At 38.3% G+C, this 57,671-nt stretch carries 59 protein-coding genes (2 of these 59 only partly in view); 17 read left to right on the forward strand and 42 right to left on the reverse strand.

The window, feature by feature from the left end:
• Together parC and H7992_RS12765 are read left to right on the forward strand one after the other, a co-directional pair.
• On the forward strand, nucleotides 1-910 hold the end of the coding sequence (gene parC / locus H7992_RS12760; protein WP_187044837.1) for a DNA topoisomerase IV subunit A. 1,520 nt of this gene lie to the left of the window's left edge; only the last 910 of its 2,430 coding nucleotides appear in the window; its start codon lies beyond the left edge, outside the window; its stop codon occupies nucleotides 908-910.
• A gap of 276 nt (nucleotides 911-1,186) precedes the next feature.
• Nucleotides 1,187-2,407, forward strand: a complete 1,221-nt coding sequence (locus tag H7992_RS12765) for an MFS transporter (RefSeq protein WP_187044838.1) — start codon at nucleotides 1,187-1,189, stop codon at nucleotides 2,405-2,407.
• Between the two features lie 66 nt (nucleotides 2,408-2,473).
• Here H7992_RS12765 and H7992_RS12770 read toward each other — a convergent pair whose 3' ends face one another.
• Both H7992_RS12770 and H7992_RS12775 read right to left on the reverse strand, forming a co-directional pair.
• On the reverse strand, nucleotides 2,474-3,052 hold the full coding sequence (locus tag H7992_RS12770; protein WP_187044839.1) for a Fic/DOC family protein: 579 nt from the start codon (nucleotides 3,050-3,052) through the stop codon (nucleotides 2,474-2,476).
• Nucleotides 3,036-3,212 carry a Zn-dependent hydrolase gene (locus H7992_RS12775; RefSeq protein ID WP_187044840.1) on the reverse strand — a complete coding sequence of 59 codons (177 nt, stop codon included), beginning with the start codon at nucleotides 3,210-3,212 and terminating at the stop codon, nucleotides 3,036-3,038. The genes H7992_RS12770 and H7992_RS12775 overlap by 17 nt, the downstream gene beginning before the upstream one ends.
• 190 nt (nucleotides 3,213-3,402) lie before the next feature.
• On the opposite strand from H7992_RS12775, the gene H7992_RS12780 reads away from it, so the two are divergent.
• The 7 genes from H7992_RS12780 to H7992_RS12810 all read left to right on the forward strand — a co-directional run bounded on the left by H7992_RS12780 (nucleotide 3,403) and on the right by H7992_RS12810 (nucleotide 8,564).
• Nucleotides 3,403-4,611 (forward strand): MFS transporter, encoded by a 1,209-nt coding sequence (locus tag H7992_RS12780; RefSeq protein ID WP_187044841.1) that lies wholly within the window; start codon nucleotides 3,403-3,405, stop codon nucleotides 4,609-4,611.
• 103 nt (nucleotides 4,612-4,714) lie between these two features.
• Complete coding sequence (locus tag H7992_RS12785; protein ID WP_187044842.1) at nucleotides 4,715-5,149, forward strand: GNAT family N-acetyltransferase; 435 nt, start codon at nucleotides 4,715-4,717, stop codon at nucleotides 5,147-5,149.
• A gap of 320 nt (nucleotides 5,150-5,469) precedes the next feature.
• Nucleotides 5,470-6,045: a LysE family translocator gene (locus H7992_RS12790; RefSeq protein ID WP_187044843.1), complete on the forward strand. Its 576-nt coding sequence runs from the start codon at nucleotides 5,470-5,472 to the stop codon at nucleotides 6,043-6,045.
• A 25-nt stretch (nucleotides 6,046-6,070) separates the two neighbouring features.
• A complete protein-coding gene (locus H7992_RS12795; protein WP_187044844.1) occupies nucleotides 6,071-6,847 on the forward strand; it encodes a helix-turn-helix transcriptional regulator in 777 nt (258 codons plus the stop codon).
• A gap of 242 nt (nucleotides 6,848-7,089) precedes the next feature.
• Nucleotides 7,090-7,383 carry an MBL fold metallo-hydrolase gene (locus H7992_RS12800; RefSeq protein WP_187044845.1) on the forward strand — a complete coding sequence of 98 codons (294 nt, stop codon included), beginning with the start codon at nucleotides 7,090-7,092 and terminating at the stop codon, nucleotides 7,381-7,383.
• 5 nt (nucleotides 7,384-7,388) lie between these two features.
• The gene (locus tag H7992_RS12805) at nucleotides 7,389-8,021 is read left to right on the forward strand and encodes an MBL fold metallo-hydrolase (protein WP_255428425.1); all 633 of its coding nucleotides are present in this window, start codon (nucleotides 7,389-7,391) and stop codon (nucleotides 8,019-8,021) included.
• Between the two features lie 159 nt (nucleotides 8,022-8,180).
• Nucleotides 8,181-8,564, forward strand: a complete 384-nt coding sequence (locus tag H7992_RS12810; RefSeq protein WP_187044846.1) for an FAS1-like dehydratase domain-containing protein — start codon at nucleotides 8,181-8,183, stop codon at nucleotides 8,562-8,564.
• 377 nt (nucleotides 8,565-8,941) lie between these two features.
• On the opposite strand, the gene H7992_RS12815 is transcribed toward H7992_RS12810, so the two are convergent.
• The 12 genes from H7992_RS12815 to H7992_RS25090 all read right to left on the reverse strand — a co-directional run bounded on the left by H7992_RS12815 (nucleotide 8,942) and on the right by H7992_RS25090 (nucleotide 17,502).
• The gene (locus tag H7992_RS12815) at nucleotides 8,942-9,316 is read right to left on the reverse strand and encodes an rRNA methyltransferase (protein WP_187044847.1); all 375 of its coding nucleotides are present in this window, start codon (nucleotides 9,314-9,316) and stop codon (nucleotides 8,942-8,944) included.
• Nucleotides 9,317-9,368: 52 nt separating this feature from the next.
• A complete protein-coding gene (locus tag H7992_RS12820) occupies nucleotides 9,369-10,154 on the reverse strand; it encodes an LAGLIDADG family homing endonuclease (protein ID WP_187044848.1) in 786 nt (261 codons plus the stop codon).
• A 1,122-nt stretch (nucleotides 10,155-11,276) separates the two neighbouring features.
• Nucleotides 11,277-11,453, reverse strand: a complete 177-nt coding sequence (locus tag H7992_RS12825) for a hypothetical protein (RefSeq protein WP_156476021.1) — start codon at nucleotides 11,451-11,453, stop codon at nucleotides 11,277-11,279.
• A 16-nt stretch (nucleotides 11,454-11,469) separates the two neighbouring features.
• Nucleotides 11,470-12,036 carry a GNAT family N-acetyltransferase gene (locus H7992_RS12830; protein WP_067209327.1) on the reverse strand — a complete coding sequence of 189 codons (567 nt, stop codon included), beginning with the start codon at nucleotides 12,034-12,036 and terminating at the stop codon, nucleotides 11,470-11,472.
• A gap of 491 nt (nucleotides 12,037-12,527) precedes the next feature.
• The gene (locus H7992_RS12835) at nucleotides 12,528-13,073 is read right to left on the reverse strand and encodes a DOMON domain-containing protein (protein ID WP_187044849.1); all 546 of its coding nucleotides are present in this window, start codon (nucleotides 13,071-13,073) and stop codon (nucleotides 12,528-12,530) included.
• A gap of 129 nt (nucleotides 13,074-13,202) precedes the next feature.
• Nucleotides 13,203-14,243 (reverse strand): type 2 isopentenyl-diphosphate Delta-isomerase, encoded by a 1,041-nt coding sequence (gene fni / locus H7992_RS12840; RefSeq protein WP_187044850.1) that lies wholly within the window; start codon nucleotides 14,241-14,243, stop codon nucleotides 13,203-13,205.
• 55 nt (nucleotides 14,244-14,298) lie between these two features.
• Complete coding sequence (locus tag H7992_RS12845; RefSeq protein ID WP_187044851.1) at nucleotides 14,299-15,123, reverse strand: plasmid pRiA4b ORF-3 family protein; 825 nt, start codon at nucleotides 15,121-15,123, stop codon at nucleotides 14,299-14,301.
• A gap of 94 nt (nucleotides 15,124-15,217) precedes the next feature.
• The gene (locus H7992_RS12850; RefSeq protein WP_187044852.1) at nucleotides 15,218-15,586 is read right to left on the reverse strand and encodes a hypothetical protein; all 369 of its coding nucleotides are present in this window, start codon (nucleotides 15,584-15,586) and stop codon (nucleotides 15,218-15,220) included.
• 212 nt (nucleotides 15,587-15,798) lie between these two features.
• Entirely contained in the window at nucleotides 15,799-16,311 is a 513-nt protein-coding gene (locus H7992_RS12855) for a D-glycero-alpha-D-manno-heptose-1,7-bisphosphate 7-phosphatase (RefSeq protein ID WP_067209342.1), read from the reverse strand.
• Between the two features lie 404 nt (nucleotides 16,312-16,715).
• A complete protein-coding gene (locus H7992_RS25080) occupies nucleotides 16,716-16,805 on the reverse strand; it encodes a putative holin-like toxin (protein ID WP_354313069.1) in 90 nt (29 codons plus the stop codon).
• Between the two features lie 258 nt (nucleotides 16,806-17,063).
• Nucleotides 17,064-17,258, reverse strand: coding sequence for a GNAT family N-acetyltransferase (locus tag H7992_RS25085; protein ID WP_370569869.1), 195 nt, complete (start codon nucleotides 17,256-17,258; stop codon nucleotides 17,064-17,066).
• A 79-nt stretch (nucleotides 17,259-17,337) separates the two neighbouring features.
• Nucleotides 17,338-17,502 (reverse strand): hypothetical protein, encoded by a 165-nt coding sequence (locus H7992_RS25090; RefSeq protein WP_370569870.1) that lies wholly within the window; start codon nucleotides 17,500-17,502, stop codon nucleotides 17,338-17,340.
• Nucleotides 17,503-18,567: 1,065 nt separating this feature from the next.
• Here H7992_RS25090 and H7992_RS12865 point away from each other — a divergent pair.
• The 3 genes from H7992_RS12865 (at nucleotide 18,568) to H7992_RS12875 (ending at nucleotide 20,853) form a co-directional block, all read left to right on the forward strand.
• Nucleotides 18,568-19,776, forward strand: a complete 1,209-nt coding sequence (locus H7992_RS12865) for a glycoside hydrolase family 18 protein (RefSeq protein ID WP_187044853.1) — start codon at nucleotides 18,568-18,570, stop codon at nucleotides 19,774-19,776.
• Nucleotides 19,777-19,866: 90 nt separating this feature from the next.
• A complete protein-coding gene (locus H7992_RS24730) occupies nucleotides 19,867-20,262 on the forward strand; it encodes a YuzC family spore coat inner layer protein (protein ID WP_255428426.1) in 396 nt (131 codons plus the stop codon).
• Between the two features lie 261 nt (nucleotides 20,263-20,523).
• The gene (locus H7992_RS12875; RefSeq protein ID WP_255428427.1) at nucleotides 20,524-20,853 is read left to right on the forward strand and encodes a hypothetical protein; all 330 of its coding nucleotides are present in this window, start codon (nucleotides 20,524-20,526) and stop codon (nucleotides 20,851-20,853) included.
• Between the two features lie 19 nt (nucleotides 20,854-20,872).
• Here the strand turns inward: H7992_RS12875 and H7992_RS12880 are convergent, their stop codons facing one another.
• The 5 genes from H7992_RS12880 to H7992_RS12900 all read right to left on the reverse strand — a co-directional run bounded on the left by H7992_RS12880 (nucleotide 20,873) and on the right by H7992_RS12900 (nucleotide 25,707).
• Entirely contained in the window at nucleotides 20,873-21,364 is a 492-nt protein-coding gene (locus H7992_RS12880) for a (2Fe-2S)-binding protein (protein ID WP_082786816.1), read from the reverse strand.
• Nucleotides 21,364-22,200, reverse strand: coding sequence for an FAD binding domain-containing protein (locus H7992_RS12885; protein WP_082786571.1), 837 nt, complete (start codon nucleotides 22,198-22,200; stop codon nucleotides 21,364-21,366). Before H7992_RS12885 ends, H7992_RS12880 begins: the two co-directional genes overlap by 1 nt.
• A complete protein-coding gene (locus H7992_RS12890; RefSeq protein WP_187044854.1) occupies nucleotides 22,197-24,542 on the reverse strand; it encodes a xanthine dehydrogenase family protein molybdopterin-binding subunit in 2,346 nt (781 codons plus the stop codon). The genes H7992_RS12885 and H7992_RS12890 overlap by 4 nt, the downstream gene beginning before the upstream one ends.
• Before the next feature lie 24 nt (nucleotides 24,543-24,566).
• Complete coding sequence (locus H7992_RS12895; RefSeq protein ID WP_067209356.1) at nucleotides 24,567-24,758, reverse strand: capping complex subunit for YIEGIA; 192 nt, start codon at nucleotides 24,756-24,758, stop codon at nucleotides 24,567-24,569.
• Nucleotides 24,759-24,831: 73 nt separating this feature from the next.
• Nucleotides 24,832-25,707 (reverse strand): YIEGIA family protein, encoded by an 876-nt coding sequence (locus tag H7992_RS12900; protein WP_067209359.1) that lies wholly within the window; start codon nucleotides 25,705-25,707, stop codon nucleotides 24,832-24,834.
• Nucleotides 25,708-25,848: 141 nt separating this feature from the next.
• On the opposite strand from H7992_RS12900, the gene H7992_RS12905 reads away from it, so the two are divergent.
• Nucleotides 25,849-26,853, forward strand: a complete 1,005-nt coding sequence (locus tag H7992_RS12905) for an XdhC family protein (RefSeq protein WP_187044855.1) — start codon at nucleotides 25,849-25,851, stop codon at nucleotides 26,851-26,853.
• Complete coding sequence (locus tag H7992_RS12910; protein WP_067209363.1) at nucleotides 26,850-27,464, forward strand: nucleotidyltransferase family protein; 615 nt, start codon at nucleotides 26,850-26,852, stop codon at nucleotides 27,462-27,464. The genes H7992_RS12905 and H7992_RS12910 overlap by 4 nt, the downstream gene beginning before the upstream one ends.
• 14 nt (nucleotides 27,465-27,478) lie before the next feature.
• Here H7992_RS12910 and H7992_RS12915 read toward each other — a convergent pair whose 3' ends face one another.
• The 4 genes from H7992_RS12915 to H7992_RS12930 all read right to left on the reverse strand — a co-directional run bounded on the left by H7992_RS12915 (nucleotide 27,479) and on the right by H7992_RS12930 (nucleotide 30,593).
• A complete protein-coding gene (locus H7992_RS12915; protein ID WP_187044856.1) occupies nucleotides 27,479-28,279 on the reverse strand; it encodes a DUF4097 family beta strand repeat-containing protein in 801 nt (266 codons plus the stop codon).
• 28 nt (nucleotides 28,280-28,307) lie between these two features.
• Complete coding sequence (locus tag H7992_RS12920; protein WP_067209368.1) at nucleotides 28,308-29,039, reverse strand: EcsC family protein; 732 nt, start codon at nucleotides 29,037-29,039, stop codon at nucleotides 28,308-28,310.
• Between the two features lie 116 nt (nucleotides 29,040-29,155).
• Nucleotides 29,156-29,857, reverse strand: a complete 702-nt coding sequence (locus tag H7992_RS12925; protein ID WP_187044857.1) for a YwaF family protein — start codon at nucleotides 29,855-29,857, stop codon at nucleotides 29,156-29,158.
• A 292-nt stretch (nucleotides 29,858-30,149) separates the two neighbouring features.
• On the reverse strand, nucleotides 30,150-30,593 hold the full coding sequence (locus tag H7992_RS12930) for a lipoprotein (protein ID WP_187044858.1): 444 nt from the start codon (nucleotides 30,591-30,593) through the stop codon (nucleotides 30,150-30,152).
• 357 nt (nucleotides 30,594-30,950) lie between these two features.
• On the opposite strand from H7992_RS12930, the gene H7992_RS12935 reads away from it, so the two are divergent.
• Complete coding sequence (locus H7992_RS12935; protein WP_187044859.1) at nucleotides 30,951-31,559, forward strand: zinc dependent phospholipase C family protein; 609 nt, start codon at nucleotides 30,951-30,953, stop codon at nucleotides 31,557-31,559.
• Between the two features lie 456 nt (nucleotides 31,560-32,015).
• Here the strand turns inward: H7992_RS12935 and H7992_RS12940 are convergent, their stop codons facing one another.
• The 9 genes from H7992_RS12940 to H7992_RS12980 all read right to left on the reverse strand — a co-directional run bounded on the left by H7992_RS12940 (nucleotide 32,016) and on the right by H7992_RS12980 (nucleotide 43,912).
• Nucleotides 32,016-33,311, reverse strand: coding sequence for a DUF4179 domain-containing protein (locus H7992_RS12940; RefSeq protein WP_187044860.1), 1,296 nt, complete (start codon nucleotides 33,309-33,311; stop codon nucleotides 32,016-32,018).
• The gene (locus tag H7992_RS12945; protein ID WP_187044861.1) at nucleotides 33,312-33,809 is read right to left on the reverse strand and encodes a sigma-70 family RNA polymerase sigma factor; all 498 of its coding nucleotides are present in this window, start codon (nucleotides 33,807-33,809) and stop codon (nucleotides 33,312-33,314) included.
• 631 nt (nucleotides 33,810-34,440) lie between these two features.
• Nucleotides 34,441-35,919: an amidase family protein gene (locus H7992_RS12950; protein WP_187044862.1), complete on the reverse strand. Its 1,479-nt coding sequence runs from the start codon at nucleotides 35,917-35,919 to the stop codon at nucleotides 34,441-34,443.
• Between the two features lie 116 nt (nucleotides 35,920-36,035).
• Nucleotides 36,036-36,995: a GNAT family N-acetyltransferase gene (locus H7992_RS12955; RefSeq protein ID WP_187044863.1), complete on the reverse strand. Its 960-nt coding sequence runs from the start codon at nucleotides 36,993-36,995 to the stop codon at nucleotides 36,036-36,038.
• A gap of 150 nt (nucleotides 36,996-37,145) precedes the next feature.
• On the reverse strand, nucleotides 37,146-38,276 hold the full coding sequence (gene yfkAB / locus H7992_RS12960) for a radical SAM/CxCxxxxC motif protein YfkAB (protein WP_187044864.1): 1,131 nt from the start codon (nucleotides 38,274-38,276) through the stop codon (nucleotides 37,146-37,148).
• 292 nt (nucleotides 38,277-38,568) lie between these two features.
• Nucleotides 38,569-40,431: an ABC transporter ATP-binding protein gene (locus tag H7992_RS12965; RefSeq protein ID WP_187044865.1), complete on the reverse strand. Its 1,863-nt coding sequence runs from the start codon at nucleotides 40,429-40,431 to the stop codon at nucleotides 38,569-38,571.
• Complete coding sequence (locus H7992_RS12970) at nucleotides 40,428-42,152, reverse strand: ABC transporter ATP-binding protein (protein WP_067209387.1); 1,725 nt, start codon at nucleotides 42,150-42,152, stop codon at nucleotides 40,428-40,430. The genes H7992_RS12965 and H7992_RS12970 overlap by 4 nt, the downstream gene beginning before the upstream one ends.
• A 45-nt stretch (nucleotides 42,153-42,197) precedes the next feature.
• Nucleotides 42,198-43,232 carry a HAMP domain-containing sensor histidine kinase gene (locus H7992_RS12975; protein WP_255428694.1) on the reverse strand — a complete coding sequence of 345 codons (1,035 nt, stop codon included), beginning with the start codon at nucleotides 43,230-43,232 and terminating at the stop codon, nucleotides 42,198-42,200.
• A gap of 5 nt (nucleotides 43,233-43,237) precedes the next feature.
• Entirely contained in the window at nucleotides 43,238-43,912 is a 675-nt protein-coding gene (locus tag H7992_RS12980; protein ID WP_187044866.1) for a response regulator transcription factor, read from the reverse strand.
• Between the two features lie 591 nt (nucleotides 43,913-44,503).
• Between H7992_RS12980 and H7992_RS12985 the strand changes: the two genes are divergently transcribed.
• Nucleotides 44,504-44,803, forward strand: coding sequence for a DUF3243 domain-containing protein (locus H7992_RS12985; RefSeq protein WP_067213947.1), 300 nt, complete (start codon nucleotides 44,504-44,506; stop codon nucleotides 44,801-44,803).
• A 519-nt stretch (nucleotides 44,804-45,322) separates the two neighbouring features.
• On the opposite strand, the gene H7992_RS12990 is transcribed toward H7992_RS12985, so the two are convergent.
• Both H7992_RS12990 and H7992_RS12995 read right to left on the reverse strand, forming a co-directional pair.
• Nucleotides 45,323-45,586: an SDR family oxidoreductase gene (locus H7992_RS12990; RefSeq protein WP_187044867.1), complete on the reverse strand. Its 264-nt coding sequence runs from the start codon at nucleotides 45,584-45,586 to the stop codon at nucleotides 45,323-45,325.
• A 199-nt stretch (nucleotides 45,587-45,785) separates the two neighbouring features.
• The gene (locus H7992_RS12995) at nucleotides 45,786-47,096 is read right to left on the reverse strand and encodes a GntP family permease (protein WP_187044868.1); all 1,311 of its coding nucleotides are present in this window, start codon (nucleotides 47,094-47,096) and stop codon (nucleotides 45,786-45,788) included.
• Between the two features lie 409 nt (nucleotides 47,097-47,505).
• Between H7992_RS12995 and H7992_RS13000 the strand changes: the two genes are divergently transcribed.
• The gene (locus H7992_RS13000) at nucleotides 47,506-48,123 is read left to right on the forward strand and encodes a TetR/AcrR family transcriptional regulator (protein WP_255428695.1); all 618 of its coding nucleotides are present in this window, start codon (nucleotides 47,506-47,508) and stop codon (nucleotides 48,121-48,123) included.
• Nucleotides 48,124-48,444: 321 nt separating this feature from the next.
• Here H7992_RS13000 and H7992_RS13005 read toward each other — a convergent pair whose 3' ends face one another.
• From H7992_RS13005 to H7992_RS13040, 8 genes are all read right to left on the reverse strand, one after another.
• Nucleotides 48,445-49,464, reverse strand: coding sequence for a ketopantoate reductase family protein (locus H7992_RS13005; protein ID WP_187044870.1), 1,020 nt, complete (start codon nucleotides 49,462-49,464; stop codon nucleotides 48,445-48,447).
• A 92-nt stretch (nucleotides 49,465-49,556) separates the two neighbouring features.
• Entirely contained in the window at nucleotides 49,557-50,468 is a 912-nt protein-coding gene (locus H7992_RS13010) for a fumarylacetoacetate hydrolase family protein (protein WP_187044871.1), read from the reverse strand.
• A 298-nt stretch (nucleotides 50,469-50,766) separates the two neighbouring features.
• The gene (locus H7992_RS13015; protein WP_067209409.1) at nucleotides 50,767-51,474 is read right to left on the reverse strand and encodes an ABC transporter ATP-binding protein; all 708 of its coding nucleotides are present in this window, start codon (nucleotides 51,472-51,474) and stop codon (nucleotides 50,767-50,769) included.
• A gap of 4 nt (nucleotides 51,475-51,478) precedes the next feature.
• A complete protein-coding gene (locus tag H7992_RS13020; RefSeq protein WP_187044872.1) occupies nucleotides 51,479-53,293 on the reverse strand; it encodes a branched-chain amino acid ABC transporter ATP-binding protein/permease in 1,815 nt (604 codons plus the stop codon).
• The gene (locus tag H7992_RS13025; protein ID WP_067209413.1) at nucleotides 53,247-54,134 is read right to left on the reverse strand and encodes a branched-chain amino acid ABC transporter permease; all 888 of its coding nucleotides are present in this window, start codon (nucleotides 54,132-54,134) and stop codon (nucleotides 53,247-53,249) included. The genes H7992_RS13020 and H7992_RS13025 overlap by 47 nt, the downstream gene beginning before the upstream one ends.
• Before the next feature lie 37 nt (nucleotides 54,135-54,171).
• A complete protein-coding gene (locus H7992_RS13030; RefSeq protein WP_187044873.1) occupies nucleotides 54,172-54,915 on the reverse strand; it encodes an SDR family NAD(P)-dependent oxidoreductase in 744 nt (247 codons plus the stop codon).
• A 270-nt stretch (nucleotides 54,916-55,185) separates the two neighbouring features.
• A complete protein-coding gene (locus tag H7992_RS13035; RefSeq protein WP_187044874.1) occupies nucleotides 55,186-56,400 on the reverse strand; it encodes an ABC transporter substrate-binding protein in 1,215 nt (404 codons plus the stop codon).
• 313 nt (nucleotides 56,401-56,713) lie between these two features.
• Nucleotides 56,714-57,671 carry the 3' portion of an acetyl-CoA C-acetyltransferase gene (locus tag H7992_RS13040; protein WP_187044875.1) on the reverse strand. Its footprint extends 227 nt past the window's final position, so only the last 958 of its 1,185 coding nucleotides appear in the window; the start codon falls outside the window, past its right edge — the gene reads right to left on this strand; it ends in the stop codon at nucleotides 56,714-56,716.

Consider the following 57,671-nt stretch of genomic DNA (forward strand, 5'->3'; position numbering starts at 1 on the left):
ATCCGTCACAAAAGACGGCTATGTGAAACGCACTAGCGTCCGCTCTTACAGCGCTTCAAACGGCACGGGACAGGAAATGAAGGAATCCGATTATACGCTATTAGAAGCGCCAATGAACACGCAGCATCATCTCTTGCTGTTCACTTCTGCAGGGAACTATCTCTATCAGCCTATTCATGAGTTGCCAGATATTAGATGGAAAGATCTTGGGCAACATATCTCAAGTATCATCCCACTCGGGCAAAATGAAACGATTGTTGCAGCGATTGGCCTTGAAAACTTCGATGAAGAAGCGTTAATCGTCACAGCATCGCAAAATGGGCTAATCAAACAATCAAAACTTGCCGATTTTAAAGTCCAGCGCTATTCAAGGTTGTTTAAAGCGATGGGCGTGAAAAAGGATGATGTAATGATTGACGCAAGGCTCGTTAGGGGGGACGAAGATGTTATCCTCTTCACACAGCAAGCCTATGCGCTACGCTTCCCGCTTACTGAGTTATCAGTAACAGGTATTAGGACTGCCGGTGTACGTGGCATTAACCTTAAGGACGATGATCTGCTTGTTGCTATGGAGATTAATTCAGATGACGGGGCTTCCGTCTTAATCGCGACACAGCGAGGCAGCGTGAAAAGAATGGGCTTAAAAGAGCTCGAAAGTGCTTCCAGAGCGCAAAGAGGTAATGTTGTTCTGAAGGAACTGAAGTCAAATCCGTATCGTGTTAGCGGGGCGTTAATGGTGAAAAATGATGAAATTATTGTTTTAGCGACGGAAAAGGGAAGTAAAATCCCTATCTTAGCAGGATCATTGCGACCAGTTGACCGCTATTCAAACGGTAGTAGTTTAGTCGATGAGAAAAAAGATGGCAGCATAACACATATCTACAAGGATCCAAAAGCTGAAATTGAATAAATAACTTTAAAAGTCATGGGAGTATCTTCCCATGACTTTTAATTTTTTCTAACGTATAATAGTTCGATAAGCGAAACAAATTGCACGTTCAAAAAGAGAACTTGTACTAGATAGGTTGAATGATTGATTTCATTGAATTACGCTTCGGCTACCACTGTCAGGCGCCTACGCTAGTTTATATACCGCATTCAATTCTTCAACCTATATAGAATATGGCACACCCTATAAAAGTGTGAACTTTTTGAGTAATTATTAATAATAGAACGGGGATAGGGTATGTGGAAAAATAGAAACATTTGGATAATATTAACGGGGGAAATGATTGCAGGCTTAGGATTATGGACGGGAATAATCGGAAATCTCGAGTTTATGCAAGAAAAAATCCCTTCCGATTTCGTTAAAGCACTAATAATGTCAGCAGGACTTCTTGCGGGAATTATTGCGGGACCGCTAGCAGGGAAAATCATAGACCAATCAAAGAAAAAAACCGTACTTCTTATATCAGGCGCAGGGCGTATGCTCAGTGTTATCTTTATGCTGATTGCTATATCAACCGGATCTGTTTGGTGGATGGTTGCATTCATGGTTAGCATTCAACTATCTGCTACCTTTTACTTCCCTGCACTGCAGGCAACCATTCCGCTTGTCGTCAAAGATGATGATTTGCTGACGATGAATGGGTGGCATATGAACGTTGCTACGATCTCACGTGTGCTTGGCACCGCCTTAGCGGGCATTATGCTCGTCTACTGGTCGCTTATGTCGCTCTACTGGATATCTATGATTGCTTACGGGGCCCTACTACTATTTACAATGATGTTGCGCATCGATGAGGGAGAGGGAAGAGAGGCCAAAGTGAAATCGGTGGGTAACAAGGGTGGATTCATGGAAGTTTTTCCTGTGTTGAAAGCATATCCTGCTGTCGGCATGACACTCATTATGACGCTTATTCCATTGCTTTTCATCGGATCATTCAATCTAATTGTCATTAATATTAGTGAAATCCAGGATTCTGCATCGATTAAAGGACTTATTTATACATTTGAAGGGGTAGCATTCATGGTCGGAACATTTGCCGTGAAGTATATTTCTAAAAAATGGCGCACGACGACAATCTTATTTTCCTTTGCAACGATGGTAGCAGTAGCAGAATTCATGCTCTTTTTTGCAGACAGTATAGTAATTACGTTAAGTGCTTTTGCCGTACTTGGATTTGCCTTAGGTTGTTTTTTCCCAACAGCAATGGTTATATTTCAGAAACAGATGCCAAAAGAGTACCATGGCCGATTCTTCTCGTTCCGCAATATGTTAGAACGGGTTATGTTCCAGGTCGTTTTACTAACAGCAGGTGCATTTCTCGATATTATCGGATTGCAATCAATGGTTATCATTTTCGGATTAATCAGTTTAAGCATGACAGCAATTTTCTTTGTTCAGATGAAAAAAAGAAATATCATATTAGAACAACCCAAACAAATCGCCGCAAAAAGTATTTAACTTTTTGCGGTTTTTTCTATACATAATGTAAAAAACGAACTTTCCATTTTGGAAGTTCGTCGGCATTTAATCTATGGGTTTTAATGTATCTAGCAATAACTTTTCAAGGAAATCTTCACTTGTTACTGCACGTATCATAGCTCGCATGTATTCGTCACGATCGATTTTGTCATATGTCCATAAAAATCTTTTGGACTTCGCAAAGGCTTGTAGGAAAATACGAATTGTTCGACCATTACCTTCACGAAATGGATGCAGCATATTCAGCTCTGATTTGAAATAAGCCAACCTTTTAACTGCATACTCTAGAGTATCCCAGTCAGGTTCATTGTCTAATTGAGTGAATAAACTAGACGCGTACGCCTCCATATATTGTACTTGGCAAAAGCGAGTATTACCTTTCATCAATTGCAAATCACGGAATTGTCCCGCAAACGAGTAAATGTCTTGGAATAAATGTCGGTGAAGTCCAACAAAATTGATGAGCGAAAAATCCATGATGTTGTATGCGCCTTGTTCAATTTGAGTTGCACGAATCGAGAAAGTAAACGCCTCGGCCTGCTCAAGCTCAGCAAAGTTTGTCACACCTAACAAATTTGTGGTTAAAAGATAATCGTCATTTTCAAATTCATTGTATTTCGCCATTTGCCAAAGCTTCCTTAATCAAAGCAGGCGTTACTGGCATACCCGAATTGACAATTTCAAGAGCTTTTTGTTGCAGCGAATGACTTAAATGTAAGTTTTCAAGCTGCATATTTTTCAATACGCGGTTAAACTCAGGAGAATTTAATTGAATTTCCTTCACACTAAACCACTCCTTTCTATACTCTTTAATTATAAGCTTTTTAGCAGAATTTATCCACTTAATCAAGTGGGGTTCAACTTTTCACCCCATAATATCCACATTATTGCCCCAAAACTAACTATTTCTACCCCAAAAATTTGATAAGCTTAAATTAGAAATTTAGGGCATCGAAGAATACAGGGAGATTTCAATGAAAATTTGGAAGAAGTACTCACTTCTGTTAAGTGGTATAGGCGTTTCATTTTTTGGAAACTGGGTTTATTTAATTGCGTTAAATATTTTAGTACTAGATATGACTGGTTCAGCGGCTGCGGTCGCAGGGATTTACATTGTCGGACCAATTGCACGAATGCTGACAAATTTCTGGGCAGGTTCCATCATTGATCGTGTTAATAAACGAAAATTGATGGTCTTAGCAGATGTCCTAAGGGGTTCGCTTATTTTACTTGTTCCATTTCTTGATTCGCTGTGGATTGTCTACTCCATTCTATTTGCGACAAATATCGCTGGAGCATTTTTTGGTCCAAGTTCGACCTTTTATATCACAAAATTTGTGGTTGAAACCGATCGAAGAAGTTTTAACTCGATCATGAGTATGATGAATTCAGGTTCATTTTTAATCGGACCAGCACTAGCCGGTGTACTCATCGCCTTATTTGGTACAACTTGGTGTGTGATTTTAAACGCGGTTACGTTCTTTTTCTGTGCATTTTGTATTGCAAGGTTGCCTGACGTAGAAAATGAAAACTTAAATCAACGTGAGCCAATTACTTTGAAGATACTGGCTTCTGATTGGCAAGTTGTAAAAGGGTTCATTAAGCAGGATCCTTATTTTATGAAGGTTTATTTGCTGTTCCAGACCTCGCTTATGATTGCTTTTGCTTTAGATTCCCAAGAGGTCACATTTATCAAGCAGGATCTAGCACAGTCTGACCAACTATATGGCCTCATCGTCAGTATTGCAGGTGTAGGTGCATTAATAGGCGCAGCGGCTTCAGCCGCCTTTGCAAAGCGCTTCTCATTGCAATTGTATTTAGGTATTGGAATGGTCTTAACAGCAGTCGGCTATTTGTTGTTCTACAGTACAGTTGATTTTTTGACGGCAACAGTGGCTTTTATCTTTTTAGGATTCTTTATGGCATTTTGCAATGCAGGCTATGATACTTTTTACCAGAGTAATGTACCGACAGCGATCATGGGACGTTTTGGTAGTTTGGCGTCGATGTTCCAAAGCTTTATGCAAATTGTATTTACCTTTACCCTAGGACTGATTTCTGAGTGGTTCTCACTACAAACGGCAGCTATTGGATTCGCTAGTATCGCAGTAGTCATGACGCTGTTGCTTTGTATTCAAGTCTTTAGTCAGCAGCATAAACATTATTATGAAGAAGCAGATTGAGGGAACTAAGTAATGTAACTTAATCAATAGGGAAGAAGAGATTTATGTTGGTATTTATCGATGTAATAGGTGCAGGTTACTTTACTTTGAAAGGGGTGATTACATGGTATTAATACGATATGCACATGGAACAGATTTAGCTGATATAACTTCTCTTATGTCTGAATTAGGGTATGAAACAACCGAAAGGGAAGTAACTAAAAGATTATCGAAGTTAAATTGCAATCCTGATTATCATACTCTTGTTGCGGAAATTGATAATCAAGTAGTAGGACTACTGGGATTATACATTGGGCTATCATATGAATTTAGTGGTTGTTACGGTAGAGTTGTCTGCTTAATAGTGAATCAACACTATAGAAAAAATGGTATTGGTAAACAGCTCATCGCAAGAGCAAAAGAAATCATTATTGAAAAAGGTGGAAGTGCAATCACTTTAAATAGCGGAAATAGAGCTGAAAGGGAAGATGCTCACTCATTTTATTTGAAAAATGGTTTTACTGCTAAAAGTACAGGATTTGTAATGAAGTTCAGCTGATTTACTTTTTTAAATCAGCATAGAGTGACTTAAAAAACGTTCATCAAGCATCGGTAAATGCTTGATGAACGTTTTTTAAGTTTTTTTACAAGGACAGGAACCTCTAAACACTTGGACACGAGGTCCGAGTTCACCACATATATTCCCCAATGACTAGTAAAATCCATCTTTTAATCTGTGCTACAGAATGAAATACAACATATCGGCATCCTGAATTTGTAGAGTTAACATTACAGAAGCTTTAATCCTGCAATAACATACTATAGCCACTAAATATAAAGATGTATAGTTACATGAGAAAACGTGAAAGGAGTTTACTCATGAATATTACATCTTTTTTAATATACTGTTTTATTATTACTTTCACACCAGGACCGACTAATATCGACATACTATCCACTGTGAATAAGCATGGGACAAAAAGGGCAATGCAGTATACATATGGAGCAACGATTGCTTTTGGTTTATTGCTTGCCCTATCTGCTATGTTGAATACAATGCTTATAACGGTAATTCCGAAAATTTTGATTGTTATGCAGATAATCGGAAGCATTTATATGCTCTTTCTTGCTTATCAAATCTGTAAAACGGATAAATCAAAACAAACCGTAAACCAGACTGGGACCTTTATGTCAGGATTTCTCATGCAGTTTTTAAATCCAAAAGTAGTAACATTTACAATGACTGTATTTCCTAGCTTTATTTTGCCCTATTATACCGCAATTCCTGCGGTAACAATAAGTGTTATAGTTATAACACTTATTGGGTTTTTAGCATTTATGACATGGGTTCTTTTCGGTACAATCTTCAAGAAGTTTTTACAGAAGCATGAAAAAGTTGTTAATATTATTATGGCATTATTTTTAGTTTATGCTGCAATCATGATATGGTTGTAGGAATGCTAATGTTGAGGTGAATTAAATGGACAAATTTATCTATAAAAAATCGGCGGGTATTACTGCGTTGGCTGCAAGTATCACTGACTTTACATATAAAAAGCACTCTCACCAGGAGTATGCAATAGGGGTAACATTGCGTGGTATTCAAGAGTACAATTTAGATGGCAGTTTACAATTATCCTATCAAAATGGTGTGATGCTTTTTAATCCAGAACAGGCACACGACGGAATGGCACATGATGAGACAGGCCTTGATTATGTCATGCTCTATATTGAACAACAACTGCTGTTGGAGGTCATTGAGAAAAAGGATTTGGTGCGTTTTTCAACCCCCATTGTGTATGATCATGGACTTGAACAAAGAGTATTACGTCTATCCCATGCGATATTAAATGAAAAAGACGAGACTTTGTGCAGTGAATTACTAATATCCCTCACAGATAGCCTAATTCAAACTAATCTTTCCACGGACACTAAAAAAGACGACTCTCTAATTAGAATAGCAAAGGATATGCTGCATACCAACTTGGAAACTGTCATTAAACTTGACGAGATCTGTGCAGAGCTTAATATATCGAAGTTCCAGTTTATCAGGTTATTCAAGGCTCATACTGGTATCACACCATACCAATACTTTCTTAACTGCAAGATAGAACATGCAAAGCAGTTATTAGGTAAAAATGGAGATATTTATTCAGCAGTAGCTGAATGTGGTTTTGTTGATTTAACCCATTTTAATAGACACTTTAAAAGCGTCTATGGAATAACGGCATTTGAATATATGTCTCATTTAAATTAAAGAAAAGATTTTCGTATTAATTATTATTTCATCACCAATGTTAATGGAATAGCATGCTGAAATACTACTAGACAGATATCATATTGTTAGACTTGGTTCTTGTCAGGTCGGTGTGTAAATAAGGTTAATTCAAATCTGATAGATGTGGCAGAAAGAATTGTTTAGTCATTGAATTTAAGGAGGAATGGCTTCTGAAAAAATCCAATATTATTTTCTTTGAAAGAAAATTTCCAAGTGCAAATATGATTCTTATTAAGGATCAGCTCCCGATTCTTATTGATACTGGTTTTGGAAGTGATGTGAAAGATACTGAGCTATTAATTAAAGAAGAAGGTGTTTCACCAGAAGAATTACATCTCATCGTTAACACGCACTATCATAGTGACCATGTAGGCGGCAATTATCAACTTCAAAAAAATTATGGCGTTAAGATTGCTGCTCATAAATGGGAAGCCGATTTAATTAATTCTTGTGATACTGAAGCATGCGGTTCAGAATGGTTAGATCAGCCTGTGGAACCTTATGGGTCGATCTAAGGCTCTTGGATAACGATGAGATTAATACGGGAAGGAGAACCTTCAATGTCCTGCATACACCTGGACATACGTTAGGGCATATTTCTTTATATGAACCTGAAGAAGAGATATTAATTTGCGGGGATCTCTTTCACAAAAATGATATCGGATGGTTGAATATCTTTCGCGAAGGTGTTTCATCTATCCAACGATCACTAGAAAGTTTGGATCGGTTGTCTATGCTCCGGATTCAGCAGGCATATTCAGGGCATGGACCTCAAATGGAGAATCCCCTGGCCGCCATTGATGCAGCGAGGAAACGGTTTGAAAAGTGGCTTAGTATGCCAGACAAAGTTTCATGGCATGCCTGCAAGAGGATTTTTTCATTCACACTAATCATTAAAAACGGATTGGCAAAAGAAGATATCGGTAACTATCTACTAAAATGTGGCTGGTTCCAAGATTTTGCACGCTACTCTTTCCAGGTTCAGCCAGAAGAATTTATTCAAATCCTGCTCGATGAAATGATTCGTTCCGGTGCAGCTAGCTGGCACAACAATTATTTAATCGCTACCGCGCCATACCAAGCACCACAAGAGAAATGGATGAATAAGAACATAAAACCTAAAGATTGGGAACCCTATTACTTTGTCACATAAATAAAATAGGTGGGAAGTGGATGGAAAACTGTTGAATCTTACCTGATAGTAATAGTCTCTTTTTATAACGAAGAAGGATAGTTGAATACCGCTCTCAATAGTCATAATATTCACACCTAATAAACGACACAGTATAAAACCTTCAGGGGGGAAATTTATATGCCATTAAAAGTAGGAGATATAATTACGTTTGAACGGTCATTTACAGTAAGGGATGTTGAATTATTTATAGAGATTTCAGGTGATGAAGGGATTCATCACTTGACCCCAGATGAACAAGGAAGACTTGTAGTTCAAGGGTTACTAACGGCAACTTTGCCAACAAAAGTAGGTGGAGACAATAATGTGCTAGCTCGTACGATGAATTTTGAGTTTTTAAGGCCTGTTTTTACTGGTGATACAATAATTTGTGAAGTTAAAATCGAAAAATACGAAAGGCAAGAAAATAAAAACAATAGAACAGCTATTACTGCATCTTTTGTATGTGAAAATCAGGATGAAAAAGAAGTATTAAAAGGGGACTTTTCAGGCGTAATACTTTAACATTTTCAACTTTCATGAAAACTCTCGTAACAGTCTGTGGTACAGTGTTTTTGCTGTATGGATGACAAATGGGTAGCGTTAGTAATTATCAGGGTCTTGTAATTAAGATGACGAAAGACGATTGAAAATTAAATGGATTAGCTAATATTTATTAGATGCCTGAATAAATAAGTGTTAACCAATGAATCCATAGGGTTTTGTACAAATAAACTAAACAAGAAAGTCTAATTAGTATAGGTTTTCTTGTTTAGTTAGTTTAAACATTCTTGTCATTGTACAATTTCCGTTTTATCTCACTGTTTCAAGTATACTTATCGAATGAAACGCAACTACCGATAATATATATTATGACCATGTAGTTCTATGAACTCGTAAATTCATAGCTCTATCCTGTATCTATGACTAGATTTCTTTGCATCTTCAACATCTATGAACTGAACGCTATATTCTATCACATCATTTAGGAATAACTTATGCGCTTTGGCAAACTGCTTAACCTCATTAAGCAATTCTTTATCACAGCTGTTATTGAATGCTATTCGATCTTTTGGCCGAGTATCTTTATTATATGAGATTTGATTTTCAGACAATAATGACTGTAATCCACTTTCAATTAAATAGTTAACGTGCGTGTTATTTTCTTTTGCAACGGATCTAAGATCTTCCAATATTGATTGACTAATATTAGTGACAAAATTGGTCCTTGCTGTATCCATCGTTTGAATCAATCTGCCATCTACAAGCTTCCACATAATTAATTCACTCCTTATCAAATTTCAAATTTAATTCTGGACTCTTTACTTACTATATGAAATAACGTTGTGACATTCGCTGTCTTTTGTGTAAGATAAAATTATCAGATGCTGCATTATTATATATAATTTCCGCAAGTTTTGGAAGCTCGTATTTGCCTTTTACCCAAATACGATAAATATAATTTCCAGCCGGACTTACTGTTATCGTGATTTCTGAACGTAATTGCCATGATTGAAATACGAACAAGAGCCTAGCTGCAAAATCCTGACTGCCTGACGTAACATTCATAACGTAACCTGATTTTTGTACCCAGCCATCCCCATCAATAACGCCTCTTACAAACGACGCTAAATATTCTTCTGGCACATTGGGAAATGGAACTGATAATGATTTATTAGAAATTATCCCCAACATTTTAAGATCCTTTTTAATCTCTTTAGAATTAATGATTAAAGTTGGTGTAGTTTTTGTTGGCCCTGTAGCTGCAAGCACATAGTCTGCCTCCATGTACTTGGCAATCAATTGAAGAATACGTTCATCTTTTTGAGAAAAGTATATGCTATGGAGTTGTTTATTCACATGCCCATCTGTCACGAATAAACCTAACACCCAAGCCATTTCGTGTGTCCATACTTTAAAATAGTCTTCATTCACTTTATGCTTTCTAGGTTGGCCAGAGTATTGTTCTCGATTCATTGAAATCCCATGCTTATACATCACATTCCGAATTGCCCGATCGGACAGGCCGACGATTGGACCCATTTCTTTAAACGACATGCCACTTTTATACATTTTAATAATGGCTTCGTCTGTCATACCTGGATTTCTCGACACAGCCTTCACTTCCCTCCTATTAGCTTGATAGATGAGCCATTTCTTAATAAATGAACGATTTTTCGTTGATTACATTCAATACCCTCAACAAAATATGCTCATTTGCAGGGTATAGAACTAATGTTCTATCCGGGCTATATATCCCAAATTACGAGTTTTTAAACAAAAGAATCTAAAATAACTTTTTTACTTGGATAATATAGACTGGTTTTGTTTAAAATATCGTTTTGTTTCCACAATAGATTTCGAACATGGTTTCTTACCTCTCAATTATGTTCCTACCGATAGGAACATACGTTCAACCCTCGTGATTTCGGCACTTAAATTAGAATAATCCAATTTACCCCAAAACCAAAACCACGTGTGCTCTTGGTTTTTCCACAATGAATAGCCGTATAGACCAATGTTTTCGCCTGCAGTAGGATTGCTAAAAAAAATAGCATTCCCTTATTTAACAATTCTGCTTCGTTATTACGGACGACTTTCGCTTCCGCCGCCTTCTCATTAATTTGTACTCCTACGAGCTGTAGAGCATCTGATTCTTCGTAATAGGCTAACTATATTCTTTTTTGAGATCGCCTGCTTATACGAGCTTGTACGCTGGTCTGCGATGAAGATTTAACATCGTTTGAACACATTGTTAGTTAAAACCTTCAAAACTTAAATTTCCTCAACAGTTAACTTACTTTCAACCTCATTAAACAATAGTTGTTTTTCCTCTGCCGTTCAGTCACTTTGTGTTTTTAATTAGTGTTCTTTTAATTCGCTAATATAACAAACGCTTACTGCATTGGAAATGTTACATGATTGGTGTTAGTTGGATAAACGCTGTATGCTCCACTATTTTCATTTCCGCCCCCACTATATCCTGGTTCACAATATCAATACGCATTTTGAGTTGACCGAACTTAGCGCCTTATTTTTTTGATGATGTTAATAGAGTTAAGGTGCACTTAATTGATCGACTTCGAGACTTCATAAAGAGTCTGTTAGGCCGCCTTATCAAAATTCATTTTAATTGCCCAAAAGCGACTTCTCGATTGTCTTACGTGCCATTACCAATTAAGGCGTTGGATTGTATGAACTATTATCGACTTACTTAAACTCACAATAGCTCATTGATCAATATTTTATATATGGGGTTTCCAATTTATTGAGTACATTTCCCATGAAAAGAAGGTCCATTGCTATTTTATTAGCAATGGACCTTCTTTCTTTTATAATGCTTTTACCGATTTGACCTAAGTAATTGACAATAAAGCGGAATTCCTTAATAAGCGCATTCTCTTCCGCCGCCATTTGTATTTCCTCACTATTACTTAGTATCTATGTAGTCAATATTGAGATCTGCTTTTATGATTGAGTACATATATAAATCATCGAATTTACCACAAGTAAATTCATAATGTCTCAGTAATCCCTCTCTTCTAAAACCTTGCTTTTCTACTAGCTTTTGTGACGGGAGATTCGTCGGTTCAATCAAAGCCTCAATTCTTTCTAACTGATAGTGTTGATAGCCATACTTAACAACGGCTTCCAATGCTTCACTAGCAATCCCTGTACCCCAGTGATCTTTGCTTAATTCATATCCGACTTCAGCTCGATGATGTTTGGTAAGCATATTAAGAAAGCCACAACTTCCTATAACCTCACCAGAGTCTTTTAGCGTAATCCCCCATCTAATTCCTGTACCATCTTCGTATATCGATTTATACCACCTTATTTCATTCTGAGCATCTTCTACTGTTTGGCAAGGTGCTAACCCCATAGGTGTCACAACCTCTTTATCCGATAGATATTTAAACACATCATTAGCATCCTCTGCTGTTACTTCTCTTAAGATTAATCTTCTAGTTCCAATTATCGGAAATTCTTTTCCCATCAAATTTACCTCTTCTCCATAAAGTCTAATAGTTAATGCAAAATTTAATCCCATTCTGATAGATACGATAGATGGTCCAAGTATATCTAATGGGCTTAGGCAGTCTAAACGATTTTAACTTTCACCCCAAAAATAATATTCATATTTAGTGAAATCCATCTTATGTTTCAATGATCTTTGAAAGAAATCCTTTCGTTCTATTGTTATATCGAATCGACCAATCACCGGATGCTCTTCTGACAAATTAAAAATCCTACGATAATGTATAATAGCCATCCTTATCTCTAAAGTCAGGATTATACTTTGTAATGCGCCATTGGTGATTGATTTTAGTCATCAAATTTACTCCTCCTATTGTAGATTAACCCGATTAATTAGAGTATCTACTGTTAGACCATTCTGAGACTACTTCATATATAACGGCCACTCGTTGTTTGAACTGTAATTTCACTACCCACTAAAATTGCATATAATGTCTGCATAATATTGGATCATTTTAACGTATTGCCTTTTAAATAATTTTGCATTAATTCGTTCGGAATCTTCAAAGCTTCGCTCCTATTAACAGCAGGTGCGGTTAACATTTGACCATTTTCAGATGACCAACCACGATTAGATAGAACCGTCTCATTCTTTTGAAATGTGGCAACGGTAACTTCACTAAAGTTACTATTCGTATAAAGTACCCCATAACCATATGTGCCTGGACGTCCATTTTCGATATAACCATATACGATGTGTCCTCCACCGTTATCTAGAAACTTAATTTCTAACCCCCTTTGATCTTCCGGTACTGGTATCTTCTCGTCATCTATATCAATGGTTCCTTTGAAGGTTTTGGATCCTGTGATACTCTGATATAGTTTCCCGTCAATATGTATAGTTATAGGCTTCGTGAAGTAATTATTTTCCGCCCCCAACTGATATTTTACTCCTTCTAAATTAACCGTATATTGTTTTGGGAAAGCTTTCAAACTAAGGATTACACCGAACGTAACTGCAATTAGCAATGGAATCACGAAAAATTTATTCTTCAACAAATAGCCCCTTTCCTTTGTTATTATAATTAAATAGTTCGCTAACTAAAAATGAAAAAAGTCGCCTTTACATCATGTAAAGACAACTCTAATTCATTATTTGAATTGCGTTAAGGACATATAAAGGCTTTAACGTACGTGATTCTGGTAACTAACCCTATCCGTCTCTTTCAACTCAGCCAGCGAAGCCGACCCTATACCGAACATTGCCATCCGTAGTTCCAATTCCCTCGTTTCCATCACTTCCAAGACATCCTCCATAGACTGCGTGGCTTCCTTCAGAATCGATCTGCCGAATCCGACCATGTCTGCACCAAGTGCAATGGCTTTGGCTCCATCTAGGCCAGTATGCATTCCACCGCTTGCGATTATTGGTTGCTCCACAATTTTACCCCTTACCGAAGTAATGCATTCGACTGTTGGGATGCCCCAATCACTGAACGCTTCAGCTGCTTTTCTCTTTACTGTAGATGTTGAACGAAACTTTTCGACCTGACTCCATGATGTGCCGCCTGCCCCCGCTACGTCGATAAAGGAAATGCCTGCATCGCATAAACGTTTAGCTGTGGCCCCGTCAATTCCCCACCCAACTTCCTTCACACCAACTGGCACTCCCAACTCACTGCAAAGTCGTTCAATTTTCTCCAATAAATCTTTGAAATCCGTATTTCCTTCTGGTTGAATCACTTCCTGAATACTGTTCAAATGGAGGACAAGTGCATTCGCCTCTGTTATGTCAATGATTCGGCGACATTCATCTACGCCAAAGCCATAGTTAAGCTGAACCGCGCCTAAATTAGCGATTATCGGGATGCTCGGTGCATATTTCCTTACTTGAAAAGAAGCTCGATGTTCCGCACTTTCTATCAGCGCTCGTGTCGAACCCAAAGCTAATCCCCAGCCTCTTTGTTCTGCAGCTTCGGCAAGATTCCGATTAATTGTTTCTGCAAAGGCAGCCCCGCCCGTCATCGAACTGATAATAAATGGTGTTTTGCAATCATGACCTAAAAATGTCGTATCGATTGCGATATCATTGAAATTGATTTCAGGCAACGCATTATGGATAAATTTAACCTTCTCGAAGCCGGTTGTGATAGTGTCACCCGTTACGTGCTCATTCAACGTGATTTGAATATGCTCTGATTTTCTTTGGTTAATTGGTATAGTCATTTGAAAACACTCGCCTTTCTCCATGGTGTTAGTGATTACTCATTAATTACTTTAATTAGTAGAAGTCACTGTATTGCTCTGGTGCCTCTCCCCTTGTCTCTTGCACATAAGGATTAAGTATTTGTTCAGCATTCTCGTTTATGTCATCTACTTCTATTAAAAATGTCCATTCGTCACCATAATCGTAAATATACAGAAACTTTTGCCTCGTGATAAAACCAACAGCACAAATTTGTATTTTAGAAGCATCCGCATGACCAAAGTCATCATTAGGAGATGCGATACAATCATGTGACCATTTTTCACCATCCATGAAAAAAGAATACAGATGATCATCGTCAAATTCAAATGCTTTGATAATGATTTGATGGAAATCGTCCATTGTATGCTTAGCTGAAAAAGTTAGTTTTCTCCATATTTTATTTGTTAGTGAAACCTTAAACGTGTAACGACCATCAATGAGTTGCTTTCGGTTTCTAGGCAAGGTATGCATCAATTCATCTTTTGAAAATAAATTTATAAAAGGTTGAAAAAATGGCTGGGCGCTTTGGTCTTCATCGGATAAATACGCACCGAATCTCCCATCTAATATTGAACCTGGTATAACATTGAACTCTCCATCTTCCCGACGCAACGCGATATTCCATGCACATACGTTTCGCGAAATAAGTAAAATAGGCATCATTTGAGTACCGAACTGCGTAACCTCAATCTTTTTGGCGTAATATACACTTTTGCTATCACGTTGTTCTTTACGTTCTACATCCTCTTCGCAAATCCATAAACCCAACCACTCAAAATAGAGATTGAAGTAATACCAATCATATGTACAACTTGCTAGTATCCGCCCGACATCGGTTTTGGGTTCTTCACTACCCAAGTTCGTCCTGGCTCATCCTGACTTAATATAGAAAACACTTCGGGGAGCGTTAAAGCTATTGAATTATGTTGTTTATCCTGAAGTCTCGCCCAATTCACATCGACCCAGAACGTTTCGAGTAAAAAAAGTATTTTTCTACATCTGTTAATTCTTTATACAAATCCATTCTTTCTGTTACTTTCAGTTGGAGCGGTCCCGATTTTACCGACACCTTTTCCAGCAAACATCCGCTTAAAGCCAAGTGATAGATGAAATGGATGAAAGAATAATAGGCCTGTTCAGTATACGATGTACAATCCTTGGTTCTTATGGTCATACGTTCATTAATCGCGGGCAGATGCTTTCTTGATATGTACTCTTTTGCCTTTGTTAGCTGAACTACATGTCCGCTTATATAGCTAACAAACTCATCAAAATCAGCTACTAAGTTGATTGGAATTGATTCATTATTCATAGCGTTCAATTTTATAACCCCTTTTCCCGTTGGATCAGATAGGATTATTATTATTCCAATAGACAATTCCTAAAATGCTTTCCTACGCTTTTGTCTAATTATACAATTTCCTCACTCGAAGTTGTAGTTTCGTCTCGCCTCTTAGAGTCATCACTGGTTAAGAATACGAAATGATGGCTGATAAAGAGGAAAGGCGATTACATATCTTATAAGGAGTGAATTTATATATAAGCGAGTACCTCTTTGAGATTGTCCAGAACGTAAATGTTTTTCATATTGGAAGATGAACCTACCCCTATTCCAAACCCCTTCATCTTCATGTTGATAGCTAGTTCTACATCAACGATTGAGTCGCCAATCATAAATGATTGATCAATATTAATATTTGGGTATTTCAGTATTGCATTCATAATCATCCCGGTTTGAGGTTTTATACAATCACAACCTTCATCCCTACTGTGAGGACAGTGAAATACATCCAGGATTTTTATTTTATGACATGATAATTCATATAGCATCTTTGCTGTAATGTCATGGTACTGCTCTAATGATATAAATCCTTCGTTTATTAGATATTGGTTCGTGATGATAATTATTTCATAGCCTCTTTGGTCAACGCTCTTTAAAGTCTGAACTGAATCGGCTAAAAACACAGGATTCTTTATATCCGTCCACTTGTGGTCAGGATAGTCTTCAATAATAGTCCCATCCCTATCAAAAAATGCGACCTTCAATTAAATCACTCCTTATTTTTTCATTGATTCATGGGTGATAACACCGCCTGCCTCGTCAACTTGCGTGAAGCTGAAAACTCAAGTAGATTTTAACAAGAAGCCAATTCGAGTATAGAAAAATTTGGAAGTCAGCTAGTAAGCGATGTAAAATAATAAGTGAGTTTCTAGGGTGGTAAAGATCGGAACTATTCCCTTTAAGCTATTTACTTAAATCCAAATATACTAATAAGTTGTCAGGGGCGCAATTCAAACGTATAATGAGGATATAGCTTGACTAGAATAAAAAAAGATTGATCGATGTTGTCGCATCGATCAATCAATGCAATAGTCGGTTCCCTACAAGGGGATCAGCACTTACGGAGTGAGAATAACCCATCCCTATGAGCCGTTAACTCAAGGATGGGTTATTTTTTATGGTTAAATGACAGAATCAACACAATTAAAGTTGCGAAAGCTACAGCAAACATTAACGTTTCAAAAACTGACATCGACATCACCCCCTTTCATGGGGAGTGAGCCGACCACCCTTGAGTCACCTATTCTATTACCTCTTAATTATACCATACAGACGTTCTTAGATTAACTAATAGTTCATGATGAAATAACTCTTCCACTTTTGTCTGCCAGTACTTCCCCAACGATAGTCTCTTCAGATTTCATACTTCATACCGTCCCGCTGTTATTAAACCAGATGACTAACCATTCGTTATCCAAGTAATACACCACCTAACTTCCCTGTTTATCTTAAATATCTATTCTAACGACTTTTTTAATACATAACTCACTTTGTCATACTCCATTTTCTCTTCATAGAACCTATGTGCGTCTGTTCGTTGCAAGCCTGATGACAGCGCAACACTTTCATAGCCGTTGTCTTTTGCCCACTTATGGACATAGGTAAGTAACTTCTCCCCATACCCACTAGACCGTTTCGTGGTATCCGTCACCAAATCACAAATTCAAATGAATCGACCATAATAAAGTGTGATTATTGGCTTGAAACCGATTACTGCAACGATATCCCTTTCACTTTGTACACAGACAGTTGGTAACGATCTTTCTCTGTGCTTCACAGACTAATTCCAAGTAGGTATCTTCATCCAAATGTGTTCGCAACTGCCTCATAATCGGATATGCTTCAACAATTTCGTTACGTGTTTGAAGCTCCTTAATCGTTAATTCATTCCTCACACACAGCAACCCCTTTTTCATAAATATACCATGCGGTTTCATTGCAACATGATTAAATTGTTTGCCGAGCTCATTCGAGAATACAAATATCCAAAAGCTTATTCGAATCAAACACTTGAAAGTTAAACCCCTCAAACGTATAATAAGAATAAGATTAGAATACAATAAAAAAGACCGCTTGGTGCGCTAACACCAAACGGTCAATGTAATAAGCAGGTTCCCTACAAGGGGATTGGCAAAATGACAGGGATAACCCATCGAGCCTTTAACTCAAGGATGGGTTATTTTTTATGGTTAAATGCAAGTACCAATACGATCAATGTTGCAAAAGAAATTGCAAACATTAACGATTCGAATACTGTCATTGGCACCACCCCCTTTCGTACGGAAGTGAGCCGACCACCCTTGAGTCACCTATTCTATTACTCTTCTATTATACCATACATACGTTCCTCCAAACCCAAATTCCACTATTCCTGTATGAAAGATTTATACCTCTATCATCATTTTTATGTAAATATAAAGGCATCTAAAAAGATGCCTTACATTTAAAATGAAAAAGTCGTTTAAAGTAGCCTTGTAAGCTTATCTATCCCTGCAGTTTTTACATACTTTAATGAGTTCTTTCGCTTCCGTTTTATGATTGTATAATAACTTAATTCTATTTCGAGTACACAACGGACAGTCTCCTCTTCCTTTTGAAGGGAGCTTTTTTATTGCTTTTCCTCGGTTTCTTTTCGCCATGACCATCCACCTCCAGAATGAAAATTCTTCTTTCTCTTTATCTAATGATGGCATGGGGAGATCTTATGGGTATTTTAATAATTTATTTATGAAAAACTATTCTTGATAATTAGATATCATGATTAGGAAGTCCGTTAATTGCCATAGTCCGTCCTTTTTTACTGAGATTATCTACAAGTAGTGACATATATATATTCAATCATTTAACAGCGGGAATAATACCTGCAAAAATACAAAAAGAGGTATTTCACACTCTTGCAATACTATCCCCCGTCCCTTTTGAATATCATAAAAGAGATGAATATATGAGGAGAGAACTATATGCAAATTCATGTAGTACATCCAGGGGAAACATTATGGTTGATTGCACAACGTTACGGCGTCACCGTAACTCAAATCGTGACAGCCAACCAGTTGGAAAGTCCAAGCAAACTAGTAAGTGGGCTGGCTCTAGTCGTTCCAACACCTACTCAGACACATACTGTACAACCTGGTGAGAATTTAACACAAATTGCACAGCGTTATGGTACAACTGTCGAAGAAATTAGTAAGATAAATCAAATTCAAAATCCCAATATGATTTTATCCGAAACTATTTTAACCATCCCCGCCCATAAACCAGTTATTGATGTGAATGCCTACACAATCAATACTGGGGAAACAGGCGCTGAAGATGGTGGGCTAAGTACCATCGACGATACCGCTATGCTTCAATCTGCCGCTGCCGAAAGAGTTGTTCCTGTGATGGCCATTACAAATTTCAGTGCCACGGCCGCTGGATCTAGTCTGGCGCATTCAGTCCTTGCAAGTACTGATATTCAGGATGTTTTATTAACAAATATTTTAAAAGTCATGAAAGAAAAAGGCTATCAAGGATTAAATATTGACTTTGAAAATGTGTTGCCGGCCGACCGTGAAAACTATAACCAATTTTTGCAGCGTGCAGTGGATCGCTTGCATCCGGAAGGTTATTCCGTCTCAACAGCCCTTGCTCCAAAGATTAGCGATGAGCAAAAAGGGGTGTTATATGAAGCACATGATTACGCAGAACACGGAAGAATTGTCGATTTCGTCGTATTGATGACCTATGAATGGGGTTATCGATTAGGTCCTCCACAGGCAATTTCACCGCTAAATGAAATAAAAAGGGTGCTGGATTACGCTGTTACCGTAATACCAAGAAACAAAATCTTGTTTGGTTTTCAAATCTATGCGCGCGACTGGTTACTTCCTCATGTGCAAGGACAAGAGGCAGAAACATTTAGCCAACAGGAAGCAATTCGCCGGGCTATTCAATATGGGGTGGCCATTCAATATGACCCAATAGCGCAATCACCATTTTATCGCTACACGGATGCAGAGGGGCGTAACCACGAAGTCTGGTTCGAAGATGCCCGCAGTGCACAAGCAAAGTTTGATGTGGTAAAGGACTATAATTTACGCGGAATTAGTTACTGGGTTCTTGGTTACCCATTCCCGCAAAATTGGTTGTTACTGGAAGACAACTTTACTATCCGAAAAATACGCTAGTTTTCATTATCGATACTTCCAATAACCTTAACCGTACAGAGTCACTGAACATAGGATAGGATACCCGATACTTGGAATGGAGGCACTCTTATGCACTATAACCCTTATCCACACTGGGTCAATCCTTATTCTAATCCACGGTGGCTGTACAACGAGCATGTTCAACCACAGACCGTTTTAAGACCGCCAAGTCCTTTTCCATCTATAAATACGCAAGTGTTGAATACTTCGGCCCTAAGATTTCAAGAATTATTGAAACAAGCGGATTTATTAGCAAGCAAGATTGTTAACTCTAAAGAATTCGCACATGAGTTAATGGAAGCAGCACAACTATCAAATACAAAAAAGGTAGATGAATTAATTGTATCAACAGGCATCACATTAAAAATCAAAACATATTTTAGTCCAACTGGAATTCGTATTGAATTAAACAACGACGAAAATCCAGGTGAATGTTGTCATTTACTAATGACATTAAAGTGGTAAGGTTGAGGAATCTTTTTTGTATTCCGGACATAATTCACGCGAAATTAGATTGATTAGAATAAAAAAGACCACTCAATCAGCGTAACAACTGCTTACCAATAAGCTTAAATAACCCATCCTAATGAGCTATTTACTCAGGGATGGGTTATTTTTATATCGTTTTGAATTGTCAAATCTGTCCCTATAATCATTGATTAAAAAGGACTGATTTCACTAACACTAACGAGGACAAGTCTATTTCAAACGAAAGGAGTCTTCCTCTTGAAACAACAGTCTGATAAGAACCAAGCACATACGGAGCAACAATTCCAAGGTCAAAAGAAACAAGCACTACAAGCAATGCAACAGGCAATGCAAACGATTCAGTTGAGCACTTCATCGACTGACCTCCAATTGTTGCAACAAGCACAGCATCAACTTCAACAAGCATCACAGCTGCTGAATCAAATGCAAGGGACTGCGGTTACCAAATCGACTACCGCAGTTCAGCAACAATTGGAGCAAGTTCGGCAACAAATCGAACAGGCTGCGCAAACCTTACAGCTTATCCACTCGCTAAATAGTGGAAATAATAGCTTCAAAAAAGATTAAAAACCTGCCATCGACTCATTCAACCAGTCGAAGGCAGGTTTTTCTTTTCAAGTAACGCCGCTTTTACTGCTTCTTTAATCTCCTGATAGCCCGTACACCTGCATAGATTCGACTGAAGCCACTCTTCAATCGTCTCATCTTCAGCGTCAGGATGCTTTTCAATAAGGGCATGTGCATTGACGATAAACCCTGACGTGCAGTAGCCGCATTGAATGGCCCATTTCTCAATGAATGCTTTTTGAACCGGAGAATCCAACAACCCCTCGATTGTTATAATTGGTTCATTTACCGCTTCAACTGACAAGGATAGACATGAATGCATTGGTTCCCCGTTTACAAGGACTGTACAAGCCCCACAATCGCCGTTTTCACATGCTTTTTTTGCACCAGTTAAGCCAAGTTGCTCGCGTAATGTATGCAAAAGCGTATCGGCAGACCGGATGACCGCGTCATGGGTTTCACCATTCACAAGAAGTTGAATAATTGTTTTTGTTGTATCAATGGAATTGATCACTTTTTCCCCTCCAAAACTTCAAACGTATCTACTAACAGGTTTTTTAACACGAATCCACGGTAAGCTGCGGATGCATGCGAGTCATCCACAATTGATGCTGGAAGATGGGAGGCTATTTGTTCTATTCTTTCCCTCTCAGATAATGAATCATCATTAACAATCGCTTCTATCTTCTTTGAACGAAATGGAAAACTACACAACCCGCTAAAAGCGACACGGATTTGGTTCTCTTTCAACAAAGCCGCCAAAGTGACGACAGGATAACCCACTTTAGTCATTTGAGTCCGTTTCAAACTAAGATAAGGCAAATCGATAAATGATGCATCGACGATAATTTGAACAAGGAATGTGCCTTCATCTAAAGTCATCTTTCGATCGAATATTTTTTTCAATGAAACAACTTTTTCTTCTCCCTGTGAGGCAATCTTCACCTTTGCATCCGCTAATAGAAATGGTAAAACGCCTTCCCGATATATCAATTGACTATTTATATTACCGCCTATCGTAATTTTGTTTCGTGAAGAATGATTGGCAATTTGCTTAACAGTTTGGCTTAATAAGGGAAACAGATTTGTTTCCACCAGTTTATTTAACGAAATCGCCGCACCAATAATAAGCTGCCCTCCCTGGATTTCACATATATTGCATTCAGGAATCCCTTTAATATCAATTACCACATCGGCATGCATTTTATTCGTCCGTGCGAACGTAATGAATTCTGTTCCTCCTGAATAATAGATAACTTTTTTCCGGAGACTAGTCGCTGTAATATACGTCTCTATAGCTTCCGCAATGGTTGAAGGCTTATAGTAGTTAAAATCGAATGCAATCATTGTCCGCTCTCCTTCTTTGTTTTCCATATTAATTCTGGAATGAGCGGTAGTTCGTTCAATTCAACTTGCGCAGCCTCGGAAAGTCCATTCGCTAACGCCGGTGCCATACCGATTACTCCGTGTTCCCCGATTCCCCGTGCACCATACGGTCCGTCCACAAATGGTGTTTCGATAAAATCGACCAAATACTCTACCGGCTGTTCCCCGTAACGAAGCATATGATAAGTGCGCAGATCCGCGTTTTCTACTACCCCATTTTCATCAAAATGAAACGATTCACTGCTAGCAAAACTTAACCCTAAATACATGCCGCCCCGCATTTGCTGCGTCGCCATCATGGGATTAATAATGGTACCGCCGTCAAGCACCGTGACAGCTTTAAGTATTTTGTACGTGAAATTACGTTCATCCAATTCGACTTCTACCGCCTGTGAACCGACAGACCACCATGACCCCGGTTTCCCGAAACCAGTCTCCTTATCCATCGGTGTCAAATGGCGCTGAATATAAGAACCAGTTCCTATAATCTGCGCGCCTACCGCATGGCCGCTAGGTAATGTGTAACCTAAAGCAATGTCCTTTATTTCGACTCCGTAAGCGGGGTCAGGTACTAAATAGACGCGTCCGCCTCCCACTTCCAAATCCTCTTCAGAACATTGCAATACGATGGAAGCCGTTTTTTTCATTTGCTTAATTGCACTTTCAGCGGCAGCTAGTACTGCACGTCCCGCCAAGAATGTCGTGCTGCTCGCTACGGTGCTCCATTGATGTGGATCATACTGTGTATTCACTTCCATGATCACGTGAATTTTATCCATCGGCATATTCAACTTTTCAGCAAGAATCTGTGCAAGGGTGGTTTTCGTTCCTTGTCCAAGCTCAATCGCAGCACAGTTTAAATTCACAGCTCCATCTGGTTCAAATGTGATAACTGCTCCTGCTTGGGCATTCGTCGCAGTCTTCGACGTTTTCCAAAACAAACTGATTCCCTTTGCGCGCACTAAATTTTCACCAACTGCGATTCTTTGCCCTTCATCCCAGCCAATCAATTCTTTTACTCGAATAATACATTTTTCAGTATCCCCTATATTATTTGTAGTGAGTACTGTTTGGGTAGGTGTTGTGTCTCCGGGTTTAATCACATTCAATATTCGTAATTCAATCGGATCCATATTCAATTGCTTAGCTAATATGTCCATCGTTCTCTCAACAGCAAAAGTCAGCTCGGGATGCCCATAGCCTCGGTATGACGTTGCGAACGGATGATTCGTATACATGCAGTAGGAGTCACACCATACATTTGGAACATTATATGGCCCCGTACAATCGAGTGCAATTGCCTGCGTTATACCCGCCCCATGGTCTGTATAAGCACCTGAATCAACGAGGAAGGTATACTGTCCCGCCATCAATTTCCCTTCTTTCGTCACACCCAGTTTTATCGTTGCATCAAGTCCGATATGACACGGGGCGGTTATCATATCCTCTTCGCGCTCATACTGTAGCTTGACCATTTTCCCACCGACAGCTTTCGATGCCAAATAAGCAAGTGGCTCTAATTGAATAGCTCCTTTCCCACCGAAAGCACCACCAATCAACGGGATGTGAACGATAACATTACCTACTTCAATATTAAAAAACTGGTTAAATACCTTTTTTATCATATAGGGGGATTGAGAACAGGAATGGATAATCACTTTCCCGTCCGGATTGATCTCCACCCGGGTACTTCGCGTTTCCATCGCGGCATGATCGGAAAGGTTGAATGAATAAGAAGCCGATATCGTTTCTGCACAATTCGCCCAGATAGTTCCGATATCTCCTTTACGGATTTTAATGTGACTGCCGATATTTGTACCAGGAACAGGATAGACGTTATCGATTATTTTTGTATAGTCTCCGGAATTGTCATGTACTAATGGTGCGTCAGCTTGGAATGCCTGCTGGACTGAATTCACGACGGGGAGCGGTTCGTATTCTACTTTTACCTTGTTTGCCGCCAGTTTTCCTTGATGTTCAGAATCCGCCACAACAATTGCTATCGGCTCCCCATAATACCGCACCTTGCCGAATGCCAATGGTGGGCGGTCTGCAAGAATCGGGCCAATATGAAATGGGAAAACCTCTCCTGTCACGATTGCACGCACGCCAGGCATTTTCCACGCTTCAGTCGTGTCAATGGATTTGATCAAGGCATGTGCTTGAGTGCTTTTCACAAGTTTCGCGTGCATTAGGCCAGGTACCGAATAATCCCCAACATATCTAACTTTGCCCGTCGATTTTTCTACCACATCAATTCGTTGTTCAGACTTGCCAACCGTTGTCCATATTTTATTCGTCATTCACAAACGCCTCCTGGACAAAATTTAACGTGCAACAATAACAAGTGTATCCGTGTCAACTTCATGCGCTGAAGCATCCATTATCTTCTCTAGTGTCATGCTGATTTTCTGTAATTCCTTTTGATCTTTCACAATGAAAACAGGCGCGCCGCCGCCCTGTAGTGATTCTGGTTTTATCGTGATGATAGCGACAATCTCTGCATGCTGATTTTCCAAACCACTCAACTCCTTATAGTACAGACTCCAGATTACTGTCCTTTAAACGTCACGCATTTTAGATTTAGTTCCCCTATTTTCCTTTATCCGCTTCTTTAGGCATCCGGATTGCACTATCCAATACGGGGACATTGTCTAATACGGCCTTGATTTGATGGAAATCTTTTTCACGCGGCAAAAAGAACAATGCGATTCGCCCGTCCTCCATATCTCTTTTCGTAAGTGGAATCAATGCCGGTTCACCGGAATCTAGATAACTGCCCAGTACAGTAGCAACATGGTGCAACATTGCTTGTCGCTGCCCTAGGAAGGACAAAGTGACAATACTGTTTTGATTTTTCGGGATGATAATTGCACCAACTGCCTTTTCGGTAATTATTTTTCTTGTATCTTCCAGTCCTACATTTTTAATAAGGATATCACCCACAAAAAGCGTCGGACCTTCAAAACGAATCTCTGCTTCTGTAACATCCGCGATTGCATTCAATAACTGTCCTGACATATTGAACTTCACCATGACTAGCATGACAATCCCACCGATAATTCCCAACCAGAAGGAAAACACAGCACACAATGTAGTGATAAGAGCCGTGAACATCACTAAATAATTCCGACTTTCAAACGCTTGTGCCATCCCCTCAATAAATGGCGTCCCACGCTCTACAAGTTCGAAGTTATCGATATTTTGAAGTGACTCCCTTTCCATCTTCCGAACTTCACGAAACTGTGTAGCAGCAAGACCGAGGAATGTCACGGCAGTCCAATCAGATTCCAACACTGCTGGAATCGCTACGGCACCGATGAATGCCGCAATGAAACCAAAGGAAAGGTGAATGATTCGCCCTGTCGGATACGTTGGGTATTGCCGAAAATCAGTACGTAACAAGAGTGTTCGTGCCACAAATCCAAAAACAATTCCGACTACGACCGGAAGTAAATAGTTATCCAAATACTACACCCCCGAAAAGTTATATACTTCTCTCGCATTCTAACCAAAACAACGACAGATTATAATGTGGTAACGATATTAGAGAATGAATAGAAGGTTAGCTAAATGGCGACAGTGGGTGGAAAGAAATGAGGTGTGGATTTGCAATCGATTCAGCAAATGATTGAAATTGTTTTGATTGATACCCAACCCGTTGTACTTGCGATGATTATTCAGGTGGAAGGATCAGCTTACCGGAAAGAAGGTACTTGGATGCTCATTCAAGAGGATGGTACACATACAGGTATCATCAGCGGTGGTTGTCTTGAAAGTGATTTACATAATCGTGCCATAGAAATGTTTAATACAGGAAAAGTAGAAATTGTTCACTATGACTTAAGTGCTAAAGATGACCTTGGTTGGGGGCGTGGTGCGGGATGCAATGGAGTTGTCTCAATATTTGTGCGCGATATCGATAATGATTTCCGGCACTTTCTAACCTTAATGCACAAACAGTTCTTGGCCATGGAACCCGTTTTATTTATCCAATCAATAAGTGAGTTTGACAACTATGCATTTTTAAATGAAAGCAAAAACTGCCTCGACCACTGGCAAAGTGAAATCCCCTTCGAACTAGATGCCTTCACTCCGTTTCAAAACAAAGTAGGACAAAAAAGTAAGGACGACGAAGACGAAATGATGTATTTTCAACTTATATGGCCTCAACCTGCCCTTTATATAATCGGTGCAGGCGTTGATGCACGGCCGCTTGCACGACTTGCTGGAAACGTTGGGTATGCGGTTCATCTGCTTGATTCTCGGAGTGCACTTTGTAATGAAATTCATTTTCCTACTGCAGTATCTTTTCAGGTTGGCGACACCGAGAAACTAATTGACAATATCTCTTTAAGTCCACTCGATTCAGTTGTCATTATGACGCATGATTTCCAGTTGGATGCGAAACTAATGCATAGACTCCGCGACCATCAATTATTGTACCTTGGTATTTTAGGGTCAAAAAAACGAACTGAACGTTTACTAGGCGAAGAAATTCCCAATTGGATTCATTCACCTATAGGGCTTTCTATTGGTGCAGATGGACCTGAGGAAATTGCTGTTAGTATTGTAGCAGAACTTATAGCAGTTAGACGCGGGGGAATTTCATGAAAATCGCAGGTATTTATCTTGCCGCTGGAAACAGCAGCCGTATGGGGAGTAATAAATTAGCACTACCTGTTGGAACCATGACAGTAGGTAGCTTAGCGCTTGAAACAGCTTTGAAATCATCGCTCGATAAAGTCTATATCATTACAAAGGATAAGGACGATGCAGATTGGCTTCCCGCTGAAATGAAACTAGATGCGAAATGTTCATTCATAAAATGTCCAACTGCACATCATGGCCAATCCGAATCATTGCGCTACGGCATTCAACAGGCACAAACTGATCGCATGGATGCCATCATCGTCATATTGGCGGATCAACCTTTTATCACCGTCCAAATGCTCGAAGAAATGATTGCGTGCACGAAGAACAACCAGATGTGCAGATTCGTCGCTACCACATATGAACAGACAATCATGCCGCCTGTCCTTTTTTCGTCTTCCATGTACAACGAACTGATGGAGTTACGTGGAGATAAAGGAGCAAAAGCAATTTTACAAGGTGATTTTCTCCAAAAGGGAAAGCTATTACCCTGTGCTGATAAGAGGCTAGTATTCGATGTCGATACAGAGGCTGATTACGAAGCACTCCAATTAATAGAAAAAACGAAATGATAGAATGTATCCTATCATTTCGTTATCGTTATTCTTCCATTATCCGTTCTTAATTTAATTAAATTCTCACCATTTCCGAACTTCGTATGTTTGTTTTCATATCCAAAAACATTGATTCTTCCGTTGTCCGTTTTAACGTCAATCGTAGCATTCATCGGTTCCTTTTCAGTTTGAATCTCGATTTTACCGTTATCTGTCGTTAATTCAATCGGTCGATCTAAATTGTTTGTTACAAGGGAAATTCTCCCGTTATCTGTTCTTCCGACAATCGTACCGTCAACATGATCTAGTATAATTGCACCGTTATCAGTTTTAACATTGACAGCTGTAGCATCAATGGTTTTTAACTCAATCGTGCCATTGTCTGTCTCCAGTGCCAACTCTTTCGTTTGAATATTCTCCACTTTGATCCGCCCGTTATTGCTTTCCGCTTGAATTCGATCATACTGTTTTTCAGGCACTTTCACGATTAGCTTTAAGTTTAACGAGGATAAGCCAAAGTTAATGAAACTTCGCCGCTTTTCTTTGAACTGAACAGATAGTGTGTTTTCTTTTACAACAGCCTCGAAAATGAATTTCGACCTTTTCTTTGTCTTCCCTGAATACGACACTGTCGTTATCGAATCTTTGGTTGGCACGATCTCCACCATTGCATTGGTCGTCAAAATTTCAATACTCGTAAATGATTGATCATCAATCACTTTTTTCTTGGCGTTATTTTCAAAGTGATTCCCGGAATTGAACACCAATGCAATTCCACCAACAATAAGCAATACCAACGCTACGATAATGAACATTTTATTTCTAATAAACATTTTATGCCAAACCTCCTTATTTATGATTTTAAGTTTTTTCTGTATCCGAGGTTCTTTGCATTAAACGAAGCCGATATGAATTCATAGCCGCTTCCCCGAGCTGGTCGAGCAGATTATAGTTGGCAAACGCGCCGACAATCGCGCCGAAGCCAGGAATTAATTGAAACATTTTCACTAAATCAATGTAATCTCGGTATTCTTGCTGAAAGTCCCTCCAATCCATATCAGCAATCAGAAGTTTCTCTTCTTCCCAATTCTCAATAATAGATAATGTCTCTTTCCTTGTTTCCTCACTTGAAAATGCAAGCTGGAACACATGTAAAATGAACAATCGCTCTTCATATTCATTCGTATCAAATCCATAAACCGCAGCGGCTTCAAACAGAAACTTCATTTTAATGGATAATAGAAGCGGAAAGTCGACAAGGCCTAGCATTATTCCCCCTGCTCCAGTTCCTGCACCTTCAATAACAGCAGTTTTGCGGAATGACGAAAGCTTTTCCTTAAATAACTCATCCCTCTCATATAGACTTAGCACGGTTGATTGCCTTTTTTTCGTCGTGATAGTAGAGCCGACCAAAGTGGCTTTCACCATGTTTTTTATGCTCTCTGTCATTACCTGATGAAACTTTTCTGGAATAAGACCATTCACTTTCATTTGCGCTTTTTTTGACGTACGGCTAATAATGCCTGATCGCTTTGTCATTTTCCGCTTCCAAAAATGCAACTCCTCTTGAACTTTCATCGTATAGTCAACCATAATTCTGTACCCTTCTCTCTGTTGCAATCAATTCACTGATTACAATTTAGTATAATGGATAGGATTTTAATTCAAATGGACCTGAGAAGTGATTGCAACTCAGTCTTAAGATGTAGTTAACGTGACCCATCACGAAAATGCCACTTTCTAAATAGTAGCCACAAACAGACGAAAATCAAAAATGCTACTCCTTCGAGTGATAAAATGTACCACGGATAGGGTCCTAAGTAGTCAAGCAAACTTCCGTTGACTGGTTTTTCTCTTAAGAACATATAGTTGCCTTGGAAAAATACATTAACCGCAAATATAAGTGGCAACAACAAGTTTAAAATAATCATTGTCTTGATGATTCCTATAAAAGTAGGTCTGTATTCTTTCATCCACGTAAAGTATAGTGCCGTTATTATGATTCCAATATGCGTGTAAAAAAAGTGGAAATACCTGAAATGCGGGAATCCAACATCTAATACAGGAGTCGCCATCGCTTGAAGCGCCCCTCCAATACCTGCAAAAAAGATGAAATCATACAAATGCCTATTCCCTGTCCATAAGAGAACAATCGCAACAAGTAAACTAATGCTGCATAATTCTAGCGGCAACGAAATGCTAAGTCCCCATCTCCCAGTTACAATCATCCAAACATGATAAAGGACTTCCATTACCAATAAAGTCAACGCAAAAAGGCGTTCATACTTCGACGACACCGACCATCGCCTTCTTAAAATAAATAACAATAAGATGGATAGGCACAACACGCCTATTGCCGCCATATGCTCCATTGAAAATAATAAGAAGGAAGGTTCAATATAGCCAGCCATCCTTGTACCCCATTTCTGTAAGTCCTTTTATCTTGATTTATAAACAATATCCACTTTCCCGACCTTATTATCCATTTTATACGTTTTTGCTGATTCCGGATAGGCTATCTTTATGCAAGATACCTTTATGTCGACAGGAAAACCATTGAAATACTCGAAGTTGCAAGTTGAATGCTAGGCGTAGCCATCATGTATCCAAAGACTTCTCCGGATCCTTCAATATGTTTTTTTGACTCTTATGAATAGCTTTCAAAATTGGGCCGTTCATATTGTCGTTAACAATTACGCGTATCTACATTTCATACACGATTAACTGTTCATTGCCGAATATTTCATCGAACGAAACGGGTTTTCCATTGATAAAAAGGTTTATCGTATCATATTTCTCTACCGTTTTGATTTTATATAATACTTGATATTTTAATTTGGTGTTTGAGTAGTCAGAATCATATTCTTGATTGATAAACACGTTCAATGTGTCTTGTTGAGCACTTATATTAAAGTCACTAAAATAAACGGCATCATTTCCTTGATTAACGTAAATTCCATTTATAAATACATACATATTTTTTTCACCATCAAGGTAGAGATAATTACCATTCTTCACTTCAGCATATTCAATAAATTCCTGTACAGCATCATTTGCATTACCTATGCTTATTTCTGAAAATGAAAAATCCGAATTGCACCCGGTTAATAGTAACATCAGAACAATTAACGATAATCGCTTTTTCACAACAGCGCTCCTTGTAATAATGGTTTACTTCCGTCTTATACCTATTTCGAAAATAGCATAGCCTAAATCATTTAATGCATCCTTTATCAATAATACGTTGTTAACGACGTAAAAATCTCATTACTCGAAAGTTATTTAATGTGGTTATAATACATAGTCCCATGGGATGTTCTTTTGTATAAAGTACATACTAATGAAACAGTCTGTAGAATGATTTCTGATGTGACCAGTTCTCAACTGGGGCTACCTATGATAAACTCAAGTTAAATTAACTTAATTTATTGAATAGATAAACAACTACATCATTCAACTTACTAGCAGAATTGATAAAGAAATCATTGAAGGGTGAGAGGTATTATGGGTTCAAGAATAAAGCATTTGGTTATTGCTAATAAAATTGCAGAGCGTCTATTGATAGAAGATAGAACATCATTCTTACTTGGAGGCATTGCCCCGGATGCAGTTTCTCCTAAAGACTTGTCACATTTCTTTAAGGGTGAAGTACAAGATTATTCAAGATACATTGATTATAAAGGATTTCTATATAAATATAGTTCTAAAGCAGAAAGTCATTATTTATTGGGGTATTTCACACATTTAATCGCTGATGATATATGGCTGAAAGGTTTTTATCTTCCTTGGTTGAAAAACAGAATGGAAGCTAATAAAGAACTATTAAATTTATACCATAATGATTTTCGGCTACTGAATGGAAAATTACTAGAATACTATGATTTTACGGATGAATTGAGAGAAATGCTCAGTTATCCCCCTACAATCTTTGATTTGCAAGAGGTTAAGTCCAAAGAAGTTGAAGAGTTCATTCCTTATATATTAGGCGATATGGAGTACGATAAGGAAGTTATAAATGAAAAACTTAATGTATTTTCGTTTAATCAGATAGTTGGTTATATAGAGGCATCAGTTAATAAAGGCTTATTGAATATAAGATCTATACTAACTTAATTTATTTTTAAATTACATTTGATTCATTATCAATAATATTGTTTAACTTTGCTTAAAAATTAAAAACAACGTCCCTTATGAGATTGCATGTTCTCATAAGGGACGTCGTTTTTATTATATTTCAAAGCCTAATTGTTAGATTGTTATTCAGCCAAATACGCATATTTTATCGACAAATCCGCCTCGAAGTAATAGACTCTCGAGCAATGGCAATTAATTTCCTGAACGGCTTGGCATCAAAGAAGCGAAATCACCTGGGTGTATCTGGTGTAACTCATGACGGGCACAATTTATTTGCTACACCACTTATCGATCCGGCAGATAAGTGTAACGATTCCATTAAGTTTAATTAAAATTGGTTCTGTTCGTCAAATTTCATATACGTATTGTATAAAAGAGTTTGATAAACTATCACACCATCGCTTGTACAAAAAGCAATTCCACTGTGAATGTATATTAATTCAATGGAATATCAATTTCCACCTTGCCGTCCAAATACAGCGGATAGCTATTAATATTCAGACGAATTGGATTCACTTCATTCTCAAAATCAAATGTAGAGACTGTTGTGACATAAGGTGCTTCTCTGCTAGCATGCATTTCGATTAAACTATTACTTAAATCATTGCCTTCTTTGTCAAATAATCCAGCCAATAATAGCCAACCGCCAGGTCGATAAGTGACTTCCAATGTATTGCGGGATGGCACTTGCACAGCAATATCCAGTCCACTCGGCACATACAGCACTTTCTGTTGCTCAAAATCGACCTCGATATAATCCGAGCCTTTTGGAAGTGCTTCGATCCTCTCCATCACTAACGTTAGTTTTTTCGGCTGCCTGAAGTAATTGCTCTGCATGAATAAACTTACTTCGCCATCACGCAATAGACCGCCATCTCCATTTCTTAGTTGACCCCAATCTTCACCATTCTCATCAATCAAACGAACCGATGTAAACTTTAGTAAATGCATTGTGTTTTGTTCGTCAGTAGTTAGTCGGATTTCTGCGCGTAACGGCGAAATTTTCAATTGTTTAATGTCAATTTTTTGACCATCTACGACAACAGATTGGTTCACTTCATATACTTTTGGTTGTTTAATGGGCTTGGTGAGTGTAAATGGCACGGCGAACTTTGTCTCTGATGGATCACTCAAGTCCAAATTAAATTCAAATGACATATTAGCATACGATAATTCATCAGCAGACGTAATTTCAACTTTGTCTTCCTGTACAGTCCTTTCACCCGATCTAGAGACATTGTATGAACTTGCGACACCAAATGGAATACCTTGTTGAGACACCTCTAAAGAAGTTATACTCACTTTAGAAAGATCAAAGGGGGATTCAAGCTTATAAAATATAGTCATACCCGAATGATCAGCTACGACATTCTGTAAAGTTAAGGTATAGTCGCCCTGCGTTACTACAATTCCGAGTTCTTCATAGTAATTATTTTCGACAATGTCACTGATTCCTTTATCATAAGCAATCATGCCAACGATAGGAGAAAACCCTGGGATTTTGGCCACAGCCTGTGCAAACACAGGGGAAACGCGAATCGATGTCACAAACAGCAGCAGTACAATGACAGCTACACTGGCGACTGAATACAGACCGCGCTTTCTCTTCTTAGTCAACCGATGCTGATGCACGGCATTTACACGTGCTTGATGTAATGCTTCTTTTGGGATTTCAATCGCTTCCAATTCCTCCGTTAGCTTCTGCCAGTCCTGCTCATTCAAGTTGGTCATTTATAGTTCCTCCTTTGCAATGAGTACGCGTAATCTTTTTAAAGTCTTATGTAGCCTTGATTTCACAGTACCTTCGGGAATTTGCTTCAAGTGTGCAATTTCTCCGTTCTTCAGATCCTGGAAGTATTTTAAATAGATAAGTTCTTGTTGTTCTGTTGGCAGACTTGTGATAATATCGGCCATTTCAAATGGTTGATGATCTGTCGACGCTAGTTCAATTTCATGATTGTAGACTAATTTCTCTTGTTTCTTTTTCATATCTAGGCAAATATTGATGATAATTCGGACAAGCCAGGTTGCTATGTACGTTGGTTCTTTGACGGTATGCATCTTTTTTAAAGCTCGATACGTCAGCTCTTGCATAGCTTCAATAGCATCATGCTCATTTTTCAAATACGCATAAGCCGTACGATAGAGCGTATCTTCATGTTGTGCCAACAGCTTCACCAATGCCTGTTCATCACCCGCAATGGCCCTTTTCGCCAAATCCAGCTCCATACTCCCACCCCCTGTTACCTATTAGACAGCTCAAACTGGTAAATCGTTCATTTTATTTTTTTCAATAAAAAACAAGTTCAACTAAATTTAGTGAACTCGTTGCTTAACTCCTTCTATTAGTTAGCAAAATAATTGGTGAAACCTCATAACTTGAGTGAATTAACTCTTGTGACCATTTATCTTTTGGATTAAAGAGACATTCGCCAAGATTGAAATTAGGAATAAAAGCAATGATTCCATCGAATATTTTATATTCTTTTTGGCAAGAAAGAAAACAACTATTCAGGTTACCAAATTTACAAGAGAGTCCCCGTTAAGTGAAGTAATACAGACAAAATCCATGTTTCATTTCATCCAATATGGATAAGATATTTTTTTATCCCTCCTTTTTGCTCGAATTATAGTAATTAATAACAATCTCAGCTCAATTATTGAGCGATATACAATTTCTTATCGTATAGAGTACGATTGAATAACAATAACGAGTTTTTAATTTAGCGAAAAAGACGGTAAGGCTACCTATCACTCTCCGCCGCTTTATCGGGTGCTTTTTGGTACATCCATTAGAGATAATATGGAAAAGTGCAGTGTTTGAATGAGTGACAGTACCGCAAAATAGCTGCTCATCAAGTTAACTTTCGTGATATATCAAGTTAGGCATTTTTCGATGATTAGTAGCCTGTTCAAATGCATAGGCAAGTTTTATTAAAATCCCTTCATTAAAAGCAGTACTTGCCAAAGTTACACCAAAAGGTCGTCCACTTCTCATATAGCCCGCAGGAATAGCAATGGAAGGATACCCAGCTTTGGCACAAATCGTTGATCCTATATAGGATGGAAAAAGAATAGCATCTAGATCATACTTTTTTAAAGCAGAATCAATTCCTATCTGAGAAAAATATAAATCATCCAGTTTTGCCTTCAAATATTCAGGATTCCTAAGCGTGTTAGGCAATCCAACCATTTCCTCCAACTTATTCTGCCCATATTTTAATGCTCTATCTGCAGCACTGTTATTAAACTGAATCAATTCAGTTATAGAGTGCACAGGCAAATGAGAGGGGAGTTTGGAAAGATAATTTTCTAAGCTATGTTTCAACTCAGATATTAATACCTCCCTTTTCCACTCTCTATGAAAAGAAGGGATCTCGATATCCTTAATGACCATAGCACCTTCTTCACTTAAGGTTTGAATGGCATTCTTAAATAATTCATCATCGTATTCCTCAGATTCATAAAACTCTTTAGAAGCATTGGTGAATACACCTATTTTAGCACCCTTTAACCCCACAGAATCCAAGTAAATTGAATAATCCTGTTGTTGCCTTCCTTCACTTTTATGAGTTGCAGCGTCAAGTTTATCGACACCCGCTAAAGCTCCTAATAAAATTGCTGCGTCCGTAACCGTTCTTGCCATTGGTCCTGCCGTGTCTTGGGAATATGTGAAAGGGATTATTCCAGTACGGCTAATCAATCCAACAGTAGGTTTTATACCTACCACCGAGTTTGTAACCGCTGGACTTAGAATAGAAGCATCTGTTTCAGTGCCAACTGACAATACTGTAAAATTTGCCGCAACTGCCACAGCAGAGCCTGAGCTCGATCCACCAACATAAAGTTCAGCATCACCATATGGGTTCAGTACTTGCCCACCTCTGGAACTATAGCCTGCCCACATTGTATTCGACATCCCATTCGCTAATTCTGTCATATTTGCCTTACCTAAGATCACCACACCTGCTTTGCGAAGTTTTTCAACAAGGAATGCATCTTCACTACTACTATGACTTTCTAATGCGATTGTTCCTGCACTCGTATGCATGGAATCATTTGTTTCAATATTGTCTTTAAGTAATACAGGAATACCATGTAAAGGTCCTCTAACACCCTTTGTTTTTCTTTCGTAATCTAGTGCTTCAGCGATAAAGATTGCATCAGGATTTATTTCAAGGACAGAATTTATTTTTGTACCATCTTGATCATACTTTGCTATTCTATAGAGGTAATACATGATCAACTCTTTTGACGTTACTTCTCCGTTTTCCATAGCTGCTTGTATATCATTAATCGTTAATTCTTCTCTAAAAAAATTGTTGAAGTTAATTTCCACTTTACCCCTCCCTCAAACCATTTTCATTTCCCTTATTTAATTGTCATAAGTCATTTTTCTATTTTAAATCATATGTTCTTTTTTTGAAGACACTTTTCACGAATGCCTCTTTATGGTCATTTAGTTACTTGATAATATGCTTCAAGTAGTTCTTCAACTAGAATGCCATTGATTTTCATACCGGAAAACTCACTTTGTTGTATATCAATATTCTTAAGATTACAGTCAATAAACTTGCTTCCTTCGAGATCGCACCTCTCAAAAGATAGTGGTGCTTTTGTTTCACCAAGATTTGTATCAGTGAAATGAACCCCGCCCAATGTAACCAGCATAAATTCACTGTTTGATAGATTTAAATCAGCAATCAGAGTATCTCTTAGATTTATGTTTTGAAACTTTGAATGGCTAAGATTGCAATTGTTAAAATGGCTTTTCATCAGATTACTATTACCAAATGAACTGCCTGTTAGGTTAACCTGATAATAATCGGTTTCAACCATACCGCAATTTTCATACTGTATTTTAGAAAGGTCTTTATTTTGAACTTGAAAATTCCTAATTTCTAAACTTTGGCTTTGTATATCAACTCCTAACGAAACACTTTTTTTCCGCTTTTCGTAACCGTATTCCTCTTCCGTTTGAAAGGTTTTCTTAAAACCCAATTTTTCGTAAAAGTAGTGATTATTAAGTTGTCTACTAGAGGTTTCCAGGTCCCAAGTTAAAACATTAGGGAACGATTCTTCTAATAAACCAATGACTTTTGAGCCTATGCCTTTCCCTTGAAATGCAGGAATTATAAATAAACGGTCAATTCTCCCGTGAGTTTTCCCCGACAATGTAACAACAACACCACCGACAATCTCTCCATTACAGATAATCTTATAATAATTCAATTCTCTAATCATATATTTAGCAGCTTCGATTGAAGCATAGTTTGATGGTTGGATATTATAATCAATAATATCCTCTTGTTTTGTCAGCCATTTTCTAGCCTCTTCATCAAATGTTTTTTTCTTAATCTTCGTTAATAGTTCCGCATCAGCTATTGATGCCTTTTCAATAGTTAACATTGGCATTTTTAGGTTCTCCTCCATTTTCTTTTCCCGCTTCCATTTTATCATAATAATCCTAATGTTTTATTCAATTGAAGAAAAACACTGCATCCACGTAAAAACGACACGACTATAAGCGATCAATGCTCATAGTCGTGTCGTTTTTAGTTTAGATTAACGTGTAATAGCCGTAATCCTCTTCGTGAAGTCCATCTCAGGATAATATGCTTCTTTTACCAATAAATTAGGCCCTAAGCAGTTAACCGCGGGACAATGGCAACCAATCGTTTTTGCAAGTGGGCGCTCAAGCCAGCGGTCGAGCATTACAGGAAGCGATTCCGTTTGAATATTGCCCATTGGCGGTGTATCACCAAAATCCGTGACAATCACATCACCAGTGAAAATATTGACGTTCAGACGGGATCTGCCATCTGGGTCATTACGTACTGATACGTTTTTACTGTTGTAAATTCGTTTTAACAGCGCCAAATCATCTTCGTTATCACTGCACGCATAAAATGGCAATGTACCAAACAGCATCCAGACATCTTCGTCACGATGATCCAGTAGCTCATGAATCGCTTTCCGCGTTTCATCTAATGAAAGCACTTCAAGCTGAGAAGCGAAATCACTTGGATACATCGGGTGCACCTCATGGCGCGCACATTTCATTTCCTCTACGACTTGTCGATGAATATGTTCTAGATGCGGCAACGTCCGTTTATTCAACATCGTTTCCGCTGAAACCATGACACCTGCTTCAGCCAATGCTCGGCTGTTATCGATCATCCGCTGGAATTGCTCAGCGCGACGCTCTCGAGGTGGTTTACGTTCCATATTAGCGAATCCACCGTCCACGAAGTCGTCAACTGTGCCCCAGTTATGTGAAATATGTAAGACGTCCAAATAGGGTGCAATTGCCATATAGCGGTCGAGTGGCATCGTTAAGTTCGAATTCATTTGTGTACGGACTCCACGTTCATGCGCATACTTTAATAACGGTAGAACATAGTTCTCTACCGACTTTTTAGAGAACATCGGCTCTCCGCCTGTGATACTTATAGTTCGTAATTGTGGAATTTCATCTAGGCGAGACAGTAGCAATGCTACTTGTAATGCTTCAGGATCTTTATGCTGTAACATATACCCGACTGCACAATGTTCACAACGCATATTGCATAAATACGTCGTCGTGAATTCAATGCTAGACAATGTCAGTTTACCATGCTCCTGTACATCCAAGTATGCTTCCCATGGATCGTAAGCAGGCGTCATTTTTTTGAGTGTTGCTACATCAGTTTTCATTTTTTATTAACTCCTATACGTATAATAAGCTACTAAAATAGTATGCACCTCAAGTGGACCTTTCGCAAGGCATAAAAAATACCCTATCCAAGAAATCAATTCGTGGATGGGGTATTTCTACCTCGTCTAGACTTAAGTGCCTCTGAACAGGCGCTTCCGCTTTTGTCTCGTCCAGACTTCCAGCGCCTTGCCCCTCGAGTCACTTCAGTCTTGCTGATAAAGGCAAAGAGCGCCTTTATCTTCAAGCCTTCCAGTGCTAATCGGGGCAGAACAGACGCTTCCGCTTTTGCTGTTACACTGCAGGTTTATTAGAAAACTGGCTGTTGTACAAATCTGCGTAAAAGCCGTTCTCTTCCAACAGCTCGTTATGTGTTCCTTGTTCAATTACCTTCCCTTGATCCATTACGATGATTAGATCAGCATCCCGGATCGTTGAAAGACGGTGAGCAATGACAAAGCTCGTTCTCCCTTCCATTAAGCGGTTCATCGCCTGTTGAATGAGGAGCTCTGTCCGTGTATCTACACTCGACGTCGCTTCATCCAAAATCATAACAGGAGGATTTGCCAGAACGGCACGAGCTATCGTAATAAGTTGCTTTTGTCCTTGAGAAATGTTAGATGCTTCCTCATTCAAGACTGTATCATAGCCCTCCGGCAATGTTCGAATAAAGTGATCGGCATGAGCCATTTTGGATGCAGCGAAAATCTCATCATCCGTTGCGCCCTCTTTCCCGAAAGCGATATTGTCTTTAATCGTCCCATTAAAGAGCCATGTATCTTGTAGAACCATTCCAAAAGTCGTTCGAAGATCTTCACGTGACATATCACGTGTGTCGAGTCCGTCAATTGTAATCTTCCCGCCGTTCAGTTCGTAAAAACGCATCAATAAATTAATCAATGTCGTTTTCCCGGCACCAGTTGGCCCTACAATGGCGACTGTTTGACCTGGGCTCACGTCAATGTTCATATCTTCAATTAACAAATCGTCCCCGTAACCAAAGTCGACTTGTTCAAATGTCACTGTACCTTCTGCACGCGTTAAACTCGCTATTGTAACTTCTTTTATTTCTTCTCCCTCATCAAGAAGTTCAAAGACCCGCTCCGCTGCGGCGACAGTCGACTGAATGATATTCGCGATATTTGCCGTTTGCATAATCGGCTGTGTGAATTGACGTGTATACGTAATGAACGCTTGAATATCCCCGATTGAAATAGCGCGCTGTGTTACTAAAATACCACCAACTACACAGATAACGACATAGCTGAGGTTCCCAATCAAAGACATCACTGGCATGATAATCCCGGAAATGAATTGGGCTTTACGGCCAGCATCATATAATTGTTCATTCACCTCATCAAATTCAGCAACGGACTTTCGCTCATGGCCGAATGCTTTGACGACTTGGTGACCTGTGTACATCTCTTCAACATGGCTATTCAATTGACCAAGCGTACGTTGTTGGGCAGCGAAATGCTTTTGTGACCTCTTCAAAATTGGCCGAATGCCAAACAACGATAGGGGTAAACTGACGAGCGCAATAAGTGTCAACACAGGGCTGATCGTTAACATCATGATAAGAATCCCAACAATTGTAACAACTGATGTGATAAATTGCGTCAAACTCTGTTGCAATGTGCTTCCAATTGTATCAATATCATTCGTTACCCGGCTAAGTGTTTCACCAACCGGGCGGCCGTCGTAATATTTAAGCGGTAGTTTCTTAAGCTTGCCGTTGACGTCTTCCCGTAAATCATACACCGTTTTTTGTGCCACACTCGACATGATGTATTGTTGAATATAGCTAAATAGGCTACTGATGACATATAACCCTGCGAGTAAAAGGAGTAACTTACCGATTGCCTCAAAATCAATTCCTGCACCAGGCACACCTGTGGCCTTGCCATAAGCACCTTCAAATAATTCGGTAATCGCATTCCCCATTATTTTAGGTCCTACAATCATAAAGACTGTACTTAAAATTGCCGCAAAAAATACAGCGATTAATGAATTGCGACGGGGTTTTAAATAACCAATCAGGCGTCGTAATGTACCTTTAAAATCCTTGGCCTTTTTCCCTGTCATCATCATCATATTTCCTCCGCCAGGTCCCATTGGGGCTCCGCCTTGAGGTCGTGACTGTTTTTGTTCACTCATGCGATTTCCTCCTCCGAGATCTGTGATTCGACGATTTCACGATAGACCTGATTATGTTCAAGAAGTTCCTCGTGCGTACCAATGCCGGCAATTCCGCCGTTGTCTATGACAATGATCTGATCCGCATCGATAACGGTACTAACACGTTGTGCAACGATGAGGACAGTCGCTTGCTCCGTTTCATCTTTTAAAGCAGCACGTAAATTTGCATCCGTTTTGTAATCAAGTGCAGAGAAACTATCATCGAAAATGTAAATATCCGGTTTGCGAATTAACGCACGCGCAATGGACAATCGTTGTTTTTGACCTCCTGACACATTCGACCCACCTTGAGAAATAACAGCATCGTAGCCGTCATCCATCCTTGAAATGAAATCTTCAGCTTGCGCAGTACGAGCAGCATGCTCGATTTCAGCTTGCGTTGCATCTTGTTTGCCGAAACGAATGTTTTCAGCAATCGTACCGGAAAAGAGCAGCGCTTTTTGCGGAACGAAGCCGATTTTCGATCGTACTTCTTCTTGTGATGATTCGCGAATATCAACACCATTGACGCGAATCGTACCGGAAGTAACGTCATAAAAGCGTGGAATCAAGTTAATAAGCGTTGTTTTTCCCGCGCCTGTTCCGCCAATAATAGCGGTCACTTTACCCGATTTTGCCGTAAAGCTAATATCCGATAATGCTGGCGCCTCGGCACCTGGGTAGCTGAATGATACACTGTCAAATTCAAGTGTTCCGGGCTCTTTGTCCGCTTTTTTAGTACCTTCATCCAGAAACGTTGGTTGCATCGCAAGAACTTCGTTAATCCGTTTTGCTGAAACAGCAGCTCGAGGTATCATAACAAACATCATCGATGCCATAACAAGTGCGAACATAATCTGCATAACGTATTGTATAAATGCCATCAAATCCCCAATTTGCATGGCACCATTATCAATTCTAAGTCCACCAAACCAAATTACCCCAACAACGGTTAGGTTCATAACGAGCATCATAACAGGCATTAAAAATGCCATCATCTTGTTAACCTTTATCGATACATCAGTCAGATCTTTATTCGCTTTCTTTAAGCGAACCTGTTCTTGTTTTTCACGGTTAAACGCACGAATCACACGAATACCTGTTAAGTTCTCGCGTAAAACAAGGTTTAGCCGGTCCAATCGCGTTTGCACAGTTTGGAACAGTGGTACTCCTTTATAAAGAATAAGTAACACTGAACCGATTAATATAGGCATCGCCGCAACAATAATTAACGATAACTTTGCATCCTTTGAAACAGCCATAATTATACCGCCAACCAGCATAATCGGAGCACTTACGACCATCCTTAGCATCATAATGACCACTTGCTGCACTTGCGTGATATCATTTGTCGTTCTAGTAATCAGTGATGCCGTGCCAATTTCATCAAAATCTTGAAGTGAAAAATTCTCCACATGATCAAATACTTTTCGGCGGATATCCCGACCTAATCCCATTGCCGCTTTTGAAGAGTAGTAACTTGCAACAACAGATGCAATCGCCCCAAGTGCAGCAACTAAGAGCATGATTCCTCCAATCTTCCAAATATACGGGATATCACCAATAACGACTCCTTTGTCGATAATATCCGCCATTAGCGTCGGCAAAAATAGATCCGACATCGATTGAATGAAAACAAGTCCTAATATCGCTAGTACAATCCATTTGTAGACGGATAAATTTTTTAACAATTTTAACATTCCACAGATTCTCCTTGTTCTATAGACTTCCTGACAATCACTTTCTTAAATTAGCAAAGTAACTGTAAAAATAGTGCCTTCATTCAATTTACTTTGTACTTGAATAGAACCATTATGCATGTCGATGATTTTCTTCGTAATGGACAAACCTAAGCCGCTTCCACCTAGCATACGATTACGTGATTTATCCACTTTATAGAAGCGCTCAAATATATGCGCTTGATCTTCCTCAGCTATACCCATTCCTGTATCCGCAATGGTCACAACTGCTTCCTGCGCACGCTGATATAGAACTATTTTCAGACTACTACCACTAGGTGTGAACTTGATACTATTGTTAATGAGATTAATCCATACCTGACTCATCAGCTCTTCGTCAGCGATGATTTCCACTTCATCTAATGAAATATCCAACTCCAACGATTCAGCAACCCATTGAGGTTCACAAGATAGAATGATTTCACGAATTTGTTTATCCAAACGATACGCTACTGGCTCAAAAGGGTGATGTTGAGATTCTATGGATGTTAGCTTCAGTAAATTATCGCTTAGATTGGCTAATCGCCTACTCTCGGTTTCAATAATCCCAAGATAATGTTCCCGTTCCTTTAACGTTAAATCGCTTTGCTTTAAGACAGTAGCAAAACCACTAATCGAGGCAAGTGGCGATTGGATTTCATGCGAGACATTGGAGATAAACTCTTGACGCATTTGCTCTATTTGATTCAGCTCTACCGCCATCTCATTAATGCTCTCTACTATTTTTCCAAAAGGATGATTCTTTTTATGTTTAAATTGATTCGCCAACTTGACATCATAATCGCCCTTGGAAATTCTTCGCATGGCATCAATCATCATTGTGAAAAAATCCATTCGGCGTGGAGAAACAAACCTCGAAAAAATCCAGCTAGTAAGAATAAAAAGGAAGATCATTGCAAATAGTGTAATCAGCCCTCTAGAGAAGTCACTGATATGCAAATCCCATTTCTTATGAATGAACGAAGTTCCTAAGTAAGCTAGCGACCAGTAGCAAACAGTTACGATTAACCACGCAATTACGGCCGTTCCAATACGCAGCACTTTTCTCAACCTTCTACCTCTAGGCGATAACCTAATCCACGAATGGTGCTAATCTTAAAGGAATCACAGTGATCGGAAAAACGCTCGCGCAATCGATTAATATGCACGTCAACCGTTCGATCTGTACCTTCGTAATCATACCCCCATATATCCTCAATCAACTGCTCCCGCGAAAAGGTTTTACCTGGATAGCTCGCTAATTTAAACAGCAATTCAAATTCTTTCAGCGGTAGCTCCACGTTTCGATTTTCCAAGAACACTTCATATGTTTTGCGATTCATCATCAGTTCGCCTACCTGAACCGTCTGCGAAATTGCAATTCGATAGCGTTTAAGTAGCGCTTTTACCCGTGCAACAAGTTCAGCTGGCTCAAATGGTTTCACAAGATAATCGTCTGTACCCAACTCAAACCCTTTGACTTTCTGTGTCGTATCTCCTTTGGCTGTCAGCATCAGCAACGGGATATCATACTGCTTTCTAATTTCTCGGCATAACTCCCATCCATCCATGTTTGGCATCATTATATCTAAAATAACTAGGTCTGCCTTAAATGACTCCAGTGCTACCAATGCTTCAACACCATCACATGCTTCAACAATTTCAAGGCCGTCTGGACGTAAGAAAAGTCCGACCAACTCGCGCATATGTGGATCATCATCTACAATTAATACCTTCGCCATGCTTGAACACCTTCTTTCTTTGCTCAACAATTAATTCATTTTAATAGATGCATGTAAACTCAATATAAACAACGGTTATCAAATGAAGGTATTTATTAATTACTAACCCAGTAATATCAGCGTTTAGCGCTTCTTCACATTATACAGCTTTGTAAAAGAAGTGATATAAAACAGGATGGTTGGGGAGGATTTTAAAAAACGCTGATAGGCGCACAACCCATAACGAAAAAAAAACAGCTATCATCTCGATTGAGAAGCTGACTGCTTTTATTGTTCAGCTTTTCAAGTATATTGCTGACTTTATCGCGCACGTCTTCGGATTCTTCTATAAAAACTTCATATTCAATTTACCGATTAAATAGTCTTTCGCCATGTACATCCTTTACAATGACTCCTTATATTCAACAGACGTAACTAATTAATTGCACACACTTGCTTCCCCTTTTGATTCACCATACCGAGTTATTGTTTGTAATATAAATAAAAAACTCATTTCCATAAAGAAATCGAAGTAATTATTTTCCTGTTTATAGCACTGAGTTTAAGTGAACACTATAAGTTCAAACAAAAAAGGGAGTGTTTTTAGTGGATATGAAGGATAAAGTACAAAAAGAATTATCTCAGATTGACGTCGAGAAAAAGGACGAAATTTTAGAAAACTTTAATCGATTCAAACAGTATCTTTCGGAGAAAGTTGAGTTAGGGGAAAACATGGGCTTGAGTGAAGAAAAACTTGCCAAAACTACAGAATTAGTTGCAAATTATCTCGCTAAACACGAAGAGCCCCGCAATAGGGAGGAAAAAATGCTAATGGAACTTTGGAATTCCGGTTCTAAAGAAGCGCAACACACATTAGCGCATATGTTACTGGAAATGGTACGGAAAGCTTAGTAAAACGAGTAGTTCATGTTTATATTAAATAAATGACTGTAATTAATCAAAATGCGACCTATCCGCTAATCTGTGGATGGGTCGCTTTTACTTTATCTTACTTATTTATCGCAACAAGTATATTAACCGCTAACACCCATACAGTTACAGCTGCGGAATATTTTGGACCAGCGGATTTCAATGCAAATAGATGGCCCGTATATGATCTCACGCCCACCTTCAACTAAAGTTCCTTATTAGTTGAAGAAACGATTTGTAAAAACAAACATTATAGGCTCCATTAAAAAATAAAATCAAATCGCCAAGTGTACCAACACAAAAAAACACAACATAATAACTTGCAATCGTGATTTCATTGTTAAACAGTTCTTTGAATGCCTGAATAAACAACGCATTAAACTTAAACTAACTTAATATCCAACCGATTAAAAGAAAACTTACAATCATCATTGCTCTTTCTTGTCCCCTTCTTTAAAACAAATAGATTCGCTATCTTCTTATTCATTTATTATCCATGCTTCAACTAACTTTGAGGCTAACTCTCCGTTTGATGAAAAGCGTTATCCCGAACTTTTCAAGTACTTGTGTAGCCGTTATTTCTACTTCTTCGTTGTTCGACACATCTTCTTTGAAAAAAGTCTCGTCAATACCGGATGAATGTAATTCCTGTACTTTTGCATCCCCAGCTTGTTGATCAAAATCAAGAACGACTACCCATGCACCTTGTTTACCAAATAACGTATGCACCTTGTTTACCAAATAACATAGCTGCAGCTGCACCAACAACTGGTACTCTTTCACATTGCCCCTATAATGATTACGACACCTTGACCACCTCCAACACGGAATATAACAAGTCCTAATGACTTACTAGACTATTAAATTCTCTGAAGCAGGATAGTAACAATTACCTCTCCGCAAGATATTTTTAAGTAAATACCGAATTCCCGCTCTAACAACATAAACATGATTAATCAAATAATTAATAGAACAAAATTGCAACTATTAATGCCGGAATAGCTGATAGAATAGGAGCTATTACGCAAGTCATAAAAACATGTATGTATCCATCTTTATGTGTTAGTCCTGTTACAACTAAAGTCGTTATTACTGCTCCATTGTGAGGTAAGGAATCCAAACCACCAGATGCCATTGCTGCAATCCTATGAATTGCGTTCGGATCTAAGTCTAAATTCACATAAGTCTCTGATAAAGTTTCCATCGCTATCCCTAAACCGCCGGATGCTGATCCAGTAATACCAGCTAGAGCCGTTGTTGCAATATAAAGTGAAATCAACGGACTTCCCGGAACATTTGTCATTATATCTACGAAAATAGCAAAGCCTGATGTTGCCGCAATAACAGCTCCATAGCCAACGTCCGCACTTGTATTAATTAGTGGTAAAACTGCATTCGTTGCACCGATGTTGATTGTTTCTTTTTTCATATCGATATAATTCCAAAAGACGATTGTACAAATTAAAACAGAAATCATTAATGTATATAAGACTTCTATTTTTAATAAGTTTAATAAAACTAATAAAAGTATTGGCGGGGTCATACTTAACATTAAATTGGGTAATTTTTTGTTAGCATACTTATCGATGATTTCCTCATCTTTTTTATCCTCAAGATTTTTCATTGTTGCATAAGTTTCGCCTTTTTTCTCAGACCTATTTAAGGCATATTTTAAATACCAAAGATTAAGCACAAGGACAGTGATGGTTCCTGCAATTCCAATCCATGCTCCCGATGTAACACTAGTGTTTAAATAACTAATTGGAATAATATTTTGAATTGAAGGTGTTCCAGGTAACATTGTCATCGTAAATGTTCCGATTCCAATGAAAAAGGGTGCCAAAAATAAATGCCAAGGTATATCCATTTCTTTGAAAAGTGGTTTAGCAATTGGTAAAACTGCAAAAATAACAACGAACAAACTAATACCGCCATATGTTAAAAATGCACAAATCACCATAATTGAAACCAATACTTTATATTTACTGTTTTTACCTAAAACTTTCAACAATGATTCTGCGATTCTTCTTGCTGCTCCACTGTCATCCATGAATTTCCCAAACATTGCAGCAAAAAGGAAAATTAAGTAGTAATTCTTTGCATAGTTAACAAACCCACCCATATAGTCATTTTGAAATGTTTCTAAAATTGGCATACCGTTTAGCACTATAACAAATAAGCTGACAATCGGGGCAATAATGATAATTGTAAATCCCCTTAACGCAAGGAATATTAATAAAATTAATGAAAGAACTATCGTAGTTATACTCCACATTCCCATTCCCCCTTGTATATTTCTTTAAGCTAGTACTCTACCCTTTAAATACTCTAGTTCGAAGCGCACTTTCATAATTGATGACTTCAAACCTATGAAATTGCTCTCTATTACTTGAGTATTTATCACCAACAAGATTAAATTGTTTTTCAACCAAACTGCAGCACAATTTCAATCAGACTGTAGTCTAATTGTAATTCAAGAAGCAATATTCTGTCAACAGGATATTAGAGTACCATTAAAACAATTCCAAAACCCAGTGTTTACTTGAGTATTAATTGCTAAAATGATTGACTTACTATAAAATAACTTTCATAACCAGACCCAAGTACAAATTCAACTGGATTGCAGCCTGATTATGATATAATAGATAATATTCTGACAACACTATATTGGAGTGATTTTTTTGATGAAAAAAGAAAATAAACAAAGTAGAGGTAAAATGACTCAAAAAAGAATTTTAGAAACTGCATTGAAATTATTCACTGAAAAAGGCTATGATAAAGTAACCGTTGATGAAATTTGCGAAAAGAGTGAGTCATCTAAAGGTTCTTTTTATCAGCATTTTTCATCAAAATCAACTATATTTTTAGTGAAATTCTTTGAAGTAGATAACCACTATGCCCAAGTAATAGAAGCTATGCCGGAAGATATCGATGTGTATGAAAAAATATCAATATTTTTTCATGAGGCTTTGTGTATCATTAATGATCAGATGGGAAAGGACTTAATGAAAGTCATTTATAGTTCCGCGCTTGTTTCAAATGACCATACTTATTTCTTAAATAAAGATCGAGAACTAACTCGTATTTTCATATCTTTCGCTGAAGAAATCCAAAGAAACCAACCGATAGATTCTGCTTCTCAAGTAGAGGATTTATTAATGATGATGAGTCAAACAATGATGGGCGTTATATACTATTGGAGTGTTAGCCAAGACGATCGAAAGTTACCTGAGCTGGCTCAATACGTTACAAAAACAATGATTAAAGGTCTGAAAAGTTTGAACGAGGTTCATTTGCCCTAAGTGGATTATCCCCATATTTAAATGGGCACTTACACATCAGAAATTATGAAAGTTTAATTATTCGAGAATGTACCCCTGCAAGCACCCCTTTCTATAAGCCACTATTCGAAGGGAATTTATCAAATAGCTTGGTCCTATTAATTCACTCATACTGCATAAAAAAGGCAGGAATCAGAGGAGATAATCTTCTCTGATTCCTGCCTTTCAATATGCGGTCTATTATTGATTATTCACCTAACCAAAAGAATCGAAACCTTACATTGCGACTGGATTCGCTTCGTTCAATTGCACCTATACAGCCTCAGAAATTCTAACATCTTTTCACTTAAAGAATTCATCAATATAATGAAGCGTTTTAATTTCCTTGTTCTTTTCTTTGGCTTTCACAATTTTAACTACCATATCATTATAGGGGGTTGCAATACCGTATTCTTTTCCTTTGTTACTAACAACTCCGTTTATGTAATTAATCTCGGTTGTTCTTCCTTTCTCCAAATCTTGCAACATGCTTGCTTTCGTGTCACGGTGTTGATCCCAGGTCTTTTTAAAGTAAGGAAATTTACTTAGTATTTCTTTTGGGGTACGATCATTTAACTCCAGAAGTCCGAGATCCTGGTCCTGCATTTTAACTAAATCTATACCTTGCGCGTAGGCTACTTTAATCGTTTCGTCGGCAAGATGTGCAAGACACCAATAGCCCCTAGGATCGTCCAATACCTCACCAAAAGTACAGCCAAGCGCGGCCGACATCCCACTAAAAGTAGCATTCATTAATATTTTAGACCATCTAATGCCAAGCAAGTTATTAGATACTTCAGAACCACCCACATTTTGCAGAATTGCGTTAACTGCTTTAATTCTTTCAGTAACTTCTCCATTCATTTCTCCTATTTCAAAGGCAAACTCTTCTAAAGCCTTTTTCTTCGATGTTAATTCAGTAACACCGGGTTTAATCCATGTCGCTCCAAAACCCACAGCTCCGCCAATCGTTCTATCTTTTCCAATAATTTCTGCTACACTTTCTTCGGGAGCCCCGTTTTGAAGAGTACAAATAATACTAGTAGAATGAAGATGTGGTAAAAGCTTATTTAAGACCTCTTTGTTATCGAATTGCTTTGTTAGTAGAAATAACAAATCGTATTTATCAGTTAAGTCATCTAGATAATAAGCATGCCCATGTGTTTTCACTTGAATAGAGCCTCTTATTTCAGTCCCATTTTTTTGCATTGCTATTACATTTTCTTTAAAGCCATCTATTAAATCCACTTCAATGCCTTTTGAGTTTAATAATGTTCCTAACACAGTTCCTATTGCTCCAACGCCTACTATACCAATTTTCATTTTCAAGTCACCTTTCTCTTATAATTAACTTACTATGCAGCATGTTAATATCGTGTCCTATATCTTAACTTCCTTGTGCGAAATCAATTTAGTTATTCCACAATCGTGTTTTTCAAAATACCTAACTCAGTTACTTCTAATTCAACGGTATCACCTGGTTTTAACCAAGATTGTTGGACCCCACTCAATTCTAATAGACATCCTGTTCCAACTGTTCCTGATCCAATAATATCTCCTGGGTATAACGTGGCGTTGATTGACGCCCTTTCAATCATATCTGCAAATGAATAGTGAATATCTTTTAAATTACCTTTGGAGATTTCTTTCCCATTAATTCTCGCCGTCATTGTTAAATCATGTCTATTTTCAATCTTATATTTCTGTAGAGATTCTTTAGTGACAATATACGGACCAATTGACGTCGCAAAGTCTTTTCCTTTTGCAGGTCCTAAACCTATTTTAATTTCCTCCATCTGTATATCTCTAGCCGACCAATCATTGAGAATCATGAATCCAAAAATATAATCTTCAGCATCTCCAGCTTTAATGTCTTTACCTTGTTTTCCAATTACACAGGCAATCTCAAGTTCAAAATCCAAACACTTTGTAAAAGAGGGATAAGATAATGGTGTTTCCGGACCGATAATCGCATGATGATTAGTAAAATAAAAAGCCGGGGCTTCGTACCATTCTTTAGGTATCTCTTTTTCTAAATTTTTATATGCATTTTTCAAGTGCAACTCAAAACTCATAAAATCTCGCACACTTGGCGGTCTTGGAATAGGAGCTAGAAGCTCAGTATCCCCTAGGTTATATGTACCGCTATGCTCTTCTTTTAATAATTCTTTAAGAATAGGGGTATATTTTTCATGGTCTTCAATAAATGTAAGTAGCTTAGAAGGTAATATCCCATCAGATAGCTCATTCATGTCGTAAACTTTTTGACCTTCAATCCATCCAGCTCTTTCTTCACCATTTATGTTTATAAAACTTACAAATTTCATTCTTTATCCCCCTGTTCTTATTATTTTTGTTCAACACCGATCAAGTTATCTGAACTTCTGTTTTTTATTAGAATGAACATCGGATTGAAGCAATTTTACTGCCTTCCAGCAAGCCCGCAACTCCAACTAGTTGAAGGCTTATGAAAGCATCAATCTTCTTGTATATAAACACATTCGCGTTCACTTAAGAGCAGATAATCAAGCCCTCTACAAGAAATTGATATGGAAAAAATGTTTAAAGAAAATTCTATTTACATTATTAGAATTCTATTTTTTTATCCGACGCTAGTGAATTATTTCATACATTTCCAAGGTACGCTTTTGCGACATCTGGATTATTAAGTATCTCTTCTCCTGTACCCTCTAAAACAATACGCCCAGTTTCTATGACGTAGGCACGATCGGATATTTTTAATGCACTATTTGCCATCTGCTCAACCAAAAGCACCGTAACACCCGAGGAATTAATTTGCTTTAAAAGGTCAAAAACCTCATTTACAATGATAGGTGCAAGTCCTAGTGAGGGTTCATCAAGAATTAAAAAGGATGGTTCCGTCATAAGCGACCTTGCAATGGCTAGCATCTGTTGCTCTCCCCCAGAAAGGGTCCCCCCTAATTGCATTTTTCTTTCCTCGAGTCGTGGAAAACGTTCGAAAATCGACTGTATTAGAACATGCGTTTTCTTAGAATCCTTTACAATATGCGCTCCTAAAAGAATGTTTTCCATTACAGTATGTTGAGGAAATATCTGTCTCCCCTCCGGTACTATTCGAATTCCCTTGCGCACTAGCTGATCGGGACGATCATTGGAAATCTCTTTGCCTTGAAAGCAGATACTTCCACCTTTCCCCTTATGAAGTGCAACAATTGTATTGAGAATTGTGCTTTTTCCAGCACCATTCGCTCCTAATATTGTAACGATCTCACCTTGACTTACTTGGAAAGAGATATTATGAACAACTTCAGTTTTCCCGTAGCCTACAGTTAAATTCTTTACTTGTAACATCGTTTCACGCCCCTTCACCCAAATAAGCGTTTCTGACAACTTGATTGGAATTTATGCTTGCCGGATCACCCTCAGCTATTTTTTTGCCATAATCAAGTACTGTAATATAATCGGATATTTCCATTACTAAATCCATGTGATGTTCAATCATCAAAACGGTAATCCCAGCCTCCCGGACTTTATTAAGCAACTTAGAAAACTCCATAGTCTCTGTATCTGAAAGGCCAGCACATGGTTCATCTAGTACTAGAAGTTCTGGTTTCATACTCAGAGCTCGCGCCAGTTCTAATAACTTCTGTTGGCCCGCTGAAAGGCTTTCCGGTTCATTATTCGCTTGATTACTTAGATCTATTAAATCAAGGTAATCCATTGCTTCATAAATTGATTTTCTTTCTTCATTCTTCATTTTCCTTGTACGGAACATGGTATCGGTCAGTGAATAGCTATAAAATAGACGTCCCCCCATTGCAACATTTTCAACCACCGAAAGATTGTTAAAGAGTCTCACATGTTGAAATGTTCTCGAGATCCCCTGCCTAACTAGATCAATAATACTTTTACCCGTAATGTCCTTATCATTAAAAATAACCATTCCTGTTGATGGCTTATCAACTCCAGTAATTATGTTTAAAGTTGTGGTCTTGCCGGCACCATTCGGACCAATTAGTGAGTGAACCGTCCCTCTTTTAATCGTCATGTTTAGATTTTCTACAGCTGTATGTCCCCCAAATTTCTTAGTAAGATTCTTGATAATTAAAATATCATCATCATCAAAATTATTACCATTACTCACAACATTCCGCTTAATATCAAATAATTTTTGGTCCCTTTTTTCCATAATATATTGATTATCATCTATTTCTCTAAAATGCTTCTTAATGGTTCCTGCGATACCCGCCGGAAGTACTTGTGGGATTATGACAAGAAGAGCGCCATAGACAATCTGTTTCAAGTCAGGTGCTGCATTAAATAATTCTGGTATCATCGTAGCAATGATAGCACCGACTATTGGACCACTCAGAGTCCCTTGTCCACCCAAAACCACCATCAAAAGAATGAATACTGTAAATTGAAAACTGAAGGTATCAGGGCTTAAATAGCCACTATAACTAGCATAAATACCTCCGGCTATTCCAGCCAGTAATGAACTAAAAAAGTAGCCTATTATTCTATATTTACTAAAGTTAATTCCGACCCCGGCTGCTGCAATCTCATTGTCTGTCATTGCAATTAAATCTCTACCCCATCGACTTTTAACGATGTTCCTCTGTACGATAACACAAATTACTACTATTAGTAATATGAAATAGTACTTTTGAAGGGTATCTAGAGTGAATCCGAAAATATTCCAAGTAGGGACGAATAGCCCCTGTGAACCACCAGTAAACCAGGTCCATTCATTAAACACTCGATGCGCCATTTCTAGTAAACCAATACTTATAAGAGCTAGGTAATGGTGTTTTACTTTAGATGCCGGAAGGGAAACTAGTAAACCCACTAAAGCAGCTGCTATTGCCCCTGCTATAAGTCCCGCGAAAAACGGCATGTTGTAGGCGGTAATGGCCACTGCTGAAACATATGCCCCAACACCAAAATGTGCGGCAAAAGCAAAAGAAGTTATACCACTAAAGCCTGCAGAAATGTTATATCCAATTGCTAGGATGATATATATGAATATTAAACTTACTAATCGCAAGTAGTAGCTACCTGCCATTAGTGGAATAACTAAACTAATCAATAAAAGAGCAACCCAAAGGATAGTGAAATAAATTCTATATTTTTTCTGCGCTGAAGTTGCCTTTATTGAAAATTTTGGCACCTAATATCCCTCCCGGTAAAACTATAATGAATATAATCATAACTAAAAAGATAACGGCATCTTTTAATCCACCAGGGATCATCGTTCCAACAATTCCCTCTAACAAACCTAAGGTAATCCCACCAACAAACGCTCCTTTGGTATTACCTAAACCTCCGATTAACGCTGCTGCGAAAGCCTTGATACCAACTGCATATGTCATTGTATAGCTAGCAAAAGTTATGGGTGCAATAAGTGCACCTGCTATTGCCGCAACACCACCTGATATCGCGAAACAGGTCAACACAACGACATTACTTCGAATACCCATGATTCTTGCTGTATCCGGTTTATAAGATACAGCCCTAACAGCTCTACCAAAACTAGTTTTCTGAATTACAAATTGATAAACTATACCTATCGATATTGCAATGATAATCATCATGATTTCGTGCAACATAATATTTGCACCGAAAATACGGATATCCTGACCATCAAAAAGGAATGGGAAAGCTTTTGGTTCCGTTCCGAATAGCATTCGGGCAATATTGTCTATAATGATACTTGCACCGAAGAGAGTTACAATCCAACTTGAATTTTTCGATAAATCTCCTAATCTTTCGACCGCTGTCTTATAAATCAATATACTTAGTAATATGTTAATAAGTATTGCTAACAAAATAGCAACTAAGTAATTCATATTAAAAGCACTTATGAACCAGTAGCTTGTCATGGCTCCTATCATAATAACGGAGCCATGTGCAAAGTTAATGATACGTGTTGTAGAATAAATTATACCTATGGCAAGCGCCATTAAGGCATACATGCTTCCATTAGCAAGAGCAAATATTAGTTCCTGCATATATACTCTCCTCTCCTCTCTTATCTTCCCAGTCTCATCATGTTGTAGCAGCGCCACTTACAATTATGCATTGCCCTGATAAGAAACTTGCATCATCACTAGAAAGGAAAGACACAACACTGGCAATTTCATTAGGTTTTCCAAGTCTTCCTAAGGGGGTGTTCTTTATATGTTCATCCATAATTTCCTTTGGGACAGTTTTATACATGTCTGTTTCAATATAACCAGGAGCAACGCAGTTCACGATAATATTCTTTGGTCCCCCTTCCTTCGCAAGAGTTTTTGAAAAGCCAATTAATCCTGCTTTTGATGTTGCGTAATTAGCCTGACCTACATTACCAAATGCAGATATGGACGAGATGTTTACAATCTTTCCGATGGCTTTATTCCTCATAATGGGTATAACGTGTTTACAAAGGTAATATGCACCTTTAAGATTTACATTTATAACAGCATCCCAAGCCTCCTCTGACATCTTGTGAAACATACTGTCCTGTGTAATACCAGCATTATTGACAAGTATGTCAATAGTACCGAAATGTTCCATAGCTTGAGAGACAGCTATTTCTACTTGTTTTTCATTTGATACATCACACTGAATGGGCAGAACTTTAGCACCACTATTATCGAGTCTTGAAATCATTTCTTTCGCCATGTTCAGATCATATTCAAGTACTGCAATACCTGCAATACCATCCTTTAGAAAACGATTAACTATAGATTCACCGATACCTTTACCACCCCCAGTAACAATTGCGTATTTACTTTTTAATTTCCCCATAATATTACCCTCCCAAAAATTAAACCGAATTTCATCTCTGAATTCTATTTTCCAAATGATCACGGCTTCAAAATTTAAACTTATATAAGATTTTCTTTTATTGATTTCCTGGTCATATATAAAGGATAAGTCTCCCAATTACATAAAACCCAAGTTAAGTTGGCCTCCCCAAATTCCTTCACTACCCTAATACTGCTCATCATTGTCAGCAAACGAGATAAAGAAGAATCATATTAAAAATTAAGGAGACCGACATCATATAGTTTCAAACTATTTTTTTATATAAAGATCGCCATTAAACATTTCTGAGATGCTGGCCATATCCAATTCAGCTAAAGGGTAACCCTCGTGAGATTCCTCCGAAAACGTATATTGATTTACAAAAACCGATTCGAATTCCTCCACATTATTTTCCAATACCTTTTTAACTTCAACAGTATCAGTGGTACCTGCTTTTTCAATTGCCCATTTTAGTAAATAAACTGCCTCATAACTTGGTACTACAGAGGTAGGGTTTGTATCACGTTTTTTATATTCGCCGTATTCATTAATAATATTTTGATATATCTCCCAATATTTTGGCTCTAACTCTGTTTTACCAGAAGCCACTGCCCAGTTATTCATAGAAATAACTGACACTTGATTAGCTCCAGGGCCAGCTAGTTCCTTAAAGTTTGGCATGGCTACTCCTGTATAGCCTAAAATATTCAATTTATCAATATAGTCGATTCGTTCCAGGGACCTTACAATCTTTGCCCCGTCAGCTCCTAAAGTCCAGAACAGTGCAACATCTGCGTTAGCCTCTTTTATTTTTTGTGCTATAGGCGTCATGTCTGGATCATCCGACTTATAAGTAGCTATTACGGTAGGCTCAACGCCATATTCTTTTAGCGTCTCTTCCATAACAGCGATTCCATCCACGCCAAGGGCAGAGGTATCAGCAACCAAAGCAATATTCTTATATTTTTTCTCAACTGCAATTTTGACAAGAGCCTTTGCCTGTGTTGCATTAGACGGCGTTATTCTAAAAGCGTAAGGATTGTCTTTACTGATAAGATTTGTACCTGTCGCGACTGGCAACATAGAAATAACTTTACTTTCCTGAAGATATGCCATTGAAGCTGCTGCTGGAGTCGAATTTGTAGGTCCAATCAGAAAATTTGCCTTTTCCTTGTCCACTAACTCCTCCACAAATGTTTTGGATTTTGTCGGGTCAGCCTCATCATCACGTGTGGCGATTCTCACCTGCGCGCCCAAGATACCTCCATTCTCATTAATTTCTTTCACCGCAAGTACTACTCCTTGTGATTGCGCTTTCCCAAGTACAGCACTTGTTCCACTCATCGCTCCGATATTACCAATTACTATTTCACTAGGTGAACTACTACCTTCTTTAGGTGAACTACTACCTTCTTTTTCATTACTACAAGCGGTAACAAGTAATAAAACGCTTAAAAGAATTGAACTAACAAGTTTTTTTCTCATCTTAATCCCCCTCATTTTTTTCTGATAACAAAGTTAAGTTTAGTATTAAGAAATATTCTGTGACCAACAAATATATCCAAGATTACAATTCCAGAAGCGTGTAAACCCTTACATAATAATCACCCCCTTACTATTTACAGAGAGTTGATCACTAGCCTCGCATAAAAAACAACATCTGTGATTGATGAGCTAGTTGCTTTCCACACGTGTAATCTAACGAAAACGCTTTCATCATTACCAACCAAATACTTTCATACATATTGCCATTTATTGCAATTAGCACTTATGTTTTTATTTGATAGAATTGAATTATCTAAGCCTCAGTATTTTCAATAATAATGGCAATACCTTGTCCACCACCGATACAAAGTGAAGCTAGACCATACTTAGCTCCTCTTTTCTTTAACTCTAAAGCTAATGAATATGTAATACGGGTCCCGCTTGAGCCGACTGGATGGCCTAGAGCAATAGCACCTCCATTAACATTAACTTTACTCGCATCAAGTCCTAATTCTTTAATTACCGCTAAAGACTGAGCTGCAAAAGCTTCATTTAGCTCAAATAAATCAATATCTTCAAGTGTTAAACCTGCTTTTTCTAAAGCTTTTTTGCTAGCTGGTACAGGACCAATTCCCATAATACTAGGATCTACCCCTGCAACGCCCCACGAGACAATTTTCGCAAGTGGTTTTATATTATGTTCGTATATATATTCCTCAGATGCCAATAATACAGCAGCCGCCCCATCGTTAATTCCACTAGCATTACCTGGCGTGACAGTTCCCTCCTTCTTAAAAGCAGGCATCAACTTGGCTAAACCTTCTACAGATGTGCCTTCACGAATATGCTCATCCCTATCAAAGATGATTTCCTCACCTTTTCTACCTTTTAATCTAACCGGGACGATTTCTTCTGCAAAACGACCACTATTTCTTGCAGCAATTGCCTTGTTTTGTGAATCTACGGAAAATTGATCCTGTTCTTCACGCGAAATCGAATATTTTGTTGCTAGGTTCTCAGCCGTCATTCCCATTCCACATCCAACATGATTATCTGTTAACGTCTCCCATAACATGTCCTCAACAATTGGCGCCTTGTTTGGTGATCCAAAACGTGTACTTCTTAATACATGTGGGGATAAGCTCATATTTTCTGTCCCACCCGCTACGATTACATTTGCATCCCCTAAAGCAATGGACTGTGCCCCAGATACAATCGACTGTAAACCTGATCCGCAAAGTCGATTTAATGTTAATGCCGAAGATTTCTCT

Source organism: Sporosarcina sp. resist (assembly GCF_014302295.1).
Lineage (GTDB): Bacteria > Bacillota > Bacilli > Bacillales_A > Planococcaceae > Sporosarcina > Sporosarcina psychrophila.

Coding starts and splice junctions, on each gene's coding strand:
- H7992_RS12765 (WP_187044838.1), top strand. CDS start 1,187: ATGTGGAAAAATAGAAACATTTGGATAATATTAACGGGGGAAATGATT.
- H7992_RS12770 (WP_187044839.1), bottom strand. CDS start 3,052: ATGGCGAAATACAATGAATTTGAAAATGACGATTATCTTTTAACCACA.
- H7992_RS12780 (WP_187044841.1), top strand. CDS start 3,403: ATGAAAATTTGGAAGAAGTACTCACTTCTGTTAAGTGGTATAGGCGTT.
- H7992_RS12785 (WP_187044842.1), top strand. CDS start 4,715: ATGGTATTAATACGATATGCACATGGAACAGATTTAGCTGATATAACT.
- H7992_RS12790 (WP_187044843.1), top strand. CDS start 5,470: ATGAATATTACATCTTTTTTAATATACTGTTTTATTATTACTTTCACA.
- H7992_RS12795 (WP_187044844.1), top strand. CDS start 6,071: ATGGACAAATTTATCTATAAAAAATCGGCGGGTATTACTGCGTTGGCT.
- H7992_RS12800 (WP_187044845.1), top strand. CDS start 7,090: ATGATTCTTATTAAGGATCAGCTCCCGATTCTTATTGATACTGGTTTT.
- H7992_RS12810 (WP_187044846.1), top strand. CDS start 8,181: ATGCCATTAAAAGTAGGAGATATAATTACGTTTGAACGGTCATTTACA.
- H7992_RS12815 (WP_187044847.1), bottom strand. CDS start 9,316: ATGTGGAAGCTTGTAGATGGCAGATTGATTCAAACGATGGATACAGCA.
- H7992_RS12825 (WP_156476021.1), bottom strand. CDS start 11,453: ATGGCGGCGGAAGAGAATGCGCTTATTAAGGAATTCCGCTTTATTGTC.
- H7992_RS12830 (WP_067209327.1), bottom strand. CDS start 12,036: ATGGGAAAAGAATTTCCGATAATTGGAACTAGAAGATTAATCTTAAGA.
- fni (WP_187044850.1), bottom strand. CDS start 14,243: ATGACTATACCAATTAACCAAAGAAAATCAGAGCATATTCAAATCACG.
- H7992_RS25080 (WP_354313069.1), bottom strand. CDS start 16,805: ATGTCGATGTCAGTTTTTGAAACGTTAATGTTTGCTGTAGCTTTCGCA.
- H7992_RS12865 (WP_187044853.1), top strand. CDS start 18,568: ATGCAAATTCATGTAGTACATCCAGGGGAAACATTATGGTTGATTGCA.
- H7992_RS24730 (WP_255428426.1), top strand. CDS start 19,867: ATGCACTATAACCCTTATCCACACTGGGTCAATCCTTATTCTAATCCA.
- H7992_RS12885 (WP_082786571.1), bottom strand. CDS start 22,200: ATGATTGCATTCGATTTTAACTACTATAAGCCTTCAACCATTGCGGAA.
- H7992_RS12890 (WP_187044854.1), bottom strand. CDS start 24,542: ATGACGAATAAAATATGGACAACGGTTGGCAAGTCTGAACAACGAATT.
- H7992_RS12910 (WP_067209363.1), top strand. CDS start 26,850: ATGAAAATCGCAGGTATTTATCTTGCCGCTGGAAACAGCAGCCGTATG.
- H7992_RS12915 (WP_187044856.1), bottom strand. CDS start 28,279: ATGTTTATTAGAAATAAAATGTTCATTATCGTAGCGTTGGTATTGCTT.
- H7992_RS12920 (WP_067209368.1), bottom strand. CDS start 29,039: ATGGTTGACTATACGATGAAAGTTCAAGAGGAGTTGCATTTTTGGAAG.
- H7992_RS12925 (WP_187044857.1), bottom strand. CDS start 29,857: ATGGCTGGCTATATTGAACCTTCCTTCTTATTATTTTCAATGGAGCAT.
- H7992_RS12935 (WP_187044859.1), top strand. CDS start 30,951: ATGGGTTCAAGAATAAAGCATTTGGTTATTGCTAATAAAATTGCAGAG.
- H7992_RS12940 (WP_187044860.1), bottom strand. CDS start 33,311: ATGACCAACTTGAATGAGCAGGACTGGCAGAAGCTAACGGAGGAATTG.
- H7992_RS12945 (WP_187044861.1), bottom strand. CDS start 33,809: ATGGAGCTGGATTTGGCGAAAAGGGCCATTGCGGGTGATGAACAGGCA.
- H7992_RS12955 (WP_187044863.1), bottom strand. CDS start 36,995: ATGCCAATGTTAACTATTGAAAAGGCATCAATAGCTGATGCGGAACTA.
- yfkAB (WP_187044864.1), bottom strand. CDS start 38,276: ATGAAAACTGATGTAGCAACACTCAAAAAAATGACGCCTGCTTACGAT.
- H7992_RS12965 (WP_187044865.1), bottom strand. CDS start 40,431: ATGAGTGAACAAAAACAGTCACGACCTCAAGGCGGAGCCCCAATGGGA.
- H7992_RS12970 (WP_067209387.1), bottom strand. CDS start 42,152: ATGTTAAAATTGTTAAAAAATTTATCCGTCTACAAATGGATTGTACTA.
- H7992_RS12980 (WP_187044866.1), bottom strand. CDS start 43,912: ATGGCGAAGGTATTAATTGTAGATGATGATCCACATATGCGCGAGTTG.
- H7992_RS12985 (WP_067213947.1), top strand. CDS start 44,504: ATGAAGGATAAAGTACAAAAAGAATTATCTCAGATTGACGTCGAGAAA.
- H7992_RS12995 (WP_187044868.1), bottom strand. CDS start 47,096: ATGTGGAGTATAACTACGATAGTTCTTTCATTAATTTTATTAATATTC.
- H7992_RS13000 (WP_255428695.1), top strand. CDS start 47,506: ATGAAAAAAGAAAATAAACAAAGTAGAGGTAAAATGACTCAAAAAAGA.
- H7992_RS13005 (WP_187044870.1), bottom strand. CDS start 49,464: ATGAAAATTGGTATAGTAGGCGTTGGAGCAATAGGAACTGTGTTAGGA.
- H7992_RS13010 (WP_187044871.1), bottom strand. CDS start 50,468: ATGAAATTTGTAAGTTTTATAAACATAAATGGTGAAGAAAGAGCTGGA.
- H7992_RS13015 (WP_067209409.1), bottom strand. CDS start 51,474: ATGTTACAAGTAAAGAATTTAACTGTAGGCTACGGGAAAACTGAAGTT.
- H7992_RS13025 (WP_067209413.1), bottom strand. CDS start 54,134: ATGCAGGAACTAATATTTGCTCTTGCTAATGGAAGCATGTATGCCTTA.
- H7992_RS13030 (WP_187044873.1), bottom strand. CDS start 54,915: ATGGGGAAATTAAAAAGTAAATACGCAATTGTTACTGGGGGTGGTAAA.
- H7992_RS13035 (WP_187044874.1), bottom strand. CDS start 56,400: ATGAGAAAAAAACTTGTTAGTTCAATTCTTTTAAGCGTTTTATTACTT.